Here is a 56,385-nt window from a genome sequence, read left to right as displayed (position 1 = left end):
CCCGGGCCAGACCATCGGCCCGTTCTACGGGTATGCACTGCCGTACGAGAACGGCGAGAACCTGGTGGATCGTTCGCACCCCGGCTCGGTGCGCCTGCACGGCACCGTGTACGACGGTCACGGCGTTCCCGTGCCGGACTCCATGTTGGAGATCTGGCAGGCGGATGAGAACGGCAAGGTCTCCCAGGAGACCGGTTCGTTGATCCGTGACGGCTACACGTTCACTGGTTTCGGCCGCGTGGCAGTGGACAACGAGGGCCAATACACCTTCACGACCGTCAACCCGGGCCCGACCGAGGCCGGCAAGGCGCCGTTCATCTGCCTGACCGTGTTCGCCCGCGGCCTGCTCAACCGGTTGTTCACGCGCATTTACCTGCCCGAGGACACCGAGGCGCTCGCCAATGACCCGCTGCTCTCGGGCCTGTCCGAGGACGAGCGCGCCACCCTGGTGGCCACCCGCGAAGCGGATGGCTCGTTGCGCTTCGACGTGCATCTGCAGGGTGATGGCGAGACCGTGTTCCTGGCTTACCCGGGGCTTGAATGATCAACACAGGTCTTCTCACACCGGGAAGCCACCGGGCGGCTGAGCTGCTCGACGACCGTGCCGTGGCCCGCGCCGTCCTCCTCACGGAGGCCGCGTGGGTCGCGGCCCAGTCGCGTCTGGGGCTCGTTCCGGAGGACATTGCGCGCGTTGCACGTGACGCGGTGGATCGCGTTCCCTTGGATGAAACCGCACTGAACCGGTTGGCGGTCGCCTCCGAGGGCGGCGGCAATCCCGTGATTCCCCTGCTCGCTGATTACCGCGCCGCGGTCAAGGAACTGCACGGTTCCCCGGTGGGCGCGGTGCACAAGTCCCTCACGAGCCAGGACGTCATGGACACCGCGCTCGCTTTGGTGCTCAAGGCTGCGCAGGACAGCATGGTCTCGGACCTGCGCCGCACGGGTGACGCTCTCGCCGGTCTGGTCGAGAGGCATGCGGAGACCGTCATGGTCGGTCGCACCCTCACCCAGCACGCGCTGCCCATCTCGTTCGGTCTCAAGGCGGCCTCGTGGCTTGCGGGGGTCGACGACGCCGCTCGCGACGTTTTCGAGCGCGCCCACCTTCCAGTGTCCTACGGGGGAGCCTCCGGAACCCTGGCCGCGGGCATGTCCCTGTGCGATCAGGGTGGAGGCGCGGATGAAACCGCAGAACGACTTTTCACCCTCATCGATTACTGGGCCGAGGAACTCGGACTGGCCGTACCGGATCAGGTGTGGCACACCGACCGAGTCCCCGTGCTTCGGGTGGCCGGTGCGCTCGCGGAAACGACCGCGGCACTGGGTCGCATGGCCAACGATGTCCTGTTGATGTCCAGGCCCGAAGTGGGGGAGCTGCGCGAGCCCACAGCCCCGGGTCGAGGGGTCTCCTCCGCCATGCCGCAGAAGCAGAATCCCGTGTTGAGCGTGTTACTCAAACGCACAGCCTTGGCCGCGCCTCACCTCCTGGGGCACGTCAACTCCGGTGCCGCGGCGGCCGTGGACGAACGCCCGGACGGTGGCTGGCACGCCGAATGGCCCGCACTCCGCGAGCTGGCGGTCCTGACTACCGCGGCGGCGTCGCACGCTGCGGAACTCACCGAGGGCCTGACCGTCAATGCCGAGCGGATGGCCCACAACCTGCGCGATGCCGGCACCGGTGTGATGGCCGAACGGCTGAGCGCCGCGCTGACCCCCGTGCTCTCCGAATCCGACGGGTCCACCGCCAAACAGCGGGTGCAGGCGGCCGTGCGCGAGCACCCCGTCGATGCCGAGGCGCTTGCCGATCACCTGACCGATTTGGTCATGGCCGAGGGCGCGCCGTCGTTGCCGGAAGGTGTGAATCCGCAGGACCGGGGCAGCGTAGGTGCCTGGCTGGGGCAGTTATTGGATCCCCGCGGCTACCTGGGTGCCACGCAACAACTGTGCACCCGCGCCGTGAAAAACCACCGAGAAAGGTTGATTGCATGAGCGTGCCCGAGCTTGGATTCGTGGAGTTCACGAACCCCGAACAGCTTTCCGATGACGCACCACTGGTGGTCCTGGGACCAGGAATCGGCACGTCCGTGAGCAACCTGTACGGCCGTGTGGCCTCCCAGCTGGGCGAAGAGTTGCGCGTGGTCGGCTGGGACCTCCCCGGTCACGGCGTGAGCGGACCGGCACAGGAGTTCACTGTTGCGGAGCTGGCCCAAGGAGTGCTGGACGCGGTCGCCGGACACGTATCTGCCGAGCCCTTCCACTATGTGGGCACCTCCATCGGCGGTGCGGTCGGTCAACTTTTGCTCACGGAGCACCCGGACCGGCTGGCCTCTCTGACACTGATGGCCACGACCGATTACTTCCCGGACCCGCAGGGCTGGAACGAACGTGCGGATCTCGCGGCCCAGGCCGGGACGCCCACGCAGGTAATCAACTCAGCCAAGTTGTGGTTCGCCCCGGACTTCCTGGCCAATAACGCAGAGGCCGGGACGGCCTTGCTGCACGACCTCCAGAACGCAGATCGGCTCAGCTACGCCGCCGCGTGCCGCTCGCTGGCGGGCTTTGACCTGCGAGAAACGAACCCCGAAACCAAAGTTCCTGTGCTGGCGCTATCCGGACCGAGCGACGTCGTCACCGGCCCCGAGACCGTGCAGCAACTGGCCGACAAGCTGGGCGCGCGCCACGAAACGGTGGCGAACGCGTCGCACTTGCTGGCGGTCGAGGCACCGCAGGTCACCGCGGAACACATTTCGCAATTCATCTCGGCCCACCGCTGAGCAGAAAGGACATCATGACCGATCGTTCAGAACGCACCCAGTCCCAGGCCCACAGTGAGGGCATGACAGTGCGCCGCGAGGTGCTCTCCGACGCCCACGTGGATCGTGCGGAGGCAGGCAAGACCGAATTTACCGAGGAGTTCCAGGACTTCATCACCCGCTATGCGTGGGGTGAGATCTGGACCCGCCCTGGACTGGACCGTCGTATGCGCAGCGCGTGCGTGTTGACCGCGTTGATTGCGGCCGGGCACTGGGAAGAATTCGAAATGCACGTGCGCGCGGCCATCGGCAACGGCCTGACCCCGGATGAGATCAAGGAGATCTTGCTCCAGTCGGCCATCTACCTTTCCGTGCCGTCTGCCAACAACGCGTTCAAGCACGCGCAGAAAGTACTGGCGGACATGGGTGTGTGGGGGGAGTAGCCCGAAATACATCGCAAGAGCGGCAACAGTCCGTCAATTTTGTTCGCTATGCGTACAGGTGTTCACATGGCGCGCACATTCGGTTATTCTGGAACCACGCAACGCGGCGTCGTCGGTCAATGGAGACGGTGTCGCCCCGGAAGACCGGGTGAGCCCAAACCGTGAGGATTCACATGAACCACGCTTACGTGTACGACGCAGTCCGCACCCCGTTCGGCAAGGTGGGCGGCGCGCTGTCCAGCCATCGCCCCGATGATCTGGCCGCCCTCGTGGTCAAGACCATGGTGGAGCGCGCTCCCCAGCTGGACGCTTCCAAGATCGACGAGGTCTATTTCGGTAACGCCAACGGCGCCGGCGAAGAAAACCGCAATGTGGCCCGCATGGCCACCCTGCTCGCGGGTCTGCCGACCTCGGTGCCCGGCTCCACGATCAACCGCCTGTGCGGTTCGTCCCTGGACGCCGCGATGATGGCTTCGCGTCAGATCGAGGTGGGTGAGGGGGACCTGCTGCTGGTGGGTGGCGTGGAATCCATGTCCCGCGCTCCGTGGGTATTGCCCAAGACCGAACGCGCTTTCTCGATGCAGGATCTCAAGCTCGCCAACACCACCCTGGGCTGGCGCCTTGTGAACCCGGAAATGCCGGATGCCTGGACCGTCTCCCTGGGCGAGGCCACCGAGCAGCTGCGCGAGAAGCACAACATTTCCCGTGAGGACCAGGACGAGTTCGCCGCTCGCTCGCACCAGCTCGCCGCCAAGGCCTGGGACGAGGGCAAGTACGACAACCTCACCGTGAGCGTGAAGCCCAACACCAAGCGCGGCGTCGAGTTGACTCGCGACGAGACCGTTCGCGCGGACTCCACCGCGGAGACCCTGTCCGGTCTGCGCACCGTGTTCCGCACGGGCGAGGACGCCACGGTCACCGCCGGTAATGCGTCCCCCATGAACGACGGCGCGTCCGCCGCGTGGCTGGGCAGCGAGAAGGGCGCGGATCTGCTCGGCAGCGCACCCATCGCACGCATCGCCGGTCGCGGGGCTGCGGCCAATGAACCCCAGTTCTTCGGTGAGGCACCGGTCGAGGCCGCCAACCTCGCGCTCAAGCGCGCGGGCATCTCCTGGGACGACGTCGCCGCGGTAGAACTCAACGAAGCGTTCGCCGCACAGTCGCTTGCGTGCCTGCGCCAGTGGAGCGTGGACCAGAGCATCGTGAACACGTGGGGCGGTGCGATCGCGATCGGTCACCCGCTCGGCGCCTCCGGTACCCGCGTGCTCGGCACCCTGGCACGTCGTCTCGAAGAGTCCGGCGAACGGTGGGGCGTGGCCAGCCTTTGCATCGGCGTGGGTCAGGGCCTCGCCGTGGTGCTCGAGAATGAAAACGCCAAGGGCTAAGCGCTCAACACAGACCAAACTAAGAAAGACATACAGCTCATGCTGAATATTGCAGACAGCGTGGCCGCGGCCGTGGAGCCCATCCACGACGGCGCCTGCGTGATGATCGGTGGCTTCGGTGTTGCCGGGCAGCCCGTTGAGCTCATTGACGCGCTCATCGAGAACGGCGCCAAGGACCTCACCGTGGTCAACAACAACGCCGGCAACGGTGACGTGGGATTGGCCAAGCTCATCCAGCTCGGCCGCGTGAAGAAGATCATTTGCTCCTTCCCGCGTCAGGCGGATTCGTGGCACTTCGACGAGAAGTACCACGCCGGCGAGATCGAGCTCGAGGTCGTGCCGCAGGGCAACCTGGCCGAGCGAATTCGCGCCGCCGGTGCCGGTATCGGTGCTTTCTACACGCCCACCGGCTACGGCACCCCGTTGGCCGAGGGCAAGGAAGTTCGTGAACTGGACGGCAAGCACCAGGTGCTCGAATACCCCATCCACGCGGACTTCTCCCTGACCAAGGCACACACCGCTGACACCGCGGGCAACCTGGTCTACCGCAAGACCGCTCGGAACTTCGGCCCCATCATGGCGGCCGCTGCCAAGCACTCCATCGTGCAGGTGAGCGAGATCGTCGAGCGCGGTCAGATCGACCCCGAAGTCGTGGTGACCCCCGGTATCTACGTGGACACCGTGGTCAAGCTCGAAGCTCCCAAGCAGGTAGACCCGCGAGAGGAAGGTGCGGCATGAGCGCCCCGCAGAACAGTGATCACGCACTGAGCCCCGAAGAGCTCGCAGAGGTCGTAGCCCGCGATATCCCCGCCGGCGCCTACGTCAACCTGGGCATCGGCCAGCCCACGCTGGTTTCCAACTACATGTCCCCCGAGGACGACGTCACCCTGCACACCGAGAACGGCATGCTGGGCATGGGCGCGGAAGCCAAGGGCGACGAGGTCGACGCAGATCTCATCAACGCGGGCAAGATCCCCGTGGTCGAGACCGAGGGTTGTTCCTACTTCCACCACGCTGACTCCTTCGCGATGATGCGCGGCGGTCACCTGGACTGCTGTGTCCTGGGTGCCTTCCAGGTGGACCAGAACGGCAACCTGGCCAACTGGCACACCGGCAAGCCCGGCGCCATCCCCGCAGTGGGCGGTGCCATGGACTTGGCCACCGGCGCCAAGCAGACCTTTGTGATGATGACCCTGCAAACCAAGAAGGGCCAGTCCAAGCTGGTGGCAGAGTGCGATATGCCGCTGACCGGTGTGGGTTGCGTGTCTCGCATCTACACGGACAAGGCTGTGTTCCTCATCGAGGAGGACGGCGTGCGCGTGCGCGAGACCTTCGGCATCGGTTTCGACGAACTCACCGAGTTGGTCGACATCGAGCTGAAGCCCGCCAACTGACGCCAGCGCGGGGGCGGAACTTTCGAGGTTCCGCCCCCGCCTTGCTTTAATCGAAGTTGCTTTCGACAAAACCCGTGCTCGACCCGTGTGATTTGGAGCCCCCGTGAGTGCCGACGCAGACTCCGCCGACAAGAGCCAGTACGTCCAGTCGCTTGCGCGCGGGCTGTCCGTGATTTCCGCCTTCGACGCCGCTCAACCCGTCATGACCCTCTCGGACGTCGCGCGCCACACGGGTTTGACGCGAGCCACCGCCCGCCGGTTCCTCCTGACGCTCGAGTCCCTGGGATACGTACGATCCGACGGGCGGATGTTCGAACTCACGCCCAAGGTGCTGCAGCTGGGCTACTCGTATCTGTCGGCGCTGTCGCTCCCGCAGATCGCGAATCCACACTTGAAGAATCTTTCGGACACGCTTCAGGAATCCACGTCCCTGTCCGTGCTCGACGGGCAGGACATCGTGTATGTGGCTCGGGTGGCCACCCACCGCATCATGACCGTGGCCATTGCGGTGGGAACCCGGTTCCCCGCGTATGCCACGTCCATGGGGCGAGTGCTGCTCGCAGGACTCACCGCCAAGGAGCTGGGGGAGTACCTCACCACTGCGGAGCTCTCTCCGTTGACCCGGCGGACCACCACCGAGCGTGATGCCCTGGTTCAGGAGCTGCAGCGCGTGCGGGAACGGGGGTACGCCGTGGTCGACCAGGAACTGGAAGTCGGGTTGCGCTCGGCCGCGGTTCCGGTCAAGGACCTCACCGGGCGCACCGTTGCCGCGATCAACGTGTCCATGCGCGTGGGAATGCCCGGGGTGGACACCGAGCACCCGGAGGCTCAGGTCATTCCGGAACTATTCGCGTGCGCAGCGGCGATTTCCCAGGACCTGGCGGCGTCGGGGAACTGATCGTCGCGTGCCCGTGGTGTGTGGGGACCCTGACGACGGACGTGCCCGTAGCAGCGTCGTACGGGGTTCTGCCGGTGTGCAGGAACAGGGACTCGACGTATGCGATCGGAAGCGCGTAGGAGAACGCCGTCAGAAGCCACACGATGGGCGGCACGGCACCGGACGTATCGCCGGGCATGGTCAAGGCGAACACGGCCGCGTGACCGATGAGCCACGGAACCCCGATCTTGAGCGCATTGCGGACCAGCGCCGCCCAGACCGATGGGCCGCCGTGTCCTTTGGAGACTCGCAATCCCGTAAGGCGTTTACCCGGCGTTGCTGCGCGCGGTCGTGATTCGGTGACGGCGGCGGCCAGTACCACGGGCACCACAACTACAAGAGCGCCGATCAGATTCAGCTGAAAGTAGCTGAGGCCTCCGGTGAGGCCCGCCAGATGGAGTGGCACTCCCACCGCCGCGGTGAGACCCACCCACCCGAGGATGCACACCCAGTCAATGATCCAGGCGACAAGTCTGACAACCCCTAGTCTCTTGTCAGCCCGGGCGGTGGGTCCTGAACGAGTCGACATCTTCAAAAATTACGTATCGATGTCTTCCAGGTCAATGGGGACTCGGGGGCCAGTTCGCAGTTGCCCGCGACAGCTGCTATGGTAGCTAGGAATTGCTCGGTCACGAGCGTGTGCATTTTCGATTCAATGGCAAATTGGACCCTGTCCTTTGGTACGCGGTTTGTACCTAGATGCCATTTTTTGTCATGCCTGCTTCCGTGACTCACCAATCCGCAGTCAGCAGGCCGTTCACCCGGTGAACGCAAGGTCTGCCCAAACAGGAGGCACTGTGCCAACTATTCAGCAGCTGGTCCGCAAGGGCCGGACGTCCAAGGTCGTCAAGACCAAAGCCCCCGCGCTTAAGGGCAACCCCATGAAGCGCGGCGTGTGCACCCGTGTGTTCACCACCACCCCCAAGAAGCCGAACTCGGCTCTCCGTAAGGTGGCTCGTGTCAAGCTCAACGGCGGCGTGGAAGTTACCGCGTACATCCCCGGTGAGGGACACAACCTGCAGGAACACTCCATCGTGCTGGTGCGCGGTGGTCGTGTGAAGGACCTGCCGGGTGTTCGCTACAAGATCGTGCGCGGCGCACTCGACACCCAGGGTGTCAAGGGTCGCCAGCAGGCTCGTTCCCGCTACGGCGCCAAGAAGGAGAAGAAGTAATGCCTCGTAAAGGTCCCGCTCCCAAGCGCCCCCTCGTCGTAGACCCCGTCTACAGCTCTCCCGTTGTCACGCAGCTGATCAACAAGGTCCTGCAGGACGGCAAGAAGTCCACCGCAGAGCGCATCGTCTACGGCGCCCTCGAGGGTGTTCGTAACAAGACCAACGCCGACCCCGTCGCAACCTTGAAGAAGGCCCTCGACAACGTCAAGCCGGCCCTCGAGGTCCGCTCCCGCCGTGTCGGTGGCGCCACCTACCAGGTTCCCGTCGAGGTCAAGGCAGGCCGCGCCACCGCGCTGTCCCTGCGCTGGCTTGTCGGCTACGCCAAGGTTCGTCGCGAAAACACCATGACTGAGCGTCTCCAGAACGAGATCCTCGACGCCTCCAACGGCCTGGGTGCCGCTGTGAAGCGCCGCGAGGATACTCACAAGATGGCTGAGTCCAACAAGGCCTTCGCCCACTATCGCTGGTAAAATCCGATAGTCGTGTCGACCCCGCCAACAGCGGGGTCGACACCTGGGCCCGGCACCAACCTTTACGAAGGGAACCATCGTGGCACTTGACGTGCTTACCGACCTGAACAAGGTCCGCAATATCGGCATCATGGCTCACATCGATGCCGGTAAGACCACGACCACCGAACGAATCCTGTTCTACACGGGCATCAACCACAAGCTCGGCGAGACGCACGACGGTGCATCCACGATGGACTGGATGGCGCAGGAGCAGGAACGCGGCATCACCATTACCTCCGCCGCGACCTCGTGCTACTGGCACGACAACCAGATCAACATCATCGACACCCCCGGTCACGTGGACTTCACGGTCGAGGTCGAGCGCTCCCTGCGTGTGCTCGACGGCGCCGTGGCAGTTTTCGACGGCAAGGAGGGCGTTGAGCCCCAGTCCGAGACCGTGTGGCGTCAGGCTGACAAGTACGAAGTTCCGCGTATCTGCTTCGTCAACAAGATGGACAAGCTCGGTGCTGACTTCTACTTCACCGTGGACACCATCAAGTCCCGTCTGGGTGCAACCCCGCTCGTTCTGCAGCTGCCCATCGGCGCCGAGAACGATTTCGTGGGCGTTGTCGACCTGCTCACCATGAAGGCTTTCGTGTGGGAGGGCGACTCCAAGGGTGACGTGTCCCTGGGTGCCAAGTACGAAATCCGCGAGATCCCCGAGGATCTGCAGGAGCGTGCCGAGGAATACCGCAACCAGCTGGTCGAGTCCGTGGCCGAGGCCAACGACGACCTCATGGAGAAGTACCTCAACGGCGAAGAGCTCACTCAGGACGAGATCAAGCACGGTATCCGTGAGCTGACGATCAACTCCAAGGCATACCCGGTGCTGTGTGGTTCGGCATTCAAGAACCGCGGCGTGCAGCCCATGCTCGACGCAGTCGTTGACTACCTCCCCACTCCGCTGGACGTGCTCTCCGTGCAGGGTCACTCCGTGAAGGACGAGGAAGAGGTCATGACCCGTCCGGCAGACGCGAACGCTCCGTTCGCTGCTCTGGCGTTCAAGGTCGCGGCTCACCCGTTCTACGGTCAGTTGACCTACATCCGCGTGTACTCCGGTAAGGCCAAGGCCGGGGAGCAGGTGCTGAACTCCACCAAGGGCAAGAAGGAGCGCATCGGCAAGCTGTTCCAGATGCACTCCAACAAGGAGAACCCGGTGGACGAGATCTCCGCCGGTCACATCTACGCGGCCATCGGACTGAAGGACACCACCACCGGTGACACCCTGTGCGATCCCTCGGACCCCATCGTTCTGGAGTCCATGAGCTTCCCCGAACCCGTGATCTTCGTGGCCATCGAGCCCAAGACCAAGGGTGACCAGGAAAAGCTCTCCACCGCTATTCAGAAGCTCTCCGCTGAGGATCCCACCTTCACGGTGTCCCTCAACGACGAGACCGGCCAGACCGAGATCGGCGGCATGGGCGAGCTCCACCTGGACATCCTGGTGGACCGCATGAAGCGCGAGTTCAAGGTCGAAGCCAACGTGGGCAAGCCGCAGGTGGCTTACCGCGAGACCATCAAGAAGCCCGTGGAGAAGGTCGACTACACCCACAAGAAGCAGACCGGTGGTTCCGGTCAGTTCGCAAAGGTGCAGGTCGCTTTCGAGCCGCTTCCGCTGGACGCCGAGGAACTCTACGAGTTCGACAACAAGGTGACCGGCGGCCGCATCCCGCGCGAGTACATCCCCTCCGTGGATGCCGGTATCCAGGACGCCATGCAGTTGGGTGTTCTCGCCGGTTACCCCATGGTCGGTGTCAAGGCCACCCTGCTCGACGGTGCCTACCACGATGTCGACTCATCCGAAATGGCGTTCAAGATCGCCGGTTCGATGGTGTTCAAGGAAGGCGTTCGTCGCGCCAACCCTGTGCTCCTCGAGCCGCTGATGTCCGTGGAGGTTCGCACCCCCGAGGAGTACATGGGCGACGTGATCGGCGACCTGAACTCCCGTCGTGGTCAGATCCAGTCCATGGAGGACGTCACCGGCGTCAAGCTGGTGAAGGCTCTCGTGCCGCTGTCCGAAATGTTCGGCTACATCGGTGACCTGCGTTCCAAGACCCAGGGTCGCGCCGTGTACTCGATGCAGTTCGACAGCTATTCGGAGGTCCCCAAGGCTGTCGCCGACGAGATCATCCAGAAGAACCGCGGCGAGTAAGCCCACCGGAGACTAGTCCCCGAATTTCGATAAACCACTAAAGCCAAAGTAGACTTGCACAGGTTTCGACTGCAGCAGTGCTATGCGCTGTGATAGCAGACTCCGGACATTCGGAGTCGTCGAGTAAGTCTCACCTCAATGTTCTAGGAGGAACACATCATGGCGAAGGCCAAGTTCGAGCGCACCAAGCCGCACCTCAACATCGGCACCATCGGCCACGTTGACCACGGCAAGACCACGCTCACCGCTGCGATCTCCAAGGTGCTTGCTGACAAGTACCCGGACATCAACGAGCAGCGCGACTTCGGTGCCATCGACTCCGCTCCGGAGGAGAAGCAGCGCGGCATTACCATCAACATCTCTCACATCGAGTACCAGACCGAGAAGCGTCACTACGCACACGTTGACGCCCCCGGTCACGCGGACTACGTGAAGAACATGATCACCGGTGCTGCTCAGATGGACGGCGCAATCCTCGTGGTTGCCGCTACCGACGGCCCCATGGCACAGACCCGCGAGCACGTTCTGCTCGCCCGTCAGGTGGGCGTTCCCTACCTGCTGGTCGCACTGAACAAGTCCGACATGGTCGACGACGAGGAACTGCTGGACCTCGTTGAAATGGAAGTTCGTGAACTGCTGTCCGACCAGGGCTTCGACGGCGACAACGCACCCGTGGTGCGCGTGTCCGCGCTGAAGGCTCTCGAGGGCGACGCTGAGTGGGTCAAGTCCGTCGAGGACCTCATGGAGGCCGTGGACGAGAACATCCCGGAGCCGGAGCGCGACACCGACAAGCCGTTCCTGATGCCCGTTGAGGACGTCTTCACCATCACCGGTCGTGGCACCGTTGTGACCGGCCGTGCCGAGCGTGGCACCCTGCCGATCAACTCCGAGGTCGAGATCGTCGGCATCCGCCCGATCCAGAAGACCACCGTGACCGGTATCGAGATGTTCCACAAGCAGATGGACGAAGCCCTCGCGGGCGAGAACTGTGGTCTGCTGCTGCGTGGCCTCAAGCGCGACGATGTCGAGCGTGGCCAGGTTGTCTGCAAGCCGGGTTCCATCACCCCGCACACGGACTTCGAGGCAAACGTCTACATCCTGTCCAAGGAAGAAGGCGGACGTCACAACCCGTTCTACTCGAACTACCGTCCGCAGTTCTACTTCCGCACCACCGACGTCACCGGCGTCATCACGCTGCCCGAAGGCACCGAGATGGTCATGCCCGGTGACAACACCGAAATGAGCGTTGAGCTGATCCAGCCCATCGCCATGGAGGACGGCCTCGGCTTCGCTATCCGTGAGGGTGGCCGCACCGTTGGTTCCGGCAAGGTGACCAAGATCATCAAGTAATCTCTGATGACTGAAGTGATCGTCGGCTAGCCCGATACACCACTCCGTAAGGCCCCGCCAGTTTCTTGCTGGCGGGGCCTTACGCGTCTCGGCAGTACGGCGACGACGACGCTCGGCCGGCCGCGGCGGCGTCGTCGGCCTTGCGTACGGCCTGCGGGCGGGGGATGAGAAGAGCGCGTTTGCAAAGGCGTGTAAATCTCTGGCAGAATGGTCGCTGTTGTTCACGTGTCGGCGTGTGCCCGTAAAAAGGTCCCGACCGCGTCGGGCGAACCGGTACACCGAAGCAGCCTCAACGAGCCATGGCCTCCATGGGAACCACGTGAACAGCCATCCAATCGACACCATAGAAATTATTTGTGCGAACTCGTGTTTGCGTTTTCCGCGACACGCCCGAGTTCGGGTGTCGGTGCTTCAGCAGGGTGAGGAACCCGGTTCTACCGGATTCAGCCTGTGTGAAGTGGCGATATAAGCGCCAAAACACAAGGAGCGAAAGCTCCACACAGGGAAGTACTTGAAGAAAGAGAGTCACGACGCCATGGCGGGACAAAAAATCCGCATCCGGCTGAAGTCCTATGACCACGAGGTCATCGACGTCTCGGCCCGGAAAATCGTTGAGACGGTGACGCGCGCAGGCGCCACGGTAGTGGGACCCGTCCCGCTGCCCACGGAGAAGAACGTCTACTGCGTGATCCGCTCGCCGCACAAGTACAAGGACAGCCGTGAGCACTTCGAAATGCGCACACACAAGCGGCTGATCGACATCATCGACCCCACGCCCAAGGCCGTCGATTCGCTCATGCGTCTCGACCTGCCGGCTGACGTGAACATCGAAATCAAGCTGTAAAAAGGATCGCACCCCAATGACTACCACTTTCGAACGCCAGGTTAAGGGCCTGCTGGGCACCAAGCTCGGCATGACCCAGGTCTGGGACGAGAACGGGAAGTTCGTGCCGGTGACCGTGGTCAAGGCCGACTCCAACGTCGTGACGCAGCTGCGCAACGAGGACAAGGACGGCTACAACGCCGTTCAGATCGGCTTCGGTGCGATCGATCCCCGCAAGGTTTCTAAGCCGCTGGCTGGCCACTTCGCCGCCGCCGGAGTAACCCCGCGCCGCCACGTCGTCGAACTTCGTACTTCCGACTCCGCTGACTACGAGCTCGGCCAGGAACTGTCCGTCGAAATCTTCGACGCCGGTACCAAGGTCGACGTCGTCGGCACCACCAAGGGCAAGGGCACCGCCGGTGTTATGAAGCGTCACGGCTTCTCCGGCGTTGGCGCCTCCCACGGTGCACACAAGAACCACCGCAAGCCGGGATCCATCGGCGGCGCGTCTTACCCCGCACGTGTTTTCAAGGGCATGAAGATGGCTGGTCGCATGGGCAACGCCCGTCACACCACCATGAACCTGACCGTTCACGCTGTTGACGCCGACAACTCCCTGCTGCTCATCAAGGGCGCCCTGCCGGGCCCCAAGGGATCGGTCGTCCTCGTCCGAACCGCAGTGAAGGGAGCCTGATAAGCCATGGCAACTGAAACCGTAAACGTCGAGCTGCCCGCTGAGATCTTCGACGCGCAGACCAACGTGGCACTGCTTCACCAGGTCGTCGTCGCTCAGTTGGCCGCTGCTCGCCAGGGAACGCACAAGACCAAGACCCGCGCCGAAGTTTCCGGTGCAGGCCGTAAGCCGTTCAAGCAGAAGGGCACGGGTCGGGCTCGTCAGGGCTCCATCCGCGCTCCTCACATGACCGGCGGTGGCGTTGTCCACGGTCCGACCCCGCGTGACTACTCGCAGCGCACGCCCAAGAAGATGAAGGCGGCTGCCCTGCGCGGTGCCCTCTCGGACCGGGCTCGCAACAACCGCATCCACGTGGTTGCCGATCTGGTGACTGCTTCCGAGCCGTCTACCAAGGCTGCCAAGGAAGCACTGCGTTCGATCACCGAGCGCAAGAACGTGCTGGTTGTTCTGGACCGCAGCGACGATGTCACTGCATTGTCCGTGCGCAACCTGGTCAACACGCACGCCGTGTACGCAGACCAGCTCAACACGTACGACGTGCTCGTCTCGGACGACGTGATCTTCACCAAGGCCGCTTACGACTCGTTCGTTGCTGCTGCGTCCGCTACGGGTAAGAACCAGGAGGACGCCAAGTGAGCGCGATCTACAACAAGGACCCGCGCGATGTGATCATTCGCCCGGTCGTCTCCGAGAAGTCCTACGGACTGATCGACGAGGGTAAGTACACCTTCCAGGTGGACCCCTCAGCGAACAAGACCGAGATCAAGTACGCCGTGGAGAAGATCTTCGGTGTCAAGGTCGAGTCCGTCAACACCCTCAATCGTCCCGGTAAGCGCAAGCGCACTCGCTTCGGCTGGGGAACGCGAAAGGCCACCAAGCGTGCCATCGTGTCCCTTCGGGAAGGTTCCATCGACATCTTCGGCGGTCCGCTCGCCTGAGCGGAGACCACTTTAACGAGGAATTTCAACTATGGCTATCCGTAAGCACAAGCCGACAACCCCGGGCCGTCGTGGCTCGTCGGTTGCCGACTTCGTAGAAATCACGCGCACAACGCCCGAGAAGTCTCTGGTGCGTCCGCTGCCCAAGAAGGGCGGTCGTAACAACACCGGTCGTATCACCACCCGTCACAAGGGCGGTGGACACAAGCGCCAGTACCGTGTCATCGACTTCCGTCGTCACGACAAGGACGGCATTGATGCCAAGGTCGCTCACATCGAGTACGACCCCAACCGTACGGCTCGCATTGCGCTGCTGCACTTCGTTGACGGCACCAAGCGCTACATCGTGGCTCCCAACAAGCTCAAGCAGGGCGATGTTGTCGAGTCCGGCCCGTCCGCCGACATCAAGCCCGGTAACAACCTGCCGCTGCGCAACATCCCCGTGGGCACCGTGCTCCACGCCGTGGAGTTGCGTCCCGGTGGCGGCGCCAAGCTGGCTCGTTCGGCCGGCGCCTCCGTGCAGCTCGTCGCCAAGGAAGGCAAGTACGGCCAGCTCCGTCTGCCCTCCGGCGAGATCCGCAACGTCGACGTGCGCTGCCGCGCAACCGTGGGCGAGGTTGGCAACGCCGAGCAGTCCAACATCAACTGGGGCAAGGCCGGCCGTAACCGTTGGAAGGGCATCCGCCCGACCGTCCGCGGTGTCGTCATGAACCCCGTGGATCACCCCCACGGTGGTGGTGAGGGTAAGACTTCCGGTGGTCGCCACCCGGTCAACCCGAACGGCAAGCCCGAGGGACGCACCCGTCGCCCCAACAAGGAAAGCGACAAGCTCATCGTCCGTCGTCGTCGTACCGGCAAGAACAAGCGCTAAGGAGCCTGACTAATGCCACGCAGCCTCAAGAAGGGCCCTTTCGTTGATCAGCACCTCTACCTGAAGGTCGCCAAGGAGAACGAGAAGGGCACCAAGAACGTCATCAAGACGTGGTCCCGCCGCTCGATGATCGTGCCCGACATGCTCGGCCACACGATCGCCGTGCACGACGGACGCAAGCACATCCCGGTGTTCATCACGGAGTCGATGGTCGGGCACAAGCTCGGCGAATTCGCTCCCACCCGCACATTCCGCGGCCATGTGAAGGACGACAAGAAGGGCAAGCGTCGCTGACCTCTGGTTAGCACGTAGCACTTCTTCGACAAGACGAGAGAAGGAAAGCAATGGAAGCCAAGGCATCTGCGCGCTACATCCGCGTGACGCCTATGAAGGCCCGGCGCGTCGTCAACCTGATTCGTGGCCAGCAGGCGAATGAGGCATTGGCGATTCTGAAGTTTGCCCCCCAGGCAGCTTCCGAGCCGGTATTCAAGGTTCTCGAATCCGCCGTAGCTAACGCACGGCAGAAGGCCGACCGTGAAGGCCTCGCGTTCAAGCAGGAAGACCTCGTTGTCTCCGCTGCTTACGTGGACGAGGGCCCCACCATGAAGCGGTTCCAGCCGCGCGCCCAGGGTCGTGCGTACCGCATCAACAAGCGCACGAGCCACGTGACCGTGGTCGTGGCGACCCCGGAGAAGGAGGAGGTCCGCTAAGTGGGACAGAAAATCAACCCCAACGGATTCCGTCTGGGTATCACCACCGACCACATCTCGCACTGGTACGCCGACTCCAACCAGCCGGGCCAGCGCTACAAGGACTACATCCGCGAGGATGTGAAGATCCGCGAACTCATGTCCAAGGGCATGGAGCGCGCCGGTATCTCCAAGGTCGAGATCGAGCGCACCCGTGACCGTGTGCGTGTGGACATCCACACCGCCCGCCCGGGCATCGTGATCGGCCGCCGCGGCGCCGAAGCTGACCGCATCCGCGGTGAGCTCGAAAAGCTGACCGGCAAGCAGATCCAGCTGAACATCCTGGAAGTCAAGAACCCCGAGACCGACGCACAGTTGGTTGCTCAGGGCGTCGCCGAGCAGCTCGCTTCTCGCGTGGCCTTCCGCCGCGCCATGAAGAAGGCTATTCAGTCCGCACAGCGTGCGGGTGCCAAGGGTATTCGTATCCAGTGCGCCGGCCGCCTGGGAGGCGCTGAAATGTCCCGCTCGGAGTTCTACCGCGAAGGCCGTGTGCCCCTGCACACCCTGCGCGCGAACATCGACTACGGCTTCTTCGAGGCCAAGACCACCTTCGGCCGTATCGGCGTGAAGGTCTGGATCTACAAGGGCGACCTGACCTCCAAGGAACTGGCTGCACAGCAGGCCGCTGCTCCGTCTTCGCGCGGACGCAACGACCGTCGCGGTGGCGCCGGTGGCGGCGAGCGTCGTCGTCGTGGTGGCAATGACCGTAACGACCGTGGCGGACGCCGTGAGCGTAACGACTCCGCCGCAGCCCCGCAGCAGAACAACGCTGCGGAGGCGCCCAACGCAGAGGGTGGTAAGTAATGCTTATCCCACGTCGTGTTAAGTTCCGCAAGCAGCACCACCCCAAGCGTCGGGGCCAGGCTAAGGGCGGAACCCAGGTATCGTTCGGCGAGTGGGGCATCCAGGCACTGAGCCCGGCATATGTCACCAACCGTCAGATCGAGTCCGCGCGTATCGCAATGACCCGTCACATCAAGCGTGGCGGTAAGGTCTGGATCAACATTTACCCGGACCGTCCCCTGACCAAGAAGCCTGCCGAAACCCGTATGGGTTCCGGTAAGGGTTCTCCCGAATGGTGGGTCGCCAACGTCAAGCCCGGACGCATCATGTTCGAGATCTCCGGCGTGTCCGAAGAGGTCGCCCGTGAGGCGCTTCGTTTGGCAATCCACAAGCTCCCGATGAAGGCACGTATCGTGCGTCGCGAAGGTGGTGAATGATCAATGGCCATTGGATCTAAGGATCTGAACATGGAAAACCTCGCGGAGCTCGACAACAGTGCTCTGACCGAGCAGTTGCGGAAGTCCAAGGAAGAGCTGTTCAACCTGCGCTTCCAGTCCGCAACCGGTCAGCTCGAGAGCAACGGTCGTCTGAAGTCCGTCAAGCGTGACATCGCCCGCATCTACACCGTGCTCCGTGAGCGCGAGCTGGGCATCCGCGAAGAGGTCCAGGCGACTGCTGTAGAGACCGACAAGAAGGCAGCCAAGAAAAGCAAGAAGGCCGCCAAGTCTGAGGATGATGCCAAGTGAGCGAGCAGGTTAACAACGAGGCCACGGCCGAGCGCGGTGACCGTAAGACCCGTCGCGGCTACGTAGTCTCCGACAAGATGGACAAGACCGTGGTCGTGCAGGTCGAGGATCGTGTGAAGCACGCCCTCTACGGCAAGGTCATGCGTAAGTCCAAGCGCATCAAGGCGCACGACGAGGAGAACACCGCTGGTGTCGGTGACCTCGTGCGTATCGCCGAGACGCGTCCGCTGTCCGCCAGCAAGAACTGGCGCATCGTGGAGATCATCGAGAAGGCCAAGTAAGGCTTCCCGAGATCGACAAAGCATGCCGGCTCTGAGCCGACACACGGGCCCTCATCTTCGGATGGGGGCCCGTGGCTTTGCCGGAACCGCCCAGTTGGACCTACCAGTCCGTGGGCTGTACAGTGGATCAGTACGCGTGTGGCACACGTGTGCCCACATCACTGACTTCGACACTGCTGAGTCAGAATCCACAATGCCCCACGGCCCGCCCGGCGGACCGTGATTTCCGCAGGGAAATCGGGGCATGAACCAGCGTCTTCGTGCGGCTTTACGCGCGAAGTACCACGCGGCATCGCCAAGCGATGTTCACCGCGTGCCGTTGCCCGTTCACGGATTCTGGTTGAGCAGACCGATCCTCGGTGGGGCAGCGAAGCAGACGATTAGTTCGTCTGAATTACTTCGAATCACTCACGCCACAAACCCAGCGCGTACGTGCTTTGCGAAAACGCCTCGGGCCCCTCCTACGGCCACGGGGAGCACCGTTCAGCGAAGCGTTCAAATATCTACCGTTCCGCAAGGCTCGACATCGTCCAGATATGGATGAGAACCGGCGCGACGACAGGAGAAATCAGTGATTCAGCAGGAGTCGCGGCTTAGGGTCGCCGATAACACGGGTGCGAAGGAAATCCTCACCATCCGTGTACTCGGTGGATCCGGACGCCGTTACGCAGGCATTGGTGACGTCATTGTCGCCACCGTTAAGGACGCAATCCCCGGTGGCAACGTCAAGAAGGGCGACGTTGTCAAGGCAGTTGTGGTCCGTACCAAGAAGCAGAGGCGCCGTTCCGACGGTTCCTACATTCGTTTCGACGAGAACGCCGCAGTGATCTTGAAGACCGACGGGGATCCCCGTGGCACGCGTATCTTCGGCCCCGTGGGCCGCGAGCTGCGCGACAAGAAGTTCATGAAGATCATCTCGCTGGCTCCGGAGGTGCTCTGACATGGCGAAATTCAAGATCAAGACCGGAGACCTGGTTCAGGTTATTTCCGGCAACAAGCAGAACAAGGGCAAGCAGGGCAAGGTCCTGCGTGTGATCACCGAGACTTCCCGCGTGGTTGTCGAAGGTGTCAACGTGGTGACCAAGCACAAGCGTGCCAGCGCCCAGGGCGAAGCCGGCGGCATCGTCAAGACCGAGGCTCCCATTCACATCTCGAACGTGATGCTCGTGGACCCGGAGACCGGCAAGCCGACCCGCGTGGGCTATCGCACCGAGACCGTGGAGCGTGACGGCAAGCAGAAGACCGTTCGCGTTCGCGTGTCCAAGAGCACCGGCAAGGATCTGTGATGAGCGAAACGACCGAAACCAAGATGACCCCGCGGTTCAAGACCAAGTACCAGGAAACCGTTGCGCCGGCACTCCAGGAAGAGTTCGGTTACACGAACGTCATGGAACTGCCCCGCATCACCAAGGTTGTCGTGAACATGGGTCTGGGCGAGGCAGCCAAGGATTCCAAGCTGGTGGATTCCGCCATCAAGGACCTGACCGCCATCACCGGCCAGAAGCCCGTGGTCAACCGTGCCAAGAAGTCCATCGCGCAGTTCAAGCTGCGCGAAGGTATGCCCATCGGCGCTCACGTCACCATGCGTGGCGATCGTATGTGGGAATTCCTGGACCGTCTGGTCACGCTGGCCCTGCCGCGTATCCGTGACTTCCGTGGCTTGTCCGACCGTCACTTCGACGGCAACGGCAACTACACCTTCGGTTTGACGGAACAGTCCATGTTCCACGAAATCGACCAGGACCGGATCGACCGTGTGCGCGGTATGGACATCACCGTGGTGACCACCGCAAAGACTGACGACGAGGGTCGCGCGCTGCTCAAGGCGCTCGGCTTCCCGTTCAAGACCAACTAATTCCCGCGACGTCAGAGGTCCCGACTGGCTGTAACCGGTCGGGAAACCGTGACGAGGAAGGGCATGTGCCCAAACATGACAATGACAGATCCTGTCGCAGACATGCTGACGCGTCTGCGTAATGCGAACTCCGCATACCACGACACCGTGAGCATGCCGTACTCCAAGCTGAAGGCTCGGGTTGCGGACATCCTCAAGGCCGAAGGTTACATCGCGGACTGGAGTGAGGAACCGGCCAAGGTCGGTAAGACCCTCACCCTGTCCCTGAAGTTCGGCCCCAACCGTGAGCGCTCCATTGCAGGCGTTCGCCGTATCTCCAAGCCGGGTTTGCGCGTTTACGCGAAGTCCACCAACCTGCCGAAGGTTCTCGGCGGCATGGGCATCGCGATCCTCTCCACCTCTTCGGGTCTGCTGACTGACAAGCAGGCCGGCAAGAAGGGCGTGGGCGGGGAAGTCCTCGCGTACGTCTGGTAATCGGCAGCACAGAACAAAGAAAGGAAGAGAACATGTCACGTATTGGACGTCTCCCGATCTCTGTGCCCGCCGGTGTGGAGGTCGCTGTGGACGGTTCCGTGGTGAAGGTCAAGGGCCCCAAGGGCGAATTGACTCACACCGTGGCCGCTCCCATCACCGTGGTTGTTGAAGACGGCACCGTTCAGGTTGCCCGCCCCAACGACGAGCGCGAGTCCCGCGCTCTGCACGGTTTGACTCGTACCCTGATCGCCAACATGGTCCAGGGTGTCTCCGAGGGTTACAGCAAGCAGCTGGAAATCGTCGGAACCGGTTACCGTGTTCAGGCCAAGGGCGCCAACCTGGAGTTCGCTCTGGGTTACAGCCACCCTGTTCCGTTCGAGGCTCCGGACGGCATCACGCTGTCCGTGGAAGGTTCGAACAAAGTCACCGTCGCCGGTATCGACAAGCAGCAGGTTGGCCAGGTTGCCGCAAAGATCCGCAAGCTGCGTCTGCCCGACCCCTACAAGGGCAAGGGCGTGCGTTACGCCGGCGAGCAGATCCGCCGCAAGGCCGGAAAGGCTGGTAAGTAATCATGGCTCTCGTAATCAAGGGCAAGTCGAAGTCCGCTCAGCGCGCACGTCGTCACCGCCGCGTACGCAAGTACGTTTCCGGTACCGCTCTGCGTCCCCGTCTCGTAGTGACCCGTTCCGCGCGTCACATGGTCGCTCAGGTGATCGACGACGACAAGGGTGTAACCCTGGCGTCAGCTTCCACCATGGAAGCTGACCTGCGGGCCGCCTCGGAGGACAAAACCGCCAAGGCCAAGCGTGTCGGCGAACTCGTCGCCGAACGCGCCAAGGCTGCCGGTGTCGAAACGGTTGTCTTCGACCGTGGCGGTAACAAGTACCACGGCCGTGTGGCCGCGGTGGCCGATGGTGCCCGTGAAGGAGGTCTGGCGCTGTGAGCGAGCAGAACAATGAGAAGGAAACCAAGGTGAGCGAAGCCACCAACGCTTCCAACGAAGCTACTGAGGCTCAGCAGGGAACCGAGGACAACCGCGGTGGCCGCGGCGGTCGCGGTAACCGCAACGAGCGCGGTGGCCGTGGCGAGCGCGGCGGTCGTAACGAGCGCGGCGGCCGTGGTGGCCGTGGCGGTCGCGAGGAAGAGAAGGACAAGTTCCTCGAGCGCGTCGTGACCATCAACCGTGTCTCCAAGGTGGTCAAGGGTGGCCGCCGCTTCAGCTTCACCGCCCTCGTGGTGGTTGGCGATGGCAACGGCATGGTTGGCGTGGGCTACGGCAAGGCCAAGGAAGTTCCCGCCGCCATCTCCAAGGGCGTCGAGGAAGCCAAGAAGAACTTCTTCCGGGTTCCTCGCGTGGAAGAGCGCACCATTCCGCACCGCGTGCAGGGCGAAGCCGCTGCCGGTGTCGTGATGTTGCGTCCGGCCACTCCGGGTACCGGTGTTATCGCCGGCGGTCCGGTGCGTGCCGTACTCGAGTGCGCGGGCATCCACGACGTGTTGTCCAAGTCCTTGGGCTCGTCCAACCAGATCAACATCGTGCACGCAACCATTGAGGCCCTGCGTATGCTCGAAGAGCCCGCTTCCGTGGCTGCCCGTCGTGGCCTGCCCATGGACGAGGTTGTTCCGGGCCCGCTGCTGCGCGATATCCAGAAGGCAGGTGCCTGATGAACGGAAAGCGTATTCAGGCCAACGGTGCCACACTGCGTATCAAGCAGATCCGCTCCGTGGTCGGTCAGAAGCAGAACATGCGCGACACCCTTCGTTCCCTCGGTTTGAAGAAGCCGGGCAACGTGGTGGAGCGCAAGGCCGATGCAGCGACCGCGGGCATGATCAATACCGTGTCGCATCTCGTAGAGGTTGAGGAGGCCGAGTGACCATGGCTGAAAACACTGGGAGCAAGAAGCAGCACGCTCTGAAGGTTCACCACCTGCGTCCGGCCCCCGGATCTCACCAGTCCAAGACCCGTGTGGGTCGTGGTGAGGCTTCGAAGGGTAAGACTGCCGGTCGCGGTACCAAGGGCACCAAGGCGCGTTACCAGGTGAAGGCCGGTTTTGCCGGCGGTCAGCTGCCGTTGCACATGCGTCTGCCCAAGCTGCGCGGGTTCAAGAACCCGTTCCGCGTCGAGTACCAGGTCGTGAACCTGGATCGTCTGGGCGAGCTGTTCCCCGAGGGCGGCACGATCGGTATTTCCGATCTCGTTGCCAAGGGTGCAGTGCGCAAGAACCAGCCGGTCAAGGTTCTGGGCACCGGAGAGATCTCCGTTGCACTGAACATCACCGCGGACAAGTTCTCGGCCTCCGCGGCTGAGAAGATCGCAGCTGCCGGCGGTTCCACGCAGACCGCGTGAGACTGAACGCAGTAATCGGTTGTAGGGTGTAACCCTGAACTGAAGCGGGCCCCGTGCCGTATTGTCGGCACGGGGCCCGCTGCTTTTTATCAGGGTGTTCGCGCTCACCTCTCGCGTGTGCGCGCAACATCCTTCGCTAGACTTGCCCGGGGTCGGGACCGGCCGGGCCAACACTGAAGTTTTTGGAGGAGGACCTGTGCTCAGTGCTTTCGCACGGGCGTTCACAACGCCGGAACTGCGCAACAAGCTGCTGTTCACCCTCGGGATCATCGTGATCTACCGGTTGGGCACTTTCATTCCTGCGCCTGGCGTGGACTACGGCAACGTACAGCAGTGTCTAGCACTGGGTAACACGACCGGTGGCGTGTACGACTTGGTCAACCTGTTCAGCGGTGGCGCACTGTTGCAGTTGTCCATTTTTGCGCTCGGTGTGATGCCGTACATCACGGCGAGCATCATCGTGCAGCTGTTGCGCGTGGTGATTCCCCGGTTCCAGGAACTCCACGAAGAGGGTGCCCAGGGGCAGACCAAACTCACTCAGTACACTCGTTATCTGACCATTGGGCTGGCCGCGCTCAACGCGACCACCGTGGTCTCGCTGGCTCGATCCGGCGCGCTGTTGGGTGACTGCCCCTTGCCGATCATCCCGAACGATTCCCTGATGATCCTGGTCATCATGATTCTTACGATGACCGCCGGCACCACGCTGATCATGTGGCTGGGCGAACGCATCACCGACCGCGGTGTCGGCAACGGCATGTCCTTGCTGATCTTCACCTCGATCGCCGCAACCTTCCCGTCCGCACTGGGCGACATCCTTCGCACCCGCGGCTGGGGCCTGTTCCTGGCCGTGTGCGCCGTGGGACTCGTGGTCATCACGTGCGTCGTGTTCGTGGAGCAGTCGCAGCGTCGCATCCCGGTGCAGTACGCCAAGCGCATGGTGGGTCGTCGAACCATTGGCGGCACCAGCACCTACATCCCACTCAAGGTCAACATGGCCGGCGTGATCCCCATCATCTTCGCCTCATCCATGCTCATGCTGCCGTCCATGATCGCGCAGTTCGGGATGCCGAATGACGGCTCTCCGGTGCCCGGTTGGGTCAATTGGATCAACACGTACCTGACATCCGGTGACCACCCGGTCTACATGGTCACGTACTTCCTGATGATCGTGGCGTTCACGTACTTCTACGTGTCCATCACGTTCAATCCGGAAGAGGTCTCCAACAACATGAAGCGATACGGCGGCTTCATCCCCGGAATTCGCGCGGGCCGGCCCACGGAGAACTACCTGCGCTACGTGCTGTCCCGCATTACGCTCCCGGGTGCTCTCTACCTGGGCATCGTGTCCATGATCCCGCTCATCGCTCTGGTGTTGTTCGACGCCAACCAGAACTTCCCGTTCGGTGGTCCTTCGCTGCTGATCATGGTGGGCGTGGGTTTGGACACCGTGAAGCAGATCGACGCGCAGCTGCAGCAGCGTCACTACGAGGGGTTGCTGCGTAAGTAGTTGTCCACCAAGTCCCGCGGATCCGTACGATCCGCCCCGCTGCCGGGCTGTTGCCAGTAAAGTGGTGGGGGACCAGAGAAGTTCGTGCAAGGAGAAACCATGACCCGTTTGTTGATCATCGGACCGCCAGGCGCTGGCAAGGGCACTCAGGCGGCTCGCATTTGTGAACGGTTGAACGTTCCTGCGATCTCCACCGGGGACATTTTCCGAGCCAATATCAAAGAGCAGACCGAACTCGGCAAGGAAGCGCAGCGGTACACGGACGCGGGCAATCTGGTGCCGGACTCCGTGACCAATTCCATGGTGCGGGACCGTTTGGCACAGGATGACGTGAACAACGGGTTCCTGCTGGACGGTTACCCGCGCACCGTGGCCCAGGTCGAGGAGCTGGACAGCATCCTCGAGGCCAATGGCACTCACCTGGATGTCGTGCTGCTGCTGACCGCTGACAACGACGAGCTCGTCAAGCGCTTGCTCGGCCGCGCGCAGGATCAGGGCCGCACCGATGACACGGAAGACGTCATTCGGCACCGCCTGGACGTGTATGACCAGCAGACCGCGCCGGTCGTTGGCGTGTACGAGAAGCGCGGCATTGTCACCGAGGTCGACGGCCTGGGCGACATCGATCAGGTCACCGAGCGCATCATGGCGGCGCTGGCCAGCTGAAATGCGATCTCGCTGAGATAAGAATTTGGGTGTGAGCCCTCGGAACGGCGCCATACAGCGCGTTCCGAGGGCTTAGCCGTTGATAGAACTCACCACTACGAAGGGAAGCGCGCACCGTGTTTGGTCGCCGCAAGGTAGAACTGAAGTCCGATGCCCAGCTTGCGCTCATGTCGCGAGCCGGGGTGGTGACCTCGCGCGCGCTCGACGCCGCCGTGGCCGCTGCCGTTCCCGGGGCCACCACCGCTGATGTGGATCAAGCTTTCCGGGACGTCCTGGCGGCCAACAATGCCGAGTCCAACTTCCTGGGCTACTACGGTTATCCGGCCACGGTGTGCGTATCCGTCAACGACCGCGTTGTTCACGGAATCCCGGGGGACCAGGTGTTGCTCGATGGGGACATTGTTTCCATCGACGGCGGTGCCATCGTGGATGGTTGGCACGGTGACTCGGCTCGCACTGTCCTGGTGGGGGAGCACCACGACCCGGCGGACGTCGAGCTGTCCAAGGTGACCCGCGCGGCGATGTGGCGCGGCATCGCGGCCATGGCCACCGGCACTCACGTGGGTGACATCGGTCAGGCTGTGGAGGATTACGTCCACGGATTGGTCGAACAGCGGTTGGGGATCCTCGAGGACTACGTGGGCCACGGCATCGGCACCGCCATGCACATGGCCCCGGACGTTCCCAATTACGCCGTGCGCAACCGCGGACCCCGGCTCGTCCCGGGCATGGCACTGGCTATTGAACCGATGCTGGTGCGCGGCGGAATCGAGACCAAGATCCTGGACGACGACTGGACCGTGGTGACCGTGGACGGCGCCAACGCGAGCCAGTGGGAACACAGCGTGTGCCTGCACTCCAAGGGCCTGTGGGTCCTCACCGCTGAAGACGGCGGCGCATCCGAACTCGAACCCCTGGGCGTACATCCCGTCCCGATAGCCGCATCCTGAACCGCACGCGCGGTACGCACGAGCGAAAGGACCTGACATGGCCACCGACGTAGAGATCACCGAACGACCTAAACCCGGGCAGCTGGTATTCAAACCCGCTCGCCGGGGTAAACCCCCGCAGCACCTGGCCGACCTGGATCTGGCCGGGCGCAAGAAGATGCTGCAGGACGCCGGCTACCCGGCGTTCCGAGCGGCGCAATTGTCCAAGCACTACTTCGAACGGTTCGAAACCGATCCGGACAAGATGACCGACCTGCCGGCTGGACAACGCGAGGAACTGGTTGCCGCGGCCATGCCGCCACTATTGACCACGGTCAAGAACCTCAAGGCGGACCAGGGCATGACGGTCAAGTCCGTCCATCGGCTGTTCGACGGCGCCATGGTCGAGTCCGTGCTCATGCGATACAGCAAGCGCGTGACCATGTGCATCTCATCCCAGGCAGGTTGTGGCATGAACTGCCCGTTCTGCGCGACCGGTCAGGCAGGTCTGACTCGTAACCTCTCCGCCGCGGAGATCGTGGACCAAGTTGTCCAGGGCATCCGAGGTCTGCGTGACGGTGTGGTGGGTCCTGCAGAGGAAGCACCGCTGCGCGTGTCGAACATCGTGTTCATGGGCATGGGGGAGGCCCTCGCCAACTACAAGGCCACCATGGGCGCGGTACACCGCCTGATCGATCCGTCACCGGAGGGTCTGGGACTTTCCGCGCGCGGGTTGACCATGTCCACTGTGGGTCTGGTGCCCGGGATGCGGAAGTTCACGCAGGAGAAGTTGCCCATCACCCTGGCGCTGTCCCTGCACGCCCCGGACGACGAACTGCGCGACGAACTGATCCCGGTCAACAATCGGTGGAAGGTGGATGAGGCGCTGGATGCCGCCCGCGAGTACTACGACGCCACCGGGCGCCGTGTATCAATCGAGTACGCCCTGATCCGTGACATGAACGATCAAGGCTGGCGTGCGGATTTGCTGGGGGAGAAGCTCAACAAGCGCGGTGCCGGTTGGGTGCACGTTAACCCCATCCCGCTCAATCCCACCCCGGGGTCCAAGTGGACGGCCTCGCGTCCTGGAGTCGAGCAGAACTTCGTGGAGCGTCTGCGCGCCCACGGAATTCCCACCACGGTGCGTGATACACGCGGTTCCGACATCGACGGCGCGTGCGGCCAGCTGGCCGCGGACGTCTAGACCCGCGGCGGCGTCGTCGCCCCGGATCGACCCGCCGCGAAGGTCGCAGGTGACTCACTACCCGTTACCGGATTGCATATCAAGTCTCAACCGCGTAAAGTATTGCGTTGGTTGTCTGTGCTCGCGCCGCTGAGCCCTGCCCGTCCACAAATCCACCCCGAGCTCACGCTGCAGGGGCGCATTGTGGCTGTCGGCAATCAGCGGAGAGAGTCCTGTAAACCGTCCGGATAGATAACCGGACCCCTCGAAAAGTTAGCGGAGGATATGGCCAAGAAAGACGGAGTCATCGAGATCGAAGGCACTGTGGTCGAGGCTCTGCCCAACGCGTCGTTCCGTGTTGAGCTGAACAACGGTCACAAGGTGCTTGCCCACATCTCTGGGAAAATGCGCCAACACTACATCCGAATCCTTCCTGAGGACCGGGTCGTGGTGGAGCTGAGCCCGTATGACCTAACCCGAGGCCGGATCGTCTACCGCTACAAGTAGAAATTCGCGGCACCACGCACCGCGCGGATCGTTGTGATCTGCGGGGTGTTTGCTGCGTTATTCACCACCACTAGTACGCGAAGGAATGCGATGAAGGTCCAACCGAGCGTCAAGCAGATCTGCGACAACTGCAAGGTGATTCGCCGTAATGGCCGAGTCATGGTGATCTGCTCGAACCCCAGGCACAAGCAGCGCCAGGGCTGACGGGAGCGCTCCCGCCCACGCAAGTGGATTGACAGAACGGACACTGCAGCTAGCACCGCACGGTGCGGCAACCCCCGGCACGGAGGCCGGAGACTGAACGCAACATCTTGTTCGGGACGCAGTGTTCAAGACCTCCGGACAGTACAAGGAGAACCGCCAATATGGCTCGTCTCGCAGGCGTAGACCTCCCCCGCGAAAAGCGGCTGGAAATTGCGCTGACTTACATCTACGGCGTGGGTCGTACCCGTGCACTCGCAACCCTTGAGGCCACCGGCATCTCGGGTGACGTGCGCGTGAAGGATCTCACCGACGCTCAGCTCGTCGAGCTGCGCGACTACATCGAAGGCAACTACAAGGTCGAAGGCGATTTGCGCCGCGAGGTTGCCGCCGACATCCGCCGCAAGGTCGAAATCGGCAGCTACCAGGGTGTGCGTCACCGCCGTGGCCTTCCGGTCCACGGTCAGCGCACCAAGACCAACGCACGTACCCGCAAGGGTCCCAAGCGCACGGTCGCCGGCAAGAAGAAGTAATCGTGGTCGCCACCCAAGCCGGTGGCTGATCAACGTCGAAGATCTTTGTAGGAGAATTCATGGCTCAGAAAACTCGCGCGACGGCTGCTCGTAAGCCGCGTCGCAAGGTTAATAAGAACGTGACTCAGGGCCAGGCCCACATCAAGTCCACGTTCAACAACACCATCGTTTCCATCACCGACCCCTCCGGTGCCGTTCTGTCGTGGGCTTCCGCCGGCGGCATGGGCTTCAAGGGATCCCGTAAATCCACCCCGTTCGCCGCTCAGCAGGCCGCCGAGGCCGCAGCCAAGGGTGCTCAGGAGCACGGCATGCGCAAGGTTGACGTGTTCGTCAAAGGACCGGGTTCCGGACGTGAAACCGCTATCCGCGCACTGCAGGCCACCGGGCTCGAGGTTGGTTCCATTCAGGACGTCACCCCGTCCGCTCACAATGGTTGCCGTCCCCCCAAGCGCCGTCGCGTTTGATGCGCGCAGCGTGAGCACCGAACCCTCAGGGTTCGGTGCCCGCGCATCGACGCGGTGATCTCGCCTGATCTCCGCGCACCTCACCCCTTGTTTTCCACCACCTGCGTGCGTCATATGGCGGAGGCACGCTGAAAGGAAACATCAGTGCTCATCGCACAGCGCCCCACCCTCACCGAAGAGGTAGTGGCTGATAACCGCTCCCGGTTCGTGATCGAACCGCTCGAGCCCGGTTTCGGCTACACCCTCGGCAACTCCCTGCGCCGCACTCTCTTGTCCTCCATCCCCGGTGCCGCCGTGACCAGCATCCGCATTGACGGTGTGCTGCACGAGTTCTCCACCGTGGACGGTGTCAAGGAAGACGTCACCGAGCTGATCTTGAACATCAAGAAGCTCTCGCTCTCCTCCGAGGAGGACGAGCCCGTGACCGCGTGGCTGCGTAAGCAGGGACCCGGCGAAGTGACCGCCGCTGACATCTCGGCTCCGGCCGGTGTCGAGGTCCACAACCCGGAACTGCACATTGCCACCCTGAATTCCAAGGGCCAGCTGGAGATCGAACTGACGATCGAGCGCGGCCGCGGCTACGTTTCTGCTTCGCAGAACAAGTCAGCGGACGCCGAGATCGGTCGCGTTCCGGTCGACTCCATCTACTCCCCGGTGCTCAAGGTGACGTTCCGCGTGGAAGCCACCCGTGTGGAGCAGCGCACCGACTTCGACAAGCTCATCCTGGACGTGGAGACCAAGGAAGCCATCACCCCGCGTGATGCCGTTGCTTCCGCCGGTACCACCCTGGTCGAGTTGTTCGGTCTGGCTCGCGAGCTCAACACCACGGCTGAGGGTATCGAGATCGGCCCGTCTCCCACGGACGCTGCCGCTGCCGCTGACATGGCTCTGCCCATCGAGGATCTCGAACTGACGGTTCGTTCCTACAACTGCTTGAAGCGTGAGGGCATCCACAGCGTGGGTGAACTGGTTGCACGCTCTGAGGCAGACCTGATGGACATCCGTAACTTCGGTGCCAAGTCCATTGACGAGGTCAAGGCCAAGCTCCAGGAGCTCGGCCTGGCACTCAAGGACTCCCCGCCAGGTTATGACCTCGCCGCGCACGCAGCTTCGTTGGAGGACGAGGACGAGAACAACAACCCGTTCGACGTCGACCTCGACTGAAGTCTTACAACTTTCCCGTTTCTCACGAGGCAGCCTGCTAGCCACGCGAGAGACCGACCACCAGGAGACCTACTATGCCTACCCCTACCAAGGGACCCCGTCTCGGCGGCGGGCCTACCCACGAGCGCATGATGCTCTCGAACATGTCTCAGCAGCTGTTCGAGCACAAGCGCATCACCACCACGGTGACCAAGGCCAAGCGCCTTCGCCCGGTGGCCGAGCGTCTGATCACCTTCGCCAAGCGCGGTGACCTGGCTTCTCGCCGCCGTGTGATGCGTCAGCTCAACGACAAGTCCGTCGTGCACGAGCTGTTCACCGCCATTGCTCCGGCCATGGACGGCCGCGACGGTGGTTACACCCGTATCACCAAGATCGGTAACCGCAAGGGCGACAACGCCCCCATGGCCGTCATCGAGCTGGTCATGGAGCCCGTTGCTTCCAAGTCCACCGTTGCCGAGGCCGAGAAGGCCACCGAGAAGGCTGCTGCAGCCCCGGCTGCTCCGGTCGACACCCCGGCCGACACTACTGCCGAAGAGGTCAAGGCTCAGGAGATCCCCGCTGAAGAGCAGGCTCCCGAGACCCTTGAAGAGGCAGCTGAGGTCGCAGCCGAGAACCAGGATGCTGAGTTCGCGGGTTCGCACGCACCGTTGGAGTCCGGCGAAGCCCCCGTGGGCTTCTCCATCAAGGGCAACAAGAACTCCATGAAGTACCACGTTCCCGGCTCCCGCTGGTACTCCGGTACCACCGCCGAGATCTGGTTCGATTCCCCGGCCAACGCAGAGGCCGCTGGTTTCCAGCCGGCCGGTGGCGCTGCCGCTCAGAAGATCTCTGAGTAAGCACGTAGCTGCTTGATCGACGCCGCCGCAGGTAACCTGCGGCGGCGTCGTCGTTTTTCGGGAGGTTATGAACATGTCGGGTGAGTTGGTTCGTCTGCGGATCGATTTGGCCTACGACGGCGCTCCGTTCAGCGGGTGGGCGGCGCAGCCTTCCCTGCCCACGGTGCAGGGAGCGGTGGAGGCCGCGCTCGAGCTGGTGCTGCGCCATCCGTTGCGCACCGTGGTGGCCGGTCGCACGGATACGGGTGTGCATGCTCGCCGTCAGACCGTTCACGTGGATGTTCCGGTCGATGCGTGGGATACGGTGACGCGTGGCGCGGAGGTTGCCCCCGGGGCGGCTCTGGTGCGCAGGTTGAACGGTGCGCTCAATCGAGTGCTCGGTAAGGACCGGTCGGTTCTGGGTCTTCAACCAGCCCTCGGTGCCGTGGTGATTCACGACGCCGCTCTGGCACCCGCCGGTTTCGACGCTAGGTTCTCGGCGTTGTCGCGTAGCTATGCCTATCGCATCTCCGACGCCGCCAGCGGCCACGATCCGCTCACGCGTGGTTTTGCGTGGTGGGTCAATGAGGAGCTCGACGTCCCTGCCATGAATGCCGCAGTGACCGATCTACTGGGGCTGAACGACTTCCTGAGTTTCTGCAAGCCGCGGGAGGGCGCAACGACGATTCGCGAACTGCAATCCGCGTCGGTGGAACGGGATGCTTCGGGTCTTGTGACGGTGCGGCTGCAGGCGGACGCATTCTGCCACCACATGGTCCGCTCCGTGGTGGGCGCCGCAGCACGGGTGGGCCAGGGGCGCTACGAACAGGACTGGTTGGGGGAGCGGTTGGAGGCGCGCGTGCGCGACGCTCGCGTGTTGCTCGCACCCCCGCACGGGTTGGTTCTGGAATCCGTCGAGTACCCCGCGGATCACGAACTGGCCGCCCGTGCGGAACAGACTCGGGCCAAGCGTCCGGAGGACTGAACCCCTGGTTACCGACTGGTTGAACGCGTAGTCTCGGTAGAAGAGCACTCATCTTTGCGGCTCTGGATGACCCTCACGGGATTCTGACCGCGATAGGTGGGAGCGCGCCGTCGGCGGACGTCGTGTGTGTGGAAAAGCGGAGGATCCGTTAATTGGCGCGGATTTGAAGCTTCCGGTAACATTGATTGCTGTTGTGCGTGCCCGCCTCGGTCACGTGTACCCATAGCGGTTGCTCATGTTGCAGAGCGCAAGACCGATTGGTGCACCGGGTTGCGGGAGCGCGGATGCCGCCAGGCTCTCACCCTGGCCCCGAAGCACAGCGAAACAACCCGACACGGTCTCTCGTGTCATCAGTAGACAAACGAAGGCAGATCAACGTGCGTACGTACACTCCGAAGCCCGGTGACGTCCAGCGTCAGTGGCACGTCATCGACGCCACCGACGTAGTCCTGGGTCGTCTTGCCAGCCAGACCGCAACACTGCTGCGCGGGAAGCACAAGCCGACCTTCGCTCCCCACGTGGACATGGGCGATTTCGTCATCATCATCAACGCAGAAAAGGTCGCACTGACCGGCGCCAAGCTGGAACAGAAGCGTGCCTACCGCCACTCCGGTTACCCGGGCGGTCTCAAGTCCACCAACTACGCAGAGTTGCTGGAAAAGAACCCCACCCGTGCAGTGGAAAAGGCCATCAAGGGCATGCTGCCCAAGAACAAGCTGGCCGCTCAGCAGCTTTCCAAGCTGAAGGTCTACGCAGGCCCCGAGCACCCGCACTCGGCACAGCAGCCCAAGCCCTACGAATTCACCCAGGTCGCCCAGTAATTCGGGCCAACGAGAGCACAACAAGGAGAATCGTGGCTCAGAATACTGAAGAAGTAGAAGTTACCGAGATTGTCGAAGGTGCTGACGGCACCGAGGAGCTGAGCAGCTACACCTCGGAATCCACCGGCCCCGTCGAAGGTGGTGCCCCCGCTTCCGAGCGCGCACCCCTCACCGTTTCCGGTCAGGCTGTCGGCCGTCGCAAGCAGGCCATCGCCCGCGTGCGCCTGGTCCCCGGGTCCGGCAAGTGGATCGTCAACGGCCGCGAACTGGCCGAGTACTTCCCGAACAAGCTCCACCAGCAGGAAGTGAACGATCCATTCCGTCTGCTGGACCTCGAAGGCGCTTACGACGTGACCGCTCGCATCTCCGGTGGTGGCCCTTCGGGCCAGGCCGGTGCCATGCGTCTCGGCATCGCCCGTGCACTGAACGAGATCGACTTGGAGCACAACCGCCCGGCACTCAAGAAGGCCGGCTTCCTGACTCGTGACGCCCGCGTCATCGAGCGCAAGAAGGCAGGCCTCAAGAAGGCCCGCAAGGCTCCGCAGTACTCCAAGCGCTAATCCAGCGTTTACGAACCGGGTCCCGCATTTCGGTTTTGCCGAAGCGCGGGACCCGGCTTCGTTTAAGGCTTGGCTCCACAAGCGCTAAAACTACGCGCCCACACGTCGGACACGGCGTGGACCCGGGGTCCCTCACGTTGGCATCGTCCGACGTGCGGGGCTCGGCCGCGTTTAAAGTTCCTTTAGGGCCCTTGCAGGCATCTCATGTTTCGGTAGAGCCCTTGCGCAACTGTAGAAGGGTTCTAACGGCGCACAATGTGCGCGGCAAGGTTCTAATGGCACATATGGCGGTTTCGCGTCTCAAGTGGCCTAGCGCGTACGTGGTGGGGGAGCGGCGTCGGCGACTCGTGCCCGCGCAACCGGCCAACGCGACCCGAACAAGAAGCAAATGGGGCGTAAAATGGGACGCGGAGCACAGTGGCTCCGCACCCGAATCCACGAGAGGGCCCGGATGAGCACGCAAGCGGACCAGAACCAGAGCAAGACTTCGGCGAAGAAGGACCAGGACAAGAAGGCCGTCGCTGAGGAACTCGCCCAGGAAAAGGATGTCGTGACGAGCGAGATCGACCAGGAAGAGCACCACCGCATCTCCGTGGTCGAGGATTACGCGGCTGAGCTGGACGAGATTGCGGAACTCGGCCGCAAGCTCCACGACGATGCCGGACTGTCCCGCTCCGATGCGTGGAAGCGCGGCTACCCGTACGACGAGAAGATGAGCCGCAAGGAGTACGAGAAGACCAAGCGTGCTCTGCAGATCGAGCTCCTCAAACTTCAGCTCTGGATCAAGGAAACAGGTCAGAAGCTGCTGATCATTTTTGAAGGCCGCGATGCCGCGGGCAAGGGTGGTTCGATCAAGCGCTTCACCGAGCACCTCAACCCACGTGGTGCTCGCGTGGTGGCGCTCGAGAAGCCCACCGACATCGAGCAGACCCAGTGGTACTTCCAGCGTTACATCAAGCACCTGCCCTCCGGTGGCGAAATCGTGCTGATGGACCGTTCGTGGTACAACCGTGCCGGCGTGGAGCGCGTGATGGGTTACTGCACGTCGCAGCAGTATTACGAATTCATGCGTCAGGCCCCCGAGTTCGAGCGCATGCTGGTGAACTCAGACACCCACCTGATCAAGTTCTGGTTCTCGGTGACCCGTGCCGAGCAGTTGGCTCGTTTCCAGGCTCGTCGTACGGATCCCGTGCGTCAGTGGAAGCTGTCACCGACCGACGTGGCATCCCTGGACAAGTGGGATGACTACACGGAGGCCAAGGAAGCCATGTTCTTCTACACGGATACCGGAGACGCTCCCTGGACCGTGATCAAGTCCAACGACAAGAAGCGCGCCCGCCTGGAAGCCATGCGCCACGTCCTGTCCCAGTTCGACTACCCGAATAAGGACCACTCCGTAGTGGGCACGCCCGACCCCAAGATCGTGGGCGGTTCCAACGACGTCATGGACGACAACGGAGTCAACCCGGACGGGTTTCCGGTAGTCCGACCCGGCAACGACTAGTCGATGCGCTTCGCGGTTCTCGCGTGGCACGTCGTAGGATGACAGGCGATGTCTAGAATTTTTGGAACGGACGGCATTCGCGGACTCGCGAACGGCCTCCTCACAGCTGACCTTGCAATGGAGCTGTCTCAAGCAGCCGCGATCGTGTTGGGCCACGGGCACGCCAAGCCCGGCGTCCGACCTCGAGCCGTGGTCGCACGGGACGGTCGCGCGAGCGGCGAGTTCATCGGGGCGGCGGTCACCGCCGGTCTGGCGAGCTCCGGCGTGGACGTCTACGACGCCGGGGTGATTCCCACTCCGGCCACGGCGTACCTCGTGGCGGACATCGACGCCGATTTCGGTGTCATGATCTCCGCATCCCACAACCCCGCTCCGGACAACGGCATCAAGTTCCTTGCCCACGGGGGTAAGAAACTGCCGGACTCCATCGAGGACAAAATCCAGGAAGTCTACGAGAAGCGCGAGTTCCTGCGCCCCACGGGTGCTCAAGTCGGCCGCATCAACCGGCTCTCGGACGCCGAGGACCGCTACATCCTGCACCTGGTCGGCGCGATTCCGCAGCGTCTCGACGGTCTCACGGTGGTTCTGGACTGTGCCCACGGCGCGGCATCCGGTTCCTCGCCGGATGCCTTCCGCGACGCCGGTGCCAATATTCACGTGATCGGCGCCCAGCCGGACGGCCTCAACATCAATGACGGCGTGGGCTCCACCCACCTGGGGCCACTCAAGGAAGCGGTCATCAAGTACGGCGCGGATCTCGGCATCGCCCACGACGGCGACGCCGATCGCTGCCTGGCCGTGGACCACACCGGTACCGAGGTGGACGGCGACCAGATCATGTGCATCCTTGCAATGGCCATGAAGGACGCAGGCAAGCTCAACCAGGACACCCTGGTGGCCACGGTCATGAGCAACCTGGGTCTGCAGCTGGCACTCGAAGAGCAGGGCATCCGCCTGGAACGAGCAGCGGTGGGTGACCGGTACGTCCTGGAATCCATGGTCGCCAACGGTTACAACCTGGGTGGCGAGCAGTCGGGTCACGTGATCATGGCCGATTACGCCACGACCGGTGACGGTCTGCTGACCGGCCTGATGTTGGCTTCACGCGTTGCGCAGACCGGAATGCCGCTGTCCGAATTGGCTTCCGTCATGACCCGCATGCCACAGACGATGATCAATGTGGCCAACGTGGACAAGGCCGCTGCCAAGACTCACCCCGAGGTGCTCGCCGCAGTGGCGGAGACCGAGGAGCGCCTTGGCGGAGAAGGGCGTGTCCTATTGCGCCCGTCCGGTACCGAACCGGTGGTGCGCGTCATGGTCGAGGCCGCCAGTCACGAGCAGGCCCGACATGAAGCCGAGGCACTAGTGAAGATCGTGGAGCAGCACCTTCGCCTGAGCTGATCCGGTTCCGGTTCGCTTCTTTACTACTGAGGCCCCGCTTCCTTCTGGAAGCGGGGCCTCAGTAGTAGTCGGGATAGTTGGAAAGAATTACAGGGTCTTGGAACCGGGGCCGTCCACGGTGCCGCCCTTACCGGCGACCAGTGCGTCGCGGATTTCAGTGAGCAGCAGGGTGTTGGGATCGGCTTCCTCGGCGGCCGGGTCGATGCCGAGGCGACGGTTGCGAGCCTCGATCATCTTGTTCATCGGCAGGACGATGGCGAAGTAGACAGCGGCTGCGATCAGCAGGAAGTTGACGATGGCGGTCAGCAGGACACCGAACTTGATGTCGTTGCCGTTGAAGGTGACCAGCGCGAAATTGTCGAAGTTGGGAGAGCCCACAATGCCGGAGATGGCGGGCATGAGGACGGATTCAACCAGAGCGTTGACGATCTGGCCGAAGGCAGCGCCGATGATGACGGCGACGGCAAGGTCGAGGACATTGCCCTTCATGATGAATCCTTTGAAACCATTAAGCATGGCGATAGATTACCCAGACCGCTGGCCAACAGGAAACAAAAAAGAGCAAAGTTATCCAACATCACACTTAAATTAGAAAGCTACCTTGCTAATTCCCGCATTATTGGTATACGCACTAGTGACAAGTCATGAATTAGTCATCGAAAGGTATCAATTCTTTCGAAGTAGCACGCGTCTGGTCTTGTGATCTTGGTCCTTGGAAAGTATGAGTCGCGCCCGTCCCCGGGTAGGGCGAACATTCTGTTCCAAGTTGGGTTCGTTGATGCGTCGCCAGATATCCGTGGCCACTTCTACGGCCTCGGCGTCCGTGAGGTTGGCGTAGCGGTGGAAGTAGGACTGAGGATTCGCGAACGCTGAGCTGCGCAACGCCTGGAATCGCTCAACGTACCAGTGCTCGATGTCACTGGTGCGTGCGTCCACGTAAATACTGAAGTCGAAGAAGTCGCTCAGTGCCAAGGCCGCACGGTTTCCCGGGCTCAGCTTGGCGGGCGCGAGCACGTTCAGGCCTTCCACGATCACGACGTCGGGTTTGGTCACCACGATCTCCTCGTCCGGGAGGATGTCGTAGGTGGTGTGTGAGTATTTGGGCGCCCGCACCTCGGGTGCGCCGGATTTGATCTCGGACATGAAACGCAACAGCGCACGGCGATCGTAGGACTCCGGGAACCCCTTGCGATCCATGAGCCCGCGACGGACCAGCTCCGCATTCGGGTAGAGGAACCCGTCCGTGGTAACCAATTGGACGTTGGGGGTGGACGGCCAGCGCGAGAGCATTTCACGCAACAAGCGCGCAGTCGTCGATTTACCGGCCGCCACGGAACCCGCGATGCCAATGACGAAAGGGGTTCGTGCGTGATCCTCACCCAGGAAGGCGTTGGTCTCCGAGTTGAGGTGATTCGCGGAGGCGTCATAGAGCGTGAGCAAACGGGAAAGGGGGAGGTAGACCTCACGCACCTCATCCACATCCAGGCGGTCACCAAGACCGCGCAGGTTCTCGATTTCCTGCGCGGTAAGGGGCACGTCTATTTCGTGCGACAAGCGCGACCACGTCTGTCGGTCCAGCTCCACAAACGGGGATGCGCGATGAGTCAGTGACTGTGTGCTCATGTTCAGACCAGTCTATGGCCGGTGGTGTGGCAGGTAACAGCAGTGACGCGGGTGGTTTCCGGTAGAGTTCTCCGCATGTGTGGAATTGTGGGCTATGTAGGATCCCCGGACGTCAAAGCCGGTGGACACAACGCGTTGGACGTGATTCTCGAGGGTTTGCGTCGCCTCGAATACCGTGGATATGACTCCGCCGGCGTCGCTGTCATCGCGGACGGCAAAGTGGATTACCGCAAGAAGGCTGGCAAGCTGACCAACCTTCTGGCCGAGCTGGAGGCCGATCCGCTGCCGGATTCCCAGATCGGCATCGGTCATACCCGGTGGGCCACCCACGGTGGACCGTCGGACGTCAACGCGCACCCGCACGTGGTGGACGGCGGCAAGCTCGCCATGATCCACAACGGCATCATCGAGAACTTCAATGAAATCAAGCGTGAGCTGGCCGCCGAGGGCGAGACTTTCGTGTCCGAGACCGACACCGAGGTCGCCGCGGTGCTGTTGGCTCGCACCTACAACGCGCAGCCCGCCGACTCCAAGGACCTGACCGTGGCCATGCAGGACACGAGCCGTCGTCTGGAAGGCGCGTTCACCCTGCTGGCTGTGCATGCCGATCACCCGGACCGCGTGGTGGCATCCCGCCGTAACTCCCCGTTGGTCATCGGCCTGGGCGAGGGCGAGAACTTCCTGGGCTCTGACGTCTCCGGTTTCATCGACTACACCAAGAAGGCTGTGGAGATGGGGCAGGACCAAATCGTCACCATCACCGCCGATGACTACAAGATCGTGGACTTCAACGGCAACCCGGCGGAGGGTAAGCCCTTTGACATCAAATGGGATGCCGCCGCAGCGGAGAAGGACGGCTACCCGTCCTTCATGGAGAAGGAGATCCACGATCAGCCTTCCGCCGTGGAGCAGACCCTGTTGGGCCGCCTGGACGAGTCCGGTCGCTTGACCCTGGACGAAATCAAGATTGACGAAACCGTTCTGCGCTCGATCGACAAGATCGTGGTGATCGCCTGCGGCACGGCGTCCTACGCCGGTCAGGTCGCTCGTTACGCCATTGAGCACTGGTGCCGGATTCCCACCGAAGTGGAATTGGCCCACGAGTTCCGTTACCGCGACCCCATTGTCAATGAGAAGACCCTGGTCGTGGCCGTGTCCCAGTCCGGAGAGACCATGGATACCCTCATGGCCGTGCGGCACGCGCAGGAACAGGGCGCCAAGGTGGTTGCCATTTGCAACACCAACGGTTCCACGATTCCCCGCGAAGCGGACGCCGTGCTCTACACGCACGCCGGTCCCGAGATCGCAGTGGCCTCCACCAAGGCGTTCCTTGCGCAGATCACCGCGGCCTACTTGTTAGGGCTGTACCTGGCACAGCTGCGCGGCAACAAGTTCAAGGACGAGATCGCCACCATGCTGACCGAGCTGGAGGCCATGCCCGCCAAGATCCAGCGCGTGCTCGACGAGATCGAGGGCGACGTCAAGGATCTGGCACAGGCCATGAAGGACGCGTCGTCCGTGCTGTTCCTGGGCCGTCACGTGGGATTCCCCGTGGCCATGGAGGGTGCGCTCAAGCTCAAGGAGATTGCGTACATTCACGCCGAGGGCTTTGCCGCCGGTGAACTCAAGCACGGCCCCATCGCTCTGATCGATGAGGGCCAGCCCGTGTTCGTGATCGTTCCCTCTCCCAAGGGCCGCGATTCGCTGCACGCCAAGGTGGTCTCCAACATTCAGGAGATCCGCGCTCGCGGTGCCGTGACGATCGTGATTGCGGAAGAAGGTGACGAGGCCGTCAAGGACTTCGCCAATCACATCTTCTACGTGCCCGAGGCACCCACGCTGCTCCAGCCGTTGCTGGCCACCGTGCCGTTGCAGATTTTCGCTGCGGAGCTTTCCACGGCCAAGGGCTACGACGTGGACCAGCCGCGTAACCTCGCCAAGTCCGTGACCGTCGAGTAAGACTCTCGTCCCACGCATCGCCGACGGCGGGTGCCCACCGAATTTTCGGTGGGCACCCGCCGTCGTTATTCGTGTCCGCACCCGCGGGTAGGCTGGCGGGCATGATCGTGGGAACGGGCGTGGACATCGTGGACGTGGAACGGTTCAAGAGGCAGCTGGAGCGGACGCCTCGGTTGCGGGAACGCTTGTTCGTGGAACACGAGCGCGACCTTTCCCTGAACTCGCTCGCCGCGCGGTTCGCCGTCAAGGAAGCCGCGGCCAAGGCGCTGCTGGCTCCGCCCGGAATGATCTGGCAGGACTGCTGGATCACCAATGACGAACACGGTGCGCCCCGTTTACACACCACGGGTACGGTGGCAGAAGTGGCCGAACGCCGGGGCGTGGAGTCGTGGCACGTGACGATTTCCCATGACGGCGGGATGGCCGTGGCATTCGTTGTGGCCGAAGGATCGGGAGGTCCCAGAAGTGATTGACGCATACACCGGCGCCAGCGTACGCGCTGCCGAACAACCCCTGCTCGATGCGGGGTACGGGGACATCCTGATGCGCCGAGCCGCACTGGGGCTGTCCCGGGTCTGCGAAACACATCTACGCCGCGCCAATCGCAAGGGCTTGCTGTCTGGCACCACAGCCATCATCCTGGTGGGCTCCGGCAACAACGGTGGAGACGGTTTATGGGCGGGATCGTTCCTACGCCGTGCGGGCGTGATGGTGACTGCAATTCTGACCGGGTCCAAGGCTCATCCGCAGGGGCTCAAGGCACTGCGCGCGCTGGGCGGATCCGTGGTTCGACTCGAAGGGCAGGACGAGGCAAGCGACCCGAATGCGGAGCCCGATGCATCGATCGCCGGATTTCACACCGTGGATCGTGGTCAGGCCCTGTCCAAACTGACGTCCGCGCACCTCGTGGTTGACGCCGTGCTCGGCACCGGCGCCTCGGGCGGCCTGCGGGGCGAGGTCGCTGCACTCGTTCAGGATTTCAACGCCTTTCAACGCACCAGCCCCACGGGTCCTCGCATCGTCGCGTGCGACGTGGTGTCCGGTGTGGATGCCGATACCGGGGAGGCTCCCGAGCCGGTGTTGAAGGCTCACGCCACCGTGACGTTCGGCGCGGCCAAGGTGGCCCACGTGGTGGCTCCGGGGGAGCAGGTCTCCGGTCAGCTGACGGTCATACCCATTGGGATTGAGGAGCGCTTGGAAGACCCCTCGGTCTTCCGGCTCGAAGCCAGGGACATTCTCAAGGCTTGGCCCCGTCCCACTCCCACGGACACCAAGTACACGCGCGGGGTGCTGGGTGTGGTGGCGGGTACCCCGAGTTATCCGGGTGCAGCCATCATGTCCACCAACGCCGCGGTGAACTCCGGCGCGGGCATGATTCGTTTCCTGGGTGACGCCACCACCCGCGGCATGGTGTTGGCCCAGAGCCCCGAGGTTGTGTGTTCGGACGATCAGCCCTGGGACGTGCACGTCCAGGCATGGCTGGCGGGACCCGGTGTCGCGGACGATGAAAGCCAATCCGCACGCGTTCAGGCCGTGATCGAGTCCCCGGAGCCCGCCGTTCTCGATGCCGGTGCCCTCACCCCAGCGGCACAGGCTGTCGCGGACGGGCGGCTCGGGGCTCAGAAGATTCTGACCCCGCATGCGGGGGAATTGGAGCAGGTCTTCGAATGGCTCAAAGGGTTCGGTGTCACGGATGATGCCCCGGACCGCGACCGCATCGAAGCAGCACCCGTTCATTGGGCACGCGAGGCGGCGCGGCTGACCGGTGCCACGGTTCTTCTCAAGGGCGCCACCACCATCATCGCGTCACCCGGCTCCGACGAGGACGGGGTCGAGCAAGTGTGCTTGAGCATCGGGCAAGCCAGTCCATGGCTGGCCACTGCGGGTTCGGGCGACACGCTCGCCGGAATTCTGGGCACCGTGGTGGCTCACGTGGCCGAGCACCCGGATGCCCTCCGCAACCTGGGCGCGTGGGCCCGCGAGGACGGCCGTTGGGCCGCCGCAGCCGCCCTCGGAGCCGGTGTGCACGCGCTCGCCTCGCGCGTGGACGGAGAGGGCCCGGTGCCTCCCACGGTGTTGGCGGCCAACGTGCGCAAGGTATTACGCACAACGCGACAGTAAGTACCCGCTATTCTTGGGTGTTGGCCAATGACGTCCCAACGCGCCCGCGCGTACGCAACGTCGTTCGCCATGACATCAATCTCTAGGAGACAACCCCATGGAAGTTTGGCCCGGTCACGCCTATCCGTTAGGCGCCACGTTCGACGGCACAGGCACCAATTTCGCCCTCTTCTCGGAAGTGGCCGAAAAAGTGGAGCTGTGCCTGTTCGACGAGGACGGCCAGGAAACCCGCGTGGACGTCACCGCCGTGGACAGCTACGTGTGGCACTGCTACCTCCCCCAGGTGCAGCCCGGTCAGCGCTACGGCTATCGCGTGCACGGCCCGTGGGATCCTTCCCAGGGTCTGCGCTGCAATCCCAACAAATTGTTGCTCGACCCTTATGCCAAGGCCGTCGAAGGCGGCATGGACTGGGACGAGTCCATGTTCTCTTACCACTTTGGCGATGAGGACTCCTACAACGATCAGGACTCCGCCGAGCACATGATGAAGGGCGTGGTGATCAACCCGTTCTTCGACTGGGAGGGTGACCGCACCCCGCACACCCCGTACCACAAGTCCGTGATCTACGAAGCCCACGTCAAGGGCCTGACCATGCAGCACCCGGACGTTCCGGATGAGCAGCGCGGCACGTACGCGGGCGTGGCACACCCCTCGGTCATCGAACACCTGCAGAAGCTCGGCGTGACCGCCATTGAGCTCATGCCCGTGCACCAGTTCGTGCAGGACTCCACGCTGTTGGATCAGGGTCTGCGTAACTACTGGGGTTACAACACCATTGCGTTCTTCGCCCCCCACAACGAGTACAGCTCGGCCTCTCACCTGGGCAGCCAGGTGCAGGAGTTCAAGGCCATGGTGCGCGCACTGCACCAGGCCGACATCGAAGTGATCCTGGACGTGGTCTACAACCACACCGCCGAGGGCAACCACATGGGTCCCACGCTGTCCATGAAGGGCATCGACAACAACGCGTACTACCGCACCGTTGACGACGACCACAAGTTCTACATGGACTACACCGGCACCGGTAACTCCTTGAACGTGCGCCACCCGCACTCGTTGCAGCTGATCATGGATTCGCTGCGTTACTGGGTGACCGAGATGCACGTGGACGGTTTCCGCTTCGACCTGGCCGCGACCCTGGCCCGTGAGTTCTACGATGTGGACAAGCTCTCCACGTTCTTCGAGCTCGTGCAGCAGGACCCGATTGTTTCGCAGGTCAAGCTCATTGCCGAGCCGTGGGACATCGGCCCCGGCGGCTACCAGGTGGGTAACTTCCCGCCGCAGTGGACCGAGTGGAACGGTAAGTACCGCGACACCGTGCGTGACTTCTGGCGCGGTGAGCCCGCAACCCTGGGCGAGTTCGCCTCCCGTATCACCGGTTCCGCGGATCTTTACGAGAACAGTGGCCGCCGTCCGTTCGCGTCCGTCAACTTTGTGACCGCTCACGATGGCTTCACACTGCGCGATCTCGTGTCCTACAACGAGAAGCACAACGATGCCAACGGCGAGGGCAACAATGACGGCGAGTCCCACAACCGTTCCTGGAATTGCGGTGAGGAGGGCCCCACGGACGATCCCAATGTCTTGGCCTTGCGCGCCCGCCAGCAGCGCAACTTCCTGACCACGTTGCTGTTGTCCCAGGGCACGCCCATGCTGCTGCACGGCGACGAGCTGGGCCGCACTCAGGACGGCAACAACAACACGTACTGTCAGGACAACGAGCTGTCATGGATCAACTGGGAGCGCATGGACGGCCCGTTGATCGAGTTCACCGCAGCGATCACGCACCTGCGCCAGAACCACCCCACGTTCCGCCGTTCGCAGTTCTTCGACGGTCGCCCCGTGGACATGGGTGAGCGCTCGGACGAAGATCCCATGCCGGACATTGCGTGGCTCAACGCTGACGGCACCCCCATGGTGCCGAAGGACTGGGACGAACCGCTGACCCGCTCCATGGGTATGTGGCTCAACGGTCAGGGCATTGCGGGCGAGGATATGCGCGGCCGCCAGATCGTGGACGTCAACTTCATCGTCTACTTCAACTCGGCTCCCGAGGAAGTAGAGTTCACGTTGCCCGCAGCCAACTACGGCGAGAAGTGGGAAGAGATCCTGGACACGGCCGGCGAGCACGGTGACGGCGAGATCCGTGATCACTCCACGCAGATCACGCTGGCCGGTAAGTCCACCGTGGTCCTGCGCGCGTGGGAAGCTCCCGAGGAAGAGCCGGACGCGTCCGTGGCCGCTTCGGTGGCCGCTTACGCCCAAGCACCCCAGGCTCAGTAGCAATTCGCAGAGTGAGCGCGCCCTGACCGAGGGCGCGCCGGACACAACCGCCGACGCCGCCCGGTACCGGGCGGCGTCGGCGGTTGCGTTAACGGTCGCGCACCGTGTCCACGACTCGTTCTCGCTCGTGGCGGAGTGGCTGGCATTGCGGGGCGTGAGCGACAAGACTGGAAGGGTGCTGACTCCCACCTCAACGTACCGGTTGCAAATCACCTCACAGCAGGACCTGTTCCGCGCGGCGGAACTCGTCCCGTACTTGAAGCGCCTGGGCGCGGATTGGGTCTATCTTTCGCCCATCCTGCGTGCCACGAGCGGCTCGGATCACGGTTACGACGTAACCGATCCGACCGAAATCGATCCCGAACGCGGGGGAGCGGATGGCCTGGCCGCGCTCTCGGCGGCCGCCCGAGACGCCGGAATGGGCGTGGTGGTGGACATCGTTCCCAATCACCAGGGTGTGGCCGTACCGCAGGAGAACCCGTGGTGGTGGTCGCTGCTCAAGGACGGCAAGAACAGCCCGCACGCTGATTCCTTCGACGTGGCTTGGGACGCAGGTCATGGCAAGCTCCTGATTCCGGTGCTCGGCGACGGCGATGACGAACTCGCCGCGCTGACCGTCGAGGACGGCGCCCTGCGTTATTACGAGAACGTGTACCCGCTGGCGGAGGGCAGCTATCAAGAGGGCGATTCGCCGCAGGAAGCGCACGCCAAGCAGAACTACGAACTGGTGAACTGGCGCCGCGGTGATTCGGAGCTGAATTACCGCCGGTTCTTCACGGTCACCACGCTGGCCGGCGTGCGCGTGGAAGACCAGAAGGTATTTGACGAGTCCCACGTGGAGGTGCGCCGCTGGTTCGACGAGAAGCTCGTGGACGGCCTGCGTATCGACCACCCGGACGGCGTGCGCGACCCCGAGGACTACCTCGAGAAGCTCGCGGATGTCACCGGCGGTGCCTGGACGACGGTCGAGAAGATCCTGGAACCCGGAGAGTCGCTGCCGCAGCAGTGGAAGACCGCGGGCACCACGGGCTACGACTCGCTCGGCTGGATCGACCGCGTGCTGACCAACCCGGAGGGCCACTACGAGTTGGCCTCCCTGGACACCAAGCTGCGCGAAGGCGACCCCGTGCGGTGGGAAGAACTGATCCACGACACCAAGCGCCGCATGGCCGATGTGGGTCTGGCCGCCGAGGTGCACCGACTGGTGCGCAACCTCCCCGAGAACTTCGGACATTCGGACGAACAGGCCTACGACGGCCTCGCGGAAATCCTCGCGAACTTCCCGGTGTACCGCACCTACTTGCCGTTCGGCGTCGACTATCAACGCGAAGCCGTGGCTGCCGCGAAGAAGGCCCGCCCGGAACTGAGCGCCGTGATCGACGATCTCGCCGCAGTGTTGGGTGACGCAGCGGCGTCGGTGGAGGAAATGACCGAGGTTGCAAAGCGTTTCCAGCAGACCTCCGGCATGATCATGGCCAAGGGCGTGGAGGACACCGCGTTCTACCGGTTCACCAAACTGACGTCCCTGACGGAAGTGGGCGGTGATCCCTCCGTGTTCTCACTGACACCAGCCGAATTCCACGAGCTGGCCGCGCAGCGGCAGCGGGAATCCCCGGACACCATGAATGCTCTGACCACGCACGACACCAAGCGCTCGGCCTCGGTCCGCGCTCGTATCACGGTGCTGTCCGAATCGGCCAAGGCCTGGTCCGAGGTGCTCGCCACCTTGTACTCGCGAGCCCGCGACGCGGGGATTTCCCTGCAGGACGGCCCGGCAATCAACCTTGTACTGCAGGCCATCGTGGGTGCGTGGCCGCTCGAGCGTGACCGTGCGATGGACTACGCGATGAAGGCCGTGCGTGAAGCTTCCGTGGCCACGGCGTGGGTGGATGGTGACGAGGAGTTCGAGAAGGAACTGACCCGCTTCATCGATTTCGTCTTCACCAACCCGCGAGCCAGGGGCATCGTGGAGGGTTTCGTGGAGCGCGCCACCGCCCCGGGCTGGTCCAACGGCATGGCGGCGACCGCCCTGCAGTTGACCCTGCCGGGCGTGCCGGACGTGTACCAGGGACAGGAGCTGTGGGAGCCGTCCCTGGTGGACCCGGACAACCGGCGTCCCGTGGACTTCGAAGTTCGCGATGAATTGCTCACCGCTCTGGACTCAGGACTTCCGGGTACTGACGGCGGCTCGCCGTCGGTGGACGAGACCGGTGCCGCCCGCATGCTGCTGACCTCCCGGGCGCTGCGACTGCGCCGTGAACACCCCGAGTTGTTCACCGGCTACGAACCGCTCAAGATCACTGGTGCCCTGGCCGATCACGCGTTGGGTTTCGACCGCGGAGGCGCGGCCACCGTGGTGACGCGCTTCCCCGTGGGTCTGACCAAGGCCGGCGGTTGGACGGACGAAACTGTGAACCTGAGCGACGGCGATTGGGAAGACATCCTGACCCGCCGCACCTTTACCTCGACCGGCGGCGTACAGCTCGCCGAACTCCTTGACATCTATCCCGTGGCGTTGCTGCGCCGAAAGGACCGCTGAGCATGACCAACGATCATCGTTTCGACGTGTGGGCACCCCACGCCCGCGAAGTCACCGTCCGCGTGGAGGGCGTCGACCACCCCATGGAGGGCTTGGCCGAGCGACCCGGGTGGTGGACGCTCGCGGAAGGTGAGCAGGCGGCGTCGGGAACCGTGCGTTACGGCTACTTGCTGACCAAGGTCTTCGACGAGGGCACGGACAAGGAACGCACCTCTGTCTCCGACGTGCTGCCGGATCCGCGCTCGCGGCGCCAGCCGCAGGGTGTGCACGATCTGTCCTGCACCTTTGATCCGGAGGAATTCCAGTGGAGCGACGCAGCCTGGCGGCCTCCGTTGCTCAAGGATTCCGTGCTGTACGAACTGCACCCGGGCACGTTCACACCCGAGGGCACGCTGGACTCGGCCATCGAGAAGCTCGACTACCTGGCGGACCTGGGCGTGGATTACGTAGAGCTCTTGCCGGTCAACGGCTTCAACGGCGACCACAACTGGGGCTATGACGGGGTGGCCTGGTACACCGTGGACGAATCCTACGGTGGCCCCGAGGCTTATCAGCGCTTCGTAGATGCCTGCCATGCCAAGGGAATCGGTGTGATCCAGGACGTGGTCTACAACCACCTGGGTCCCAGCGGTAACTATCTGCCGTTGTTCGCAGATTACTTCAAGCCTGGTGCCTCCAGCTGGGGTGACCTGATCAACCTGGACGACTGGGGCTCGGACGGGGTGCGCGAATACATCCTGGACAACGTGACCATGTGGCTGCGCGAGTATCACGTGGACGGATTCCGCCTGGATGCCGTGCACGCGCTCGCGGACACCCGCGCCAAGCACATCCTGCAGGAAATTGCCGAACGAGTGGCCGAAGAATCCGAGCGCACGGGTAAAGGCCAGTTCACGATTGCGGAATCAGACCTCAACGATCCGCGCATGATCATCCCCGCCGAGGAACACGGGCAGGGCATGGATGCTCAGTGGCTGGACGATGTGCACCACGCCGCTCACGTGGCCTTCACGGGGGAGAACCACGGGTACTACGGGGACTTCGATTCCCTGCACGCCCTGGAGAAGACCATGCACACCGCGTACTTCCACAACGGGACGTACTCCACGTTCCGCGGGCGTTCGCACGGTCGGGAAATCAACCCGTCCGAGGTGTCCCCGTGGCAGTTCGTCACGTTCCTGCAGAACCACGACCAGGTGGGCAATCGCGCGGCCGGTGACCGGATGAACCACACCATGAGCGTTGACCGTGCACTGTGCGCAGCCACATGGCTGATGACCCAGCCGTTCACGCCCATGCTATTCATGGGCGAGGAATTCGGCGCGAGCACACCGTGGCAGTTCTTCACGGCTCACCCCGAACCGGAGCTGGGTAAGGCTGTGGCCGAGGGCCGTAAGGCTGAGTTCGCGGCCATGGCATGGGACCACGCGTCCGTGCCGGATCCGCAGGACCCGCAGACCTTCGAGCGCTCCAAGCTCAAGTGGGACGAGGTGCACCAGGGCGATCACGAACGGATCTTCACCGCCTATCGCGACCTGATCGCGCTGCGCCGCAACACCCCCGAGCTGACCAACCAGGACTGGGCCACCATGGCCACCCAGGCCAATGACGACGAGCAGTGGTTCGTGTTCAAGCGCATGAGCGAACCCGAATCAGAGCACGGTGTGGTCACCGCGATCAACCTGTCCGACCAGGAACGCGAGCTGCCCCTCATGGGTGGTGACGCGCCCCAGGTGCTGTTTGCGAGCGGCGTCGAGCCCGGGCTGGACACCCCCGGAAAGGTCACGCTGGCGCCCAACACCGCTGCCGTGCTGCGCGTCTGAGCAGGGCTAAAGCCGCGGCGACCGGAATCGACGGATTCCTGGTTGTCGCGGCTTTGCTCTTGTCAGCTATACACCGAGTGTATAGATTTCGGACATGAACAACACTCTGACCCTCTTGGGCCTGATCGCGCGGGAACCGAGCTATGGGTACGACCTGAAATACGAGTACGACCGGTACTTCGGGTCGCAGAAACCACTGGCGTTCGGGCAGGTGTATGCCACGTTGGCGCGGATGATCCGGGACGAGTTGATTGAGATGCTCGGGGAGGAATCCGGCGCTGGGCCCGACCGCAAAAAGTATCAGATCACGGGTGCGGGGCAGCAGAAGGTCGAATCGTGGTTGTTCACCCCGCAGATGCCGGCGGCCACGTTGCAGAGCGATCTGTTCGCCAAGATCGTGGTGGCGTTATTGATTGGCGACGACGCTCGGCGACTTCTCGAGCTGCAGCGCCAGGAACACATGAGTCGGATGCGAGACATGACTCGGCTCAAGCGAGAAGGTGACCTGCTGCAGGTCCTGATGTGCGATCACGGGTTATTCCACATCGAGGCGGATCTGCGGTGGATCGAATTGACCGAAGCCCGATTGGATCAGCTCAAGACCACGCTGGTGCAGTCATGAACAACTTGTCTGCTCCCGTGTTGGAGGTGCAGGGAGTTCACAAATCATTCGGAGCAACCCCTGCGTTGCGGGGCATCGATCTGAGTGTCTCGCGCGGAGAGGTGCTCGCCGTGATGGGGCCCTCGGGGTCGGGCAAATCGACGTTGCTGCACTGCATGGCGGGAGTCTTTACGCCTGACATCGGCGCCATTACGTACCGCCCCGATGCTTCGGATGCGCGATCGGTGGGGATCAACGAGCTGGGCGAGACAGAGCGTTCTCGGTTGAGGCTTGAGGATTTCGGTTTCGTATTCCAGTACGGACAATTGCTGCCCGAGCTCACCGCGTTGGATAACGTGGCGCTTCCGCTGTTGATGCTTGGCGTCCGACGGAAAGAAGGGTTGGAACGGGCATCAGTATTTCTCGAGAAGCTCGGCATCTCGGATCTGGGTGACTCGCGCGTGGAAGGTCTCTCCGGTGGTCAGGCTCAACGGGTCGCGGTATCCAGGGCTCTGGTTACCGAACCTGCGATTTTATTCGCGGACGAGCCTACGGGTTCATTGGATTCGTTGACTTCCGAAACTGTGCTGACGCTCATGCTTGAGCTCGTGCAGTCATCCGGAACCACCCTGGTGAAGATCACTCATGATCCTCGGGTTGCGGCCTATGCGGACCGCGATGTCGTGGTGCGCGACGGCCGAATCGGTGACCGGTGATGTTCGCCAGCGCTCGGTCCGTGCTGCACCTGACGTTGTTGAGCGCGCGATTCTCGGTTGGGCGGTTGGTTGGCATCACTGTGGGCGTTGCCTTGGGAACCGCTCTGATTCTGTTGCTGGCCGGCGCCGCACAGGGGCTGAATGAAAGGGACCACAGGGCCGCGTGGCTTCGAGAAGAGGGCAGGCCAGCATTCGAGGTGCCGCTTGCCGAGGACGGGGTGTCCACGGCGGGCGATCCCATCCCCATTCCGCTGACCTCTGATTCGATTCTGGTTGACCGAGTCGACGACGTATTCCGGGACCGGATCATCCAGCACCGCGCGGTGGCGGCCACGCCTGATTCCACGGTCGAGATCCCGGGGTGGGTACGGCGCCTGAGCCGGGGACGTACTACGCCTCACCCGCCATGCATGAGTTGATCCAGTCGACCGATCGAGATCAGCTGGGTGACCGGTACGGCAGGTACGCCGGTGCTATAAGCGAGTCGGCACTGGCGGGACCGGACTCCCTGGTGATCGTGTCCGGGGTGTCGGAGAGTGAGCTCAGGGGTCCGTCCTCCGCGACGGCCATGGTCTCAGAGTTCACGGATCAGCCGTACGGCGGCAGCGCCACCGCGTACCGGACGCTGATCGTCATGGGAGCCATTGCGGTGCTCTTTCCCGTCTTGCTTCTCATCAATATCAGCACGCAGTGGGGTGCGACGGTTCGATCCGAACGGTTGGGGGTGCTGCGGCTCATGGGTGCAGCGCCGCGAGTTATTCTTTCAGTTGCCGCTGCGGAGGCGTTCGTGACCTCACTGGCGGGGGCATTGATCGGTTTGGTGCTGGCCAGCATGCTTCGACCGGTGGCGACCTCCCTTGAGGTGGGGGGAATCGCGACTGTTCCTGGATGACCTGGCACTGAGCGGGTGGGTGTCAGCGGGCATCGTGACCTTGGTGGTTGTGCTCGCGACATTTCTGGCGGCTGTGCAGGCAAACAGGCTGCACACGGAGGCATCCGGGGTGAAATCACTCGTACAAGAACGCCGCGTGACAGCCAAACGTGTCATTCCCTTGATGGCAGGGTTGCTGCTCATGGCGGTGTCGCGAGTCTTGCCTGAGTTACAGGACGGAGCGGGTCTTCTCCTCGCATCCACTGCGCAGATCCTTGGATTCCTCATGACGGCCGCGGGCGTCACACTGATCGGCCCGTGGTTGGTTCAGGTAGTCAGTCGAAGTTATGTGAAACGAGCACAGAATCCCGCAGCGGTGATCGCCGGCCAACGCATGGCGCTGAACCCGGGGAATGCCTATCGAGCTGTCTCGGGACTGGTGATTGCGGTGTTTGCAGTCTCGGTGTTCTCTGGAGTGGCGTCGTCTGTGAACTCGCCCCAAGCGCCGTCGGCCGTCGTGGGCGTCCTGCCGCCGGACAGTGTCTATGCGTTCCTGGGCAGCGAATCGTCACCGGAGGATGTTCGGCAGGAAGCTGAGCGAGCGCGGGGCATGGAGGGAATCGAGTCCTCGGTGATTGCCTACGGCACTGCCAGTTATGGTTCGCCCGAGGCCGCCCCGGAGTTGTTCATTCCAACGGCTCAACTGCGAGACCTCGGACTTGAAGGCGCATCGGAGACGGAACTAGCAGCAGTGAGCGGCAACTTCTTAAGTACCTGGAACGGTGTGCCGATGACTCCTCAACCGGCTCCTGAACATTTGAGGGACGAATTGGTCCCGTTTGCAGTGGTGTTGGGAACGGATGGCTCTGCGGCGTCCCTTGATCGAGCTCGGACCTATCTGTCGGCACTGGATGTCGCGGAGACACCTCCCATGTCACGCAGCGATGCCTCCGCCACGTGGAGTACCCGTCTGATTGCCACGTTGACCGTCTTAGCGAACCTGGGGATGTTCGTGGCCGTAGTGATTGCCGGCCTGGCACTGGCGGTCTCCACGGCGGCGTCGATCCTGGAACGTAAACGGGTGTTCGGCTTGCTCCGCCTCATGGGCATGCCCATGTCCCTATTGCGGGGCATTGTGGTCAGGGAAGCGGTCCTGCCCTTGATGACTGCGGTCATCGTGGCCGCCGGCCTCGGTTACCTGATGGCGGCACTCATGCTCAACGGCCTGGACGGCACGCGGTCGGTTTCCTGGCCGGACGGGTCATACTTCCTGACTCTCGGCGTGAGCGCGGCGCTCGCCGTTGGCGCCGTTGTCGTGGCGTGTGGGTTGCTTAGGCAGCACAGGAACGTGGTGCTGACGCGATTCGAGTGACAGTCACAGAAAGTGGGGGCGATGCCTCTCAGTTCCAGACGAAACCAGGCTGAGAAGAAAGTCTGTTTTCTGCAGCCAACTTGGCCAATCGAAGAGAGCCATCCAGCGGATCGCCGTGAGGCGGTCCAACGACAGCATCTGTTGTGATCCGTTCTAGTTCTCCAATGAACGAGGACCTGAGGGTGTCGCAGACGTTGGCGAGCCCGCCCGTCAGGACCACGTGGTGCGGAGTGATGTCAGAAAGGGCTGCAGTTGCGCTTCGGGCAGCTTCACGTCCTGCGGCTCGGAGGATTTCTGTGGAGGCTGGATCACCCTGCCTGGCCAGGTCAACCACGTCGCGGGCAAATTCGGCAAGAAGCCCGGCACGGTCGTCTCGAGTGTAGAACTGAGACGGCCAAGTGCTAGGCGGGCCGAGGCGTCGTACTCCAGCTGCGAGCAAAGTTTGTCCGGAGGTGACGAATCCATCGTGGGATTGAAGCGCTAGTTCAAGACCTTGGCGTCCGATCCATGCCCCGCCACCCCGGTCACCCAATAGATGACCCCAACCGTCGGCACGTTTCCAGGGCAGAGCTTCTGTGCCCTTTTCGGTAGGGCCGGGGTGTCCGATCGCTATGGCTCCTGTGCCAAGGGCGACCATTGCGCCGCCTTGGCCGGCCAGTGCACCCAGATGAGCTGTGACAGCGTCGATGGCTAACACAGCTGGCGCACCTGTGATCCGAACGCACTCTCGGGCCAGACTGGGTGGGTCATCGACCAGAGAGGCCAGACCGCTGGCGCCAATAGCCAATCCACTGATCTCTGCGCTTTCCTCGGGCCAGGTCTCTTTAGCGAGCGTAAGCAACTCAGCGACAAGGCTAGGGACGCTGCTTCCGCGGGGTCCGATGTGCAGTCGAGGCCCGGTTAATTCCCGACGGCGATCATCAGTTGTATTCATCAGCCCTACGCGGCTGCCCGATCCGCCGATGTCAATTCCGATGACCGATTCTGAGGCCTTCAAGAACCGTCACGTCCCTCGGAAATATCGCCATCTGTGTGCGCTGCGAGGAGTGCACCCTTGACCGATTGGCCATTCTCTCTCAGGAGATCCAGCGCGTTCTTCACAGTAACGTCCGCCAAAGCAACTACGATCGCGGCCTTGAGGTCGCCATCTGTCTGGTCCAAGAGTTTTCGGGCTGATGCATCGTTGATATCTGCAGCCTCACCGAGAATCCGTATCGTTCTATCTCTGAGTTTCTGGTTGGTGGCCACCACGGACACCATTAGGTTCTGCCAGGTCCTGCCGATGGCAACCATGAGTGAAGTGGAGAACGCGTTGAGCACGAGTTTCTGCGCCGTACCCGCTTTCAGACGTGTGGAACCAGTAACCACTTCGGCACCGGTATCCAATGCCAGAAAGTGATCCGCCAAGTCGGACAGGGGACTGAGGGGATTGTTGGCGATCAGCACAGTCTCGGCTCCAGTGCGCCGGGCCGCCTCCAGGGCCCCTCGGACGTACGGAGTCGAGCCGCTGGCCGTCAAGCCTATGGCCACGTCATCTTTCGAGAGGTTTGCAGCAGCTGCCCGTCCGTCCTCGACGGAGTCCTCGGCGTTCTCGACCGCGCTCATCAGGGCAGGTGGGCCACCTGCGATATGGCCGACTACACGACCCGGTTCCAAGTTGAACGTAGGCAGTAATTCACTTGCATCAAGTACACCGAGGCGTCCTGAGGTACCAGCACCGAAATAGTGGATGGTGCCTCCACCTTGGAGTCGTTCGGCAGCCACATCGACCACTCTTGCAAGGTCTGGCAGAACGGGAGTCACGGCCTCCAGCGCCACTAGATCTTGGCCATGGAGAACTCGTAGTACTTCCAGCGTGGTGAGTTCATCCAAGTTCTGGCTCAGGGGGTTACGACGCTCCGTGGGAGGCAACCACGTTGGGCCTTTGCCAAAAGCGCCATCCTCATCGTTCTGGGGTATATGGGATCGGCTCATCACTGCCTTTCGTAACGGGGGATCAAGACGTGGTCACTGTATTGGTGTTCCGGCGCTCGCCAGCCGGGTGGCGTAGTGACAACAATCCGCCCACTACAAGGGTGATGACCACGCCCAGCAATGGGTACCACTGCCATGCCACCCAAACCTCACCTGTCACGTACTTCTCCATGATGAAGAAGTACGCATTTGTCGCCACAGCGGCCACGAAGGCGATATTGGCGTCGAGCGCGCGGGCCCGTGAGTTGACGATGCCGAACACGAATGCACCGAGCAGGCCACCGTAGGTGATCCCGGCAACGCCCAGGGCCAGAATGACGATATTGCCTTCATCCGATTGGAAGACAGTTGCGGGAAGAATGAACGCCAAGCCCCAGCCAACGGTGGCCCAGCGGCCAACTACTAGTCCTTGCTGATCGGTCAATGGAGTCTTTCGGAACCGAGCCACTACATCGGTGACCGTCGATGAAGCGAGCGCCGACAGGGAAGACGACAAAGTCGACATCGCGGCAGCGAGTATGCCTGCCAACAACAGGCCTGAGATTCCTTGAGGAAGGCCCTCGATAATGAACTTCGGGAAAATCTCGTCATCGCGGGTCAGCCCCATCGAGGCGGGAGAGGCGTGGTTGTAGTAGCCCCAGAGAGCCAGGCCGACCAGGAGGAACACTGCGAACTGGAAGAAGACCACGACGCCGGACCAAATCAGTGCCTTCTGAGCCTCCACCTTGGAACGACAGGCCAATAGTCGCTGGACGATCAACTGGTCAGCGCCATGAGACGCCATAGCGAATACGGCACCGCCAAAGAATGATGCAATGAACGAAGTGTCCGCAGAAATCGGGTTTCCTTCGAAAACAAACATTGTGAATTTGTCGGCACTGACGGCGTCAGAGATCCAACCTGAGCCAGTGACCGACGTGATCACAATAATTGTCAAGATGCCGCCAGCCACGTACAAGAGCATCTGAGCCACATCGACCCAGACCACGGCCCTGATTCCTCCGATGAAGGTGTACAAAATGGTGACGACGGACAGCACGACAATGATCGTGAAGTAGTTGGTGTGGAGGCCCATGCCGTCCAGGATGATCTTGAGCGGGATGGCAGCAGCAAGTACGCGGATACCATCTGCCAATAATCTAGTGAAAAGAAACGTCACGCCAGCCGTAGTTTGAGTGCTCCGACCGAATCTCTTGCCGAGGTAGGCGTATGCGGTCACCATTTCACCGTCGTAGTACCTGGGCAACATTAGGAACGCGACGACTACTCGCCCGAGTATGTAGCCCAGACCGAGTTGTAGGTACGAAATATCGCCCAGGTAGCTCATTACAGGAATACCGATCACTGTCAGAGCGCTGGTTTCTGTCGCGACTACCGATAGGCACACTGCCCACCAGGGAATGTTTCGGCCGCCCAGGAAATAGTCCTTAGATCCAGACTGCCGGCCACTGAGCCGCAACCCCAGCCAGGCCGTGGCGACCAGATACAGGACGATCACCAGTAGATCGAGGGTGTGCATGGTGCGTCTCCTTAGTACTAAAAACTGCTAGATCAAGACGTTCAGTCGTTTGGGTGGATCCTTGAACGGATTAGGTAATCGGAGTGGTCCGCTTCCTGGGGACAGTCGTCCCGCTATGGATGTTTCTTCCGCCCCGGTGGCGCTTGGCAGAGAGCCGGGCAACCCGTGCCAGCTCAACCATCCGAGGAGTGCCATGAGACAAGACTCTTTGGCCGCCTCCGGCAGTCCAAAGGTTTCCTCGGTGCTCATCACGGGGATGCCAGTTCCTTTGGCTGTGCGGAGCTCTATTGACAGTGCTGTCATCAGGGCCGGGTTACGAGTGCCTCCGCCCGATGCGATCACCTCAACCACTCCTTGGCGGATGCATTCCTGCGCGACTGTGCGTGCAGTGAGGCTAGTGAGTGTGGCAATGACATCCATGTCGGTGACCGAGATCTGCTGCGGGAAAGACGCGCGGTATTGAGCCAGATGCCGGTCCAGGTATGCGGCGTTGAAGAGTTCTTTTCCCGTGGACTTGGGAGCTGGCTGCGCATAGTACGGATCGCTCAACAACTGATTGAGCAACGCGGGAATGACCTTTCCTTGCAATGCGTAACTCCCGTCCCAGTCATAGCCACGTGAATTCCCGGAGATTCTTCTCGCCATGATGTCTAGGAGCGCATTCGCAGGGCCAGTGTCATAGGCGATCGTGTCTGAGTGAGGCGAGACCACAGTGATGTTGGCAATGCCACCTAGATTAAGCATCGCGGTGGGCACGTTTCGGTCGGCCAAGAGCAACTGATCCATCGTGCTGACTAGGGGCGCACCTTGTCCGCCCTCGGCCACGTCCCTTGCGCGGACATCCGAGAGCACAGGAAATCCGCAACATTGAGCGATCCAGGCGGGTTGCCCCACTTGCAGCGTGGACATGACCTTTCCAGCAATCACGTCGTGGCGGATCGTCTGCCCATGGAACACCGCCAACTCGCACCGAACCCCCGTGTCATACGTGAGCTGCTGAAGTGCTTCGGCAGAAGCCTGACCTAACCGCGCATCAACGCTGCTGACCAAAGACACTGGTACGGGTGCCCCGCTAATGAGAAGG

General features: G+C 62.6%; 65 protein-coding genes (2 of these 65 only partly in view). 58 read left to right on the top strand and 7 right to left on the bottom strand.

The window, feature by feature from the left end; all coding sequences use genetic code 11:
* The 8 genes from pcaG to RF638_RS05865 all read left to right on the top strand — a co-directional run.
* On the top strand, positions 1–544 hold the 3' portion of the coding sequence (gene pcaG / locus RF638_RS05900) for a protocatechuate 3,4-dioxygenase subunit alpha (RefSeq protein WP_129702471.1). Its footprint begins 32 nt before the window's first position; 544 of the gene's 576 nt are visible here — the last part of the coding sequence; its start codon lies off the left edge, out of view; its stop codon occupies positions 542–544.
* Positions 541–1,986 carry a lyase family protein gene (locus tag RF638_RS05895; protein ID WP_259915689.1) on the top strand — a complete coding sequence of 482 codons (1,446 nt, stop codon included), beginning with the start codon at positions 541–543 and terminating at the stop codon, positions 1,984–1,986. The genes pcaG and RF638_RS05895 overlap by 4 nt, the downstream gene beginning before the upstream one ends.
* Positions 1,983–2,771, top strand: a complete 789-nt coding sequence (locus tag RF638_RS05890; RefSeq protein ID WP_259915691.1) for an alpha/beta hydrolase — start codon at positions 1,983–1,985, stop codon at positions 2,769–2,771. Before RF638_RS05895 ends, RF638_RS05890 begins: the two co-directional genes overlap by 4 nt.
* Before the next feature lie 14 nt (positions 2,772–2,785).
* Positions 2,786–3,193: a 4-carboxymuconolactone decarboxylase gene (gene pcaC / locus RF638_RS05885; RefSeq protein ID WP_259915694.1), complete on the top strand. Its 408-nt coding sequence runs from the start codon at positions 2,786–2,788 to the stop codon at positions 3,191–3,193.
* Between the two features lie 173 nt (positions 3,194–3,366).
* A complete protein-coding gene (locus RF638_RS05880) occupies positions 3,367–4,578 on the top strand; it encodes an acetyl-CoA C-acyltransferase (protein ID WP_368841580.1) in 1,212 nt (403 codons plus the stop codon).
* 39 nt (positions 4,579–4,617) lie between these two features.
* Entirely contained in the window at positions 4,618–5,316 is a 699-nt protein-coding gene (locus RF638_RS05875; protein ID WP_016998027.1) for a 3-oxoacid CoA-transferase subunit A, read from the top strand.
* Positions 5,313–5,972, top strand: a complete 660-nt coding sequence (locus RF638_RS05870) for a 3-oxoacid CoA-transferase subunit B (protein ID WP_368841579.1) — start codon at positions 5,313–5,315, stop codon at positions 5,970–5,972. Before RF638_RS05875 ends, RF638_RS05870 begins: the two co-directional genes overlap by 4 nt.
* A gap of 103 nt (positions 5,973–6,075) precedes the next feature.
* Positions 6,076–6,870 carry an IclR family transcriptional regulator C-terminal domain-containing protein gene (locus RF638_RS05865; protein WP_095796578.1) on the top strand — a complete coding sequence of 265 codons (795 nt, stop codon included), beginning with the start codon at positions 6,076–6,078 and terminating at the stop codon, positions 6,868–6,870.
* Here RF638_RS05865 and RF638_RS05860 read toward each other — a convergent pair.
* The gene (locus tag RF638_RS05860; RefSeq protein WP_368841578.1) at positions 6,806–7,438 is read right to left on the bottom strand and encodes an RDD family protein; all 633 of its coding nucleotides are present in this window, start codon (positions 7,436–7,438) and stop codon (positions 6,806–6,808) included. The genes RF638_RS05865 and RF638_RS05860 overlap by 65 nt on opposite strands.
* 268 nt (positions 7,439–7,706) lie before the next feature.
* On the opposite strand from RF638_RS05860, the gene rpsL reads away from it, so the two are divergent.
* From rpsL to glmM, 39 genes are all read left to right on the top strand, one after another.
* Complete coding sequence (gene rpsL / locus RF638_RS05855; RefSeq protein WP_016998029.1) at positions 7,707–8,081, top strand: 30S ribosomal protein S12; 375 nt, start codon at positions 7,707–7,709, stop codon at positions 8,079–8,081.
* A complete protein-coding gene (rpsG, locus tag RF638_RS05850; RefSeq protein WP_095796580.1) occupies positions 8,081–8,551 on the top strand; it encodes a 30S ribosomal protein S7 in 471 nt (156 codons plus the stop codon). Before rpsL ends, rpsG begins: the two co-directional genes overlap by 1 nt.
* A gap of 79 nt (positions 8,552–8,630) precedes the next feature.
* The gene (gene fusA / locus RF638_RS05845; protein ID WP_095796581.1) at positions 8,631–10,745 is read left to right on the top strand and encodes an elongation factor G; all 2,115 of its coding nucleotides are present in this window, start codon (positions 8,631–8,633) and stop codon (positions 10,743–10,745) included.
* A 159-nt stretch (positions 10,746–10,904) separates the two neighbouring features.
* On the top strand, positions 10,905–12,095 hold the full coding sequence (gene tuf / locus RF638_RS05840) for an elongation factor Tu (RefSeq protein ID WP_095796582.1): 1,191 nt from the start codon (positions 10,905–10,907) through the stop codon (positions 12,093–12,095).
* Between the two features lie 535 nt (positions 12,096–12,630).
* Positions 12,631–12,939, top strand: a complete 309-nt coding sequence (rpsJ, locus tag RF638_RS05835; protein ID WP_003803825.1) for a 30S ribosomal protein S10 — start codon at positions 12,631–12,633, stop codon at positions 12,937–12,939.
* A gap of 16 nt (positions 12,940–12,955) precedes the next feature.
* The gene (gene rplC, locus RF638_RS05830) at positions 12,956–13,612 is read left to right on the top strand and encodes a 50S ribosomal protein L3 (RefSeq protein WP_095796583.1); all 657 of its coding nucleotides are present in this window, start codon (positions 12,956–12,958) and stop codon (positions 13,610–13,612) included.
* Positions 13,613–13,618: 6 nt separating this feature from the next.
* The gene (rplD, locus tag RF638_RS05825; RefSeq protein ID WP_129702096.1) at positions 13,619–14,248 is read left to right on the top strand and encodes a 50S ribosomal protein L4; all 630 of its coding nucleotides are present in this window, start codon (positions 13,619–13,621) and stop codon (positions 14,246–14,248) included.
* Positions 14,245–14,550, top strand: coding sequence for a 50S ribosomal protein L23 (gene rplW / locus RF638_RS05820; RefSeq protein ID WP_016997045.1), 306 nt, complete (start codon positions 14,245–14,247; stop codon positions 14,548–14,550). Before rplD ends, rplW begins: the two co-directional genes overlap by 4 nt.
* A gap of 31 nt (positions 14,551–14,581) precedes the next feature.
* Positions 14,582–15,421 (top strand): 50S ribosomal protein L2, encoded by an 840-nt coding sequence (rplB, locus tag RF638_RS05815; RefSeq protein ID WP_095796585.1) that lies wholly within the window; start codon positions 14,582–14,584, stop codon positions 15,419–15,421.
* Between the two features lie 12 nt (positions 15,422–15,433).
* Entirely contained in the window at positions 15,434–15,715 is a 282-nt protein-coding gene (rpsS, locus tag RF638_RS05810) for a 30S ribosomal protein S19 (protein WP_016997047.1), read from the top strand.
* A gap of 50 nt (positions 15,716–15,765) precedes the next feature.
* Positions 15,766–16,131 carry a 50S ribosomal protein L22 gene (gene rplV / locus RF638_RS05805; RefSeq protein ID WP_016997049.1) on the top strand — a complete coding sequence of 122 codons (366 nt, stop codon included), beginning with the start codon at positions 15,766–15,768 and terminating at the stop codon, positions 16,129–16,131.
* Entirely contained in the window at positions 16,132–16,974 is an 843-nt protein-coding gene (gene rpsC, locus RF638_RS05800) for a 30S ribosomal protein S3 (protein WP_016997051.1), read from the top strand.
* Positions 16,974–17,390 (top strand): 50S ribosomal protein L16, encoded by a 417-nt coding sequence (gene rplP, locus RF638_RS05795; RefSeq protein ID WP_016997053.1) that lies wholly within the window; start codon positions 16,974–16,976, stop codon positions 17,388–17,390. The genes rpsC and rplP overlap by 1 nt, the downstream gene beginning before the upstream one ends.
* Before the next feature lie 3 nt (positions 17,391–17,393).
* Positions 17,394–17,699 (top strand): 50S ribosomal protein L29, encoded by a 306-nt coding sequence (gene rpmC / locus RF638_RS05790; protein WP_016997056.1) that lies wholly within the window; start codon positions 17,394–17,396, stop codon positions 17,697–17,699.
* The gene (gene rpsQ, locus RF638_RS05785) at positions 17,696–17,980 is read left to right on the top strand and encodes a 30S ribosomal protein S17 (RefSeq protein WP_016997057.1); all 285 of its coding nucleotides are present in this window, start codon (positions 17,696–17,698) and stop codon (positions 17,978–17,980) included. The genes rpmC and rpsQ overlap by 4 nt, the downstream gene beginning before the upstream one ends.
* A gap of 571 nt (positions 17,981–18,551) precedes the next feature.
* A complete protein-coding gene (rplN, locus tag RF638_RS05780) occupies positions 18,552–18,920 on the top strand; it encodes a 50S ribosomal protein L14 (RefSeq protein WP_095796586.1) in 369 nt (122 codons plus the stop codon).
* Position 18,921: 1 nt separating this feature from the next.
* Entirely contained in the window at positions 18,922–19,266 is a 345-nt protein-coding gene (rplX, locus tag RF638_RS05775) for a 50S ribosomal protein L24 (protein WP_095796587.1), read from the top strand.
* Entirely contained in the window at positions 19,266–19,835 is a 570-nt protein-coding gene (rplE, locus tag RF638_RS05770; protein ID WP_095796588.1) for a 50S ribosomal protein L5, read from the top strand. The genes rplX and rplE overlap by 1 nt, the downstream gene beginning before the upstream one ends.
* Positions 19,836–19,910: 75 nt before the next feature.
* Entirely contained in the window at positions 19,911–20,309 is a 399-nt protein-coding gene (rpsH, locus tag RF638_RS05765; RefSeq protein ID WP_095796589.1) for a 30S ribosomal protein S8, read from the top strand.
* 32 nt (positions 20,310–20,341) lie between these two features.
* Positions 20,342–20,878 carry a 50S ribosomal protein L6 gene (gene rplF, locus RF638_RS05760; RefSeq protein WP_095796590.1) on the top strand — a complete coding sequence of 179 codons (537 nt, stop codon included), beginning with the start codon at positions 20,342–20,344 and terminating at the stop codon, positions 20,876–20,878.
* A 2-nt stretch (positions 20,879–20,880) separates the two neighbouring features.
* On the top strand, positions 20,881–21,252 hold the full coding sequence (gene rplR / locus RF638_RS05755) for a 50S ribosomal protein L18 (RefSeq protein ID WP_016997064.1): 372 nt from the start codon (positions 20,881–20,883) through the stop codon (positions 21,250–21,252).
* Positions 21,249–21,974 (top strand): 30S ribosomal protein S5, encoded by a 726-nt coding sequence (gene rpsE / locus RF638_RS05750; RefSeq protein WP_095796591.1) that lies wholly within the window; start codon positions 21,249–21,251, stop codon positions 21,972–21,974. Before rplR ends, rpsE begins: the two co-directional genes overlap by 4 nt.
* Entirely contained in the window at positions 21,974–22,183 is a 210-nt protein-coding gene (gene rpmD / locus RF638_RS05745) for a 50S ribosomal protein L30 (RefSeq protein ID WP_095796592.1), read from the top strand. Before rpsE ends, rpmD begins: the two co-directional genes overlap by 1 nt.
* 2 nt (positions 22,184–22,185) lie before the next feature.
* Positions 22,186–22,656 (top strand): 50S ribosomal protein L15, encoded by a 471-nt coding sequence (gene rplO, locus RF638_RS05740; protein WP_095796666.1) that lies wholly within the window; start codon positions 22,186–22,188, stop codon positions 22,654–22,656.
* A gap of 196 nt (positions 22,657–22,852) precedes the next feature.
* Positions 22,853–24,166, top strand: a complete 1,314-nt coding sequence (gene secY / locus RF638_RS05735) for a preprotein translocase subunit SecY (protein WP_095796593.1) — start codon at positions 22,853–22,855, stop codon at positions 24,164–24,166.
* 99 nt (positions 24,167–24,265) lie between these two features.
* Positions 24,266–24,832, top strand: a complete 567-nt coding sequence (locus RF638_RS05730; protein WP_095796594.1) for an adenylate kinase — start codon at positions 24,266–24,268, stop codon at positions 24,830–24,832.
* Between the two features lie 116 nt (positions 24,833–24,948).
* Positions 24,949–25,782: a type I methionyl aminopeptidase gene (gene map / locus RF638_RS05725; protein WP_259917274.1), complete on the top strand. Its 834-nt coding sequence runs from the start codon at positions 24,949–24,951 to the stop codon at positions 25,780–25,782.
* A gap of 37 nt (positions 25,783–25,819) precedes the next feature.
* On the top strand, positions 25,820–26,965 hold the full coding sequence (gene rlmN, locus RF638_RS05720; RefSeq protein ID WP_095796596.1) for a 23S rRNA (adenine(2503)-C(2))-methyltransferase RlmN: 1,146 nt from the start codon (positions 25,820–25,822) through the stop codon (positions 26,963–26,965).
* A 264-nt stretch (positions 26,966–27,229) separates the two neighbouring features.
* On the top strand, positions 27,230–27,451 hold the full coding sequence (gene infA / locus RF638_RS05715; RefSeq protein WP_016997072.1) for a translation initiation factor IF-1: 222 nt from the start codon (positions 27,230–27,232) through the stop codon (positions 27,449–27,451).
* A 90-nt stretch (positions 27,452–27,541) separates the two neighbouring features.
* Entirely contained in the window at positions 27,542–27,655 is a 114-nt protein-coding gene (gene rpmJ, locus RF638_RS05710) for a 50S ribosomal protein L36 (protein WP_016997073.1), read from the top strand.
* A gap of 161 nt (positions 27,656–27,816) precedes the next feature.
* A complete protein-coding gene (gene rpsM / locus RF638_RS05705; RefSeq protein ID WP_095796597.1) occupies positions 27,817–28,185 on the top strand; it encodes a 30S ribosomal protein S13 in 369 nt (122 codons plus the stop codon).
* Between the two features lie 59 nt (positions 28,186–28,244).
* Positions 28,245–28,649 carry a 30S ribosomal protein S11 gene (rpsK, locus tag RF638_RS05700; RefSeq protein ID WP_012397714.1) on the top strand — a complete coding sequence of 135 codons (405 nt, stop codon included), beginning with the start codon at positions 28,245–28,247 and terminating at the stop codon, positions 28,647–28,649.
* 144 nt (positions 28,650–28,793) lie between these two features.
* Positions 28,794–29,813 (top strand): DNA-directed RNA polymerase subunit alpha, encoded by a 1,020-nt coding sequence (locus tag RF638_RS05695; RefSeq protein ID WP_095796598.1) that lies wholly within the window; start codon positions 28,794–28,796, stop codon positions 29,811–29,813.
* Between the two features lie 74 nt (positions 29,814–29,887).
* Positions 29,888–30,649, top strand: coding sequence for a 50S ribosomal protein L17 (gene rplQ, locus RF638_RS05690; RefSeq protein WP_368841577.1), 762 nt, complete (start codon positions 29,888–29,890; stop codon positions 30,647–30,649).
* 67 nt (positions 30,650–30,716) lie between these two features.
* Positions 30,717–31,613 carry a tRNA pseudouridine synthase A gene (locus tag RF638_RS05685; protein WP_315280244.1) on the top strand — a complete coding sequence of 299 codons (897 nt, stop codon included), beginning with the start codon at positions 30,717–30,719 and terminating at the stop codon, positions 31,611–31,613.
* Between the two features lie 377 nt (positions 31,614–31,990).
* A complete protein-coding gene (rplM, locus tag RF638_RS05680; RefSeq protein WP_016997080.1) occupies positions 31,991–32,434 on the top strand; it encodes a 50S ribosomal protein L13 in 444 nt (147 codons plus the stop codon).
* Between the two features lie 32 nt (positions 32,435–32,466).
* Entirely contained in the window at positions 32,467–32,994 is a 528-nt protein-coding gene (gene rpsI / locus RF638_RS05675; protein WP_016997081.1) for a 30S ribosomal protein S9, read from the top strand.
* A 451-nt stretch (positions 32,995–33,445) separates the two neighbouring features.
* Complete coding sequence (gene ppk2, locus RF638_RS05670; RefSeq protein ID WP_202976221.1) at positions 33,446–34,498, top strand: polyphosphate kinase 2; 1,053 nt, start codon at positions 33,446–33,448, stop codon at positions 34,496–34,498.
* A 48-nt stretch (positions 34,499–34,546) separates the two neighbouring features.
* Positions 34,547–35,899 (top strand): phosphoglucosamine mutase, encoded by a 1,353-nt coding sequence (gene glmM, locus RF638_RS05665; RefSeq protein ID WP_095796601.1) that lies wholly within the window; start codon positions 34,547–34,549, stop codon positions 35,897–35,899.
* Positions 35,900–35,986: 87 nt separating this feature from the next.
* Here glmM and mscL read toward each other — a convergent pair whose 3' ends face one another.
* Together mscL and coaA are read right to left on the bottom strand one after the other, a co-directional pair.
* Positions 35,987–36,415: a large conductance mechanosensitive channel protein MscL gene (gene mscL / locus RF638_RS05660; protein WP_259917262.1), complete on the bottom strand. Its 429-nt coding sequence runs from the start codon at positions 36,413–36,415 to the stop codon at positions 35,987–35,989.
* Between the two features lie 150 nt (positions 36,416–36,565).
* Positions 36,566–37,522: a type I pantothenate kinase gene (gene coaA / locus RF638_RS05655; RefSeq protein WP_095796603.1), complete on the bottom strand. Its 957-nt coding sequence runs from the start codon at positions 37,520–37,522 to the stop codon at positions 36,566–36,568.
* Between the two features lie 75 nt (positions 37,523–37,597).
* On the opposite strand from coaA, the gene glmS reads away from it, so the two are divergent.
* From glmS to RF638_RS05600, 11 genes are all read left to right on the top strand, one after another.
* Positions 37,598–39,481, top strand: coding sequence for a glutamine--fructose-6-phosphate transaminase (isomerizing) (glmS, locus tag RF638_RS05650; RefSeq protein ID WP_129702105.1), 1,884 nt, complete (start codon positions 37,598–37,600; stop codon positions 39,479–39,481).
* A 101-nt stretch (positions 39,482–39,582) separates the two neighbouring features.
* Positions 39,583–39,954: a holo-ACP synthase gene (locus RF638_RS05645; protein WP_095796605.1), complete on the top strand. Its 372-nt coding sequence runs from the start codon at positions 39,583–39,585 to the stop codon at positions 39,952–39,954.
* Positions 39,947–41,602, top strand: a complete 1,656-nt coding sequence (locus tag RF638_RS05640) for an NAD(P)H-hydrate epimerase (RefSeq protein ID WP_095796606.1) — start codon at positions 39,947–39,949, stop codon at positions 41,600–41,602. The genes RF638_RS05645 and RF638_RS05640 overlap by 8 nt, the downstream gene beginning before the upstream one ends.
* 97 nt (positions 41,603–41,699) lie before the next feature.
* Complete coding sequence (glgX, locus tag RF638_RS05635; RefSeq protein ID WP_095796607.1) at positions 41,700–43,886, top strand: glycogen debranching protein GlgX; 2,187 nt, start codon at positions 41,700–41,702, stop codon at positions 43,884–43,886.
* A gap of 175 nt (positions 43,887–44,061) precedes the next feature.
* A complete protein-coding gene (gene treY / locus RF638_RS05630) occupies positions 44,062–46,425 on the top strand; it encodes a malto-oligosyltrehalose synthase (RefSeq protein ID WP_368841576.1) in 2,364 nt (787 codons plus the stop codon).
* 2 nt (positions 46,426–46,427) lie between these two features.
* Positions 46,428–48,248 carry a malto-oligosyltrehalose trehalohydrolase gene (treZ, locus tag RF638_RS05625; RefSeq protein ID WP_129702109.1) on the top strand — a complete coding sequence of 607 codons (1,821 nt, stop codon included), beginning with the start codon at positions 46,428–46,430 and terminating at the stop codon, positions 48,246–48,248.
* Between the two features lie 94 nt (positions 48,249–48,342).
* Positions 48,343–48,870: a PadR family transcriptional regulator gene (locus RF638_RS05620; protein ID WP_095796610.1), complete on the top strand. Its 528-nt coding sequence runs from the start codon at positions 48,343–48,345 to the stop codon at positions 48,868–48,870.
* On the top strand, positions 48,867–49,565 hold the full coding sequence (locus tag RF638_RS05615) for an ABC transporter ATP-binding protein (protein ID WP_368841575.1): 699 nt from the start codon (positions 48,867–48,869) through the stop codon (positions 49,563–49,565). The genes RF638_RS05620 and RF638_RS05615 overlap by 4 nt, the downstream gene beginning before the upstream one ends.
* Entirely contained in the window at positions 49,565–49,984 is a 420-nt protein-coding gene (locus RF638_RS05610) for a hypothetical protein (protein ID WP_368841574.1), read from the top strand. Before RF638_RS05615 ends, RF638_RS05610 begins: the two co-directional genes overlap by 1 nt.
* Complete coding sequence (locus RF638_RS05605) at positions 49,972–50,457, top strand: FtsX-like permease family protein (protein ID WP_368841573.1); 486 nt, start codon at positions 49,972–49,974, stop codon at positions 50,455–50,457. The genes RF638_RS05610 and RF638_RS05605 overlap by 13 nt, the downstream gene beginning before the upstream one ends.
* A gap of 136 nt (positions 50,458–50,593) precedes the next feature.
* Complete coding sequence (locus RF638_RS05600; RefSeq protein WP_315278231.1) at positions 50,594–51,808, top strand: ABC transporter permease; 1,215 nt, start codon at positions 50,594–50,596, stop codon at positions 51,806–51,808.
* Positions 51,809–51,836: 28 nt separating this feature from the next.
* Here the strand turns inward: RF638_RS05600 and RF638_RS05595 are convergent, their stop codons facing one another.
* The 4 genes in view from RF638_RS05595 to RF638_RS05580 are tightly spaced (at most 27 nt apart) and all read right to left on the bottom strand, a layout consistent with a single transcriptional unit that may run on beyond the window.
* Positions 51,837–52,805 carry an N-acetylglucosamine kinase gene (locus RF638_RS05595; RefSeq protein ID WP_256382236.1) on the bottom strand — a complete coding sequence of 323 codons (969 nt, stop codon included), beginning with the start codon at positions 52,803–52,805 and terminating at the stop codon, positions 51,837–51,839.
* Complete coding sequence (murQ, locus tag RF638_RS05590; RefSeq protein WP_259917291.1) at positions 52,802–53,782, bottom strand: N-acetylmuramic acid 6-phosphate etherase; 981 nt, start codon at positions 53,780–53,782, stop codon at positions 52,802–52,804. The genes RF638_RS05595 and murQ overlap by 4 nt, the downstream gene beginning before the upstream one ends.
* Positions 53,783–53,804: 22 nt before the next feature.
* On the bottom strand, positions 53,805–55,301 hold the full coding sequence (locus tag RF638_RS05585; protein WP_095798811.1) for a sodium:solute symporter: 1,497 nt from the start codon (positions 55,299–55,301) through the stop codon (positions 53,805–53,807).
* A gap of 27 nt (positions 55,302–55,328) precedes the next feature.
* A protein-coding gene (locus RF638_RS05580) for an anhydro-N-acetylmuramic acid kinase (RefSeq protein ID WP_095798812.1) crosses the window boundary here: on the bottom strand, positions 55,329–56,385 show its 3' portion. It continues 158 nt past the right edge of the window; the window shows 1,057 of its 1,215 coding nt (coding positions 159–1,215); the start codon falls outside the window, past its right edge — the gene reads right to left on this strand; its stop codon occupies positions 55,329–55,331.

This window comes from Kocuria sp. CPCC 205235 (genome assembly GCF_040980905.1).
Taxonomy (GTDB): domain Bacteria; phylum Actinomycetota; class Actinomycetes; order Actinomycetales; family Micrococcaceae; genus Kocuria; species Kocuria carniphila.
The sequence above is the reverse complement of the archived record's forward strand: the minus strand, read 5'-3'. Positions and strand labels throughout refer to the sequence as shown.

Bases quoted from the DNA above. Each gene is read 5' to 3' on its own strand.
- RF638_RS05895 (WP_259915689.1), top strand. From the start codon at position 541: ATGATCAACACAGGTCTTCTCACACCGGGAAGCCACCGGGCGGCTGAG.
- RF638_RS05890 (WP_259915691.1), top strand. From the start codon at position 1,983: ATGAGCGTGCCCGAGCTTGGATTCGTGGAGTTCACGAACCCCGAACAG.
- pcaC (WP_259915694.1), top strand. From the start codon at position 2,786: ATGACCGATCGTTCAGAACGCACCCAGTCCCAGGCCCACAGTGAGGGC.
- RF638_RS05880 (WP_368841580.1), top strand. From the start codon at position 3,367: ATGAACCACGCTTACGTGTACGACGCAGTCCGCACCCCGTTCGGCAAG.
- RF638_RS05875 (WP_016998027.1), top strand. From the start codon at position 4,618: ATGCTGAATATTGCAGACAGCGTGGCCGCGGCCGTGGAGCCCATCCAC.
- RF638_RS05870 (WP_368841579.1), top strand. From the start codon at position 5,313: ATGAGCGCCCCGCAGAACAGTGATCACGCACTGAGCCCCGAAGAGCTC.
- RF638_RS05860 (WP_368841578.1), bottom strand. From the start codon at position 7,438: ATGTCGACTCGTTCAGGACCCACCGCCCGGGCTGACAAGAGACTAGGG.
- rpsG (WP_095796580.1), top strand. From the start codon at position 8,081: ATGCCTCGTAAAGGTCCCGCTCCCAAGCGCCCCCTCGTCGTAGACCCC.
- tuf (WP_095796582.1), top strand. From the start codon at position 10,905: ATGGCGAAGGCCAAGTTCGAGCGCACCAAGCCGCACCTCAACATCGGC.
- rpsJ (WP_003803825.1), top strand. From the start codon at position 12,631: ATGGCGGGACAAAAAATCCGCATCCGGCTGAAGTCCTATGACCACGAG.
- rplC (WP_095796583.1), top strand. From the start codon at position 12,956: ATGACTACCACTTTCGAACGCCAGGTTAAGGGCCTGCTGGGCACCAAG.
- rplD (WP_129702096.1), top strand. From the start codon at position 13,619: ATGGCAACTGAAACCGTAAACGTCGAGCTGCCCGCTGAGATCTTCGAC.
- rplB (WP_095796585.1), top strand. From the start codon at position 14,582: ATGGCTATCCGTAAGCACAAGCCGACAACCCCGGGCCGTCGTGGCTCG.
- rpsS (WP_016997047.1), top strand. From the start codon at position 15,434: ATGCCACGCAGCCTCAAGAAGGGCCCTTTCGTTGATCAGCACCTCTAC.
- rplV (WP_016997049.1), top strand. From the start codon at position 15,766: ATGGAAGCCAAGGCATCTGCGCGCTACATCCGCGTGACGCCTATGAAG.
- rplP (WP_016997053.1), top strand. From the start codon at position 16,974: ATGCTTATCCCACGTCGTGTTAAGTTCCGCAAGCAGCACCACCCCAAG.
- rpmC (WP_016997056.1), top strand. From the start codon at position 17,394: ATGGCCATTGGATCTAAGGATCTGAACATGGAAAACCTCGCGGAGCTC.
- rplX (WP_095796587.1), top strand. From the start codon at position 18,922: ATGGCGAAATTCAAGATCAAGACCGGAGACCTGGTTCAGGTTATTTCC.
- rplE (WP_095796588.1), top strand. From the start codon at position 19,266: ATGAGCGAAACGACCGAAACCAAGATGACCCCGCGGTTCAAGACCAAG.
- rpsH (WP_095796589.1), top strand. From the start codon at position 19,911: ATGACAATGACAGATCCTGTCGCAGACATGCTGACGCGTCTGCGTAAT.
- rplF (WP_095796590.1), top strand. From the start codon at position 20,342: ATGTCACGTATTGGACGTCTCCCGATCTCTGTGCCCGCCGGTGTGGAG.
- rplR (WP_016997064.1), top strand. From the start codon at position 20,881: ATGGCTCTCGTAATCAAGGGCAAGTCGAAGTCCGCTCAGCGCGCACGT.
- rpmD (WP_095796592.1), top strand. From the start codon at position 21,974: ATGAACGGAAAGCGTATTCAGGCCAACGGTGCCACACTGCGTATCAAG.
- rplO (WP_095796666.1), top strand. From the start codon at position 22,186: ATGGCTGAAAACACTGGGAGCAAGAAGCAGCACGCTCTGAAGGTTCAC.
- RF638_RS05730 (WP_095796594.1), top strand. From the start codon at position 24,266: ATGACCCGTTTGTTGATCATCGGACCGCCAGGCGCTGGCAAGGGCACT.
- rlmN (WP_095796596.1), top strand. From the start codon at position 25,820: ATGGCCACCGACGTAGAGATCACCGAACGACCTAAACCCGGGCAGCTG.
- infA (WP_016997072.1), top strand. From the start codon at position 27,230: ATGGCCAAGAAAGACGGAGTCATCGAGATCGAAGGCACTGTGGTCGAG.
- rpmJ (WP_016997073.1), top strand. From the start codon at position 27,542: ATGAAGGTCCAACCGAGCGTCAAGCAGATCTGCGACAACTGCAAGGTG.
- rpsM (WP_095796597.1), top strand. From the start codon at position 27,817: ATGGCTCGTCTCGCAGGCGTAGACCTCCCCCGCGAAAAGCGGCTGGAA.
- rpsK (WP_012397714.1), top strand. From the start codon at position 28,245: ATGGCTCAGAAAACTCGCGCGACGGCTGCTCGTAAGCCGCGTCGCAAG.
- rplQ (WP_368841577.1), top strand. From the start codon at position 29,888: ATGCCTACCCCTACCAAGGGACCCCGTCTCGGCGGCGGGCCTACCCAC.
- RF638_RS05685 (WP_315280244.1), top strand. From the start codon at position 30,717: ATGAACATGTCGGGTGAGTTGGTTCGTCTGCGGATCGATTTGGCCTAC.
- ppk2 (WP_202976221.1), top strand. From the start codon at position 33,446: ATGAGCACGCAAGCGGACCAGAACCAGAGCAAGACTTCGGCGAAGAAG.
- glmM (WP_095796601.1), top strand. From the start codon at position 34,547: ATGTCTAGAATTTTTGGAACGGACGGCATTCGCGGACTCGCGAACGGC.
- mscL (WP_259917262.1), bottom strand. From the start codon at position 36,415: ATGCTTAATGGTTTCAAAGGATTCATCATGAAGGGCAATGTCCTCGAC.
- coaA (WP_095796603.1), bottom strand. From the start codon at position 37,522: ATGAGCACACAGTCACTGACTCATCGCGCATCCCCGTTTGTGGAGCTG.
- glmS (WP_129702105.1), top strand. From the start codon at position 37,598: ATGTGTGGAATTGTGGGCTATGTAGGATCCCCGGACGTCAAAGCCGGT.
- RF638_RS05645 (WP_095796605.1), top strand. From the start codon at position 39,583: ATGATCGTGGGAACGGGCGTGGACATCGTGGACGTGGAACGGTTCAAG.
- glgX (WP_095796607.1), top strand. From the start codon at position 41,700: ATGGAAGTTTGGCCCGGTCACGCCTATCCGTTAGGCGCCACGTTCGAC.
- treZ (WP_129702109.1), top strand. From the start codon at position 46,428: ATGACCAACGATCATCGTTTCGACGTGTGGGCACCCCACGCCCGCGAA.
- RF638_RS05620 (WP_095796610.1), top strand. From the start codon at position 48,343: ATGAACAACACTCTGACCCTCTTGGGCCTGATCGCGCGGGAACCGAGC.
- RF638_RS05615 (WP_368841575.1), top strand. From the start codon at position 48,867: ATGAACAACTTGTCTGCTCCCGTGTTGGAGGTGCAGGGAGTTCACAAA.
- RF638_RS05610 (WP_368841574.1), top strand. From the start codon at position 49,565: ATGTTCGCCAGCGCTCGGTCCGTGCTGCACCTGACGTTGTTGAGCGCG.
- RF638_RS05605 (WP_368841573.1), top strand. From the start codon at position 49,972: ATGCATGAGTTGATCCAGTCGACCGATCGAGATCAGCTGGGTGACCGG.
- murQ (WP_259917291.1), bottom strand. From the start codon at position 53,782: ATGAGCCGATCCCATATACCCCAGAACGATGAGGATGGCGCTTTTGGC.
- RF638_RS05585 (WP_095798811.1), bottom strand. From the start codon at position 55,301: ATGCACACCCTCGATCTACTGGTGATCGTCCTGTATCTGGTCGCCACG.